The following is a 57671-nucleotide window of genomic DNA, read 5'->3' as shown; positions in this document are numbered from 1 at the left end:
ACGCTATTTTATTTTCGATTTATTTTATTCAGGCGTAAACGATAAACACAGACGGTACTTTTTTCTGATATTTCAAAAACCCTACTAATAATATTAATAGATGGCGACGACGTCTTGATAAGACGACGTACGGCATCATAAACGGAAATAAACAGATGAAAACGAAAACAAACACGCTGCTGGCAGTTATTGTTCTGATGATAATAAATAGTAAAGGCGCCTATGCTGAGGGGGCGGGTATGCCGCCACTGAGTCAGGGTGAGGCGATTATCTATAATCTGGCGCAGGCCGGGTTAATGTACGAATTTAACAGCTATGAAGATTATGGCACCGTACAGGCGCGAATTGGCCAGGCGCGGGCGGAAATAGAGGACTCGCGGGCAACGGGGCGAACCTCTGGTTATAAAGATTCCGCCAATGTCGGCGTGTTACCGGTCGATCTGTTTTATTCTCTCCCGGGAGACAGCAGCCATGGATTCCTGAAGCTGGGCGGGTTTGCCAACGTTAACTATCGCGATAAGAACCAGACTCAGGTTTATTCGCGCGCAGGCCGTATTGAGCTTGAGTATCTGAACGCGCCCTCTCAGGACACGTTGCTTGGGATTGGGGTCTTTACGGAGAAGCAGATCATCAACTTTATTCACAACGATGGTCAGACCCGCGACCTCGGGTACGGCGTACGCGGCGATATCGTGCAGAAGTTTAACGCCTGGTGGGGGCTTGCTGCCCGCGCAGAGTACTTTTGGGCCGACGGTGAGACGCATATCCCTCTGGGTGGTGGTATGAAATATGGCTACGATCAGGACTGGAACCGGGTTTACGCCCAGCTTAGCCTCGTGGGGACGTTTACCCGGCAGTCGTTAGGCTTTCTGCCACAAGGGTGGGCATTCCATCCGACGTTAAAAGTGGCCTATCAGGATAACCATTACAATGATGTTGAAGATACGTTCGGCAACACGGTGAACGGTACGGAAGGGCCAAATGACGCTTACGCCATGATAACGGCCAACGCGCGATTTGAGGATACCGACCTTCGCCCGGGAAACATTGCACCCATGCTGGAACTGGGCGTTAACCAGGAGGTTAAAAACGATCTCAATACGGTGGTAAAAGACCCGACCAGTCTGCATACGTCAATCGGGGCATCGGTTAACTTCGGCCATGGCGCCATGATGAACGTGGCCTATTCACGCAATGACGGTCTGAAGGGGGAACGGCGCGATCAGGCGTTAACCCTGCATTTCGGACTGCTGTACTGACGCCAACGGGCATAAAAAAAGCCGCCCGGTATGCGCGGGCGGCTTGTGGGGAAGGGGGCGTAGAATTACGCCAGCACCAGATCGCCCTGCGGATGACAGGAGCAGGCCAGTACATACCCTTCGGCGATTTCCGCGTCGGTCAGCGTCATGGTGCTGCTGACCGTGTAATTACCGGAAACCACTTTGGTTTTACAGCAGCCGCAAACACCCGCACGGCAGGCGGCGACAACCGGGACTTTATTGCTTTCCAGCGCGTCCAGCAGCGTGGTGCCCACCGGCGCATAGAACTGTTGCGCTGGCTGCAGTTTGGTGAACTTCAGGCCGCTGGTGGCGGCTTCGGCAACAGGTGTGAAGAACTGCTCTTTAAAGAAGCGCGTCACGCCCAGCGCTTTCACTTCTTTCTCGACCAGATCCATATACGGCGCCGGGCCGCAGGTCATCACGGTACGCGAAGTCAGATCCGGCACGCTTTGCAGCAGTGCGGTAGTGAGTCGGCCAGAAACAAAGCCGTGGGTGGCGTTGTTTTCAGCGACTAATGTCACCGGATATTCACGCCATTCGTCAGCAAAAATGACATCCTGCGGCGAACGCACGTTAAAGATCACCTGCACATCGGCCTGCGGGCGGTATTTTGCCAACCAGCGACGCATTGACATGATGGGCGTCACGCCGCAGCCGGCGGCCAGCATCAGGAACTTGTCTTCTGTTTTATCTTCACAGGTGAATTCACCCATGGCATCGGACAGCCAGATATAGTCGCCGCGCTTCACGTCGCGGGTCAGCCACTGTGAACCTGCACCTTCGTCAATCCGACGGACGGTCAGCGTAATGTATTCGCTAACGCCCGGCGTTGAAGAAATCGTGTAGGCACGCAGCGTGTCCGCTGAATTACGTACGCTGACCAGTGCATACTGCCCGGCGCGGTACGGATAATAGTCGTGGCACAGCAACGAAATTGTCCATACATCCGGCGTTTCCTGATGGATGTGGTGAACCTGCATCCGCCACGGGCACTGATGAGTTGGCATTGTCATTCTTTACTCCTTACGCGCTCAGCAGCTGCTTCATATCTTCTTCAACGGTGGTCACGGAACGCAGACCGAATTTCTCGTTGAGCACAGCCAGCAGGTCCGGCGTGAAGAAGCCAGGCGCAGTCGGGCCAGTGACGATGTTTTTCACGCCCAGCGACAGCAGAGTCAGCAGAATCACAATTGCTTTCTGTTCGAACCAGGAGAGCACCAGAGACAGCGGCAGGTCGTTCACGCCACAGCCCAGTTTTTCCGCCAGGGTGACCGCCAGGATGATGGCAGAGTAAGCATCGTTACACTGACCGGCATCCACCAGACGCGGCAGACCTTCGATATCGCCGAATTCCAGTTTGTTGAAACGGTATTTACCGCAGGCCAGGGTCAGGATCAGGCAGTCGTCCGGTACGCTGGTGGCGAAATCGGTGAAGTAGTTACGTTCACCGCGCGCGCCGTCGCAGCCGCCGACCAGGAAGATGTGACGCAGTTTTTCGCGGCTGACCAGGTCAATCAGGGTATCCGCAGCGCCCAGCAGGGTCTGGCGACCGAAACCAACGGTGATCAGATGCGGAATTTCGCTGTACGGGAAGCCCGCCATTTGCTGAGCCTGAGCGATGACCGGACCGAAGTTGTCGCCTTCAAGGTGGCTCACACCTGGCCAACCGACGATGCTACGGGTCCAGATACGGTCGTCGTAGGCACCCACGGTCGGGTCGATGATGCAGTTAGAGGTCATCACGATTGGGCCCGGGAAGCGGGCGAATTCAACCTGCTGATTCTGCCAGCCGCTGCCGTAGTTACCGACCAGGTGTTTGAATTTACGCAGCTCCGGATAGCCGTGCGCTGGCAGCATTTCACCGTGGGTATAGACGTTCACGCCAGTCCCTTCGGTTTGCTCCAGCAGGTTGTACAGATCTTTCAGGTCGTGACCGGAGATCAGAATACATTTACCTTCGGTTGCTTTAACGTTGACCTGAGTCGGGGTCGGGTGACCGTATTTGGTGGTTTCACCGGCGTCCAGGATGCTCATCACTTTGAAGTTCATCTGGCCGATTTCCATTGAGCACTCCAGCAGAGCGTTCATATCGGCAGGCCAGGTACCCAGCCACGCCATGATTTTGTGGTACTGCGCATAGATATCGTTGTCGTACTGACCGAGAACGTGGGCGTGCTCCATGTAAGCTGCCGCACCTTTCAGGCCGTACAGGCACAGCAGACGCAGGCCGAGGATGTTCTCGCCGATGGTCGCTTTGTCTTTATTCGGGGTAAATTCCGCAGCCTGCTTTTGCAGAGCGCCCAGGTCGTCGCTGGCGAGCTGCAGCTCTGCCATCGGGTTATCAACGGTGGCGTTAGCATCAACGGCCAGGCACTGCGCTTTCAGCGCTTCACGCATGGCGATGGCTTGACGGGCATAGCCAACAATACGCGGGGAATCAAAGTTAACGTTAGTCAGGGTAGAGAAGAACGCGCGCGGGGCGAAGTTATCGACGTCATGGCTGATAATGCCGTATTCGCGAGCTTTCACCGCCCATGCGGACAGACCTTGCAGGGAGGCAATCAGCAGATCCTGCAGATCGGATGTTTCAGCGGTCTTACCGCACATACCCTGTGCATAAGAGCAGCCGTTCCCTGCCGGAGTACGGATGGTTTGTTCACATTGCACACAAAACATGGTCACACCTTTTAAAGTTATATTTAATATACATGTTTAAGGGTAAGCCTGGTGCTAAGCCTTGAAAAGGCCTTTTTCGTGCAACTTAAAGGGAGGTTGATTTAGCGCAATTTTGGCGGCAGCCGTCGCTACCGCCAAGGAGGTATCAGGCGGTGAAGAAGGCCATCATCAGCGGCACCAGCAGGCTCAGAATAAAGCCGTGGACGATCGCTGGCGGCACCATTTCGACGCCGCCGGAGCGCTGCAGAACGGGCAGCGTAAAGTCCATCGACGTTGCACCGCACAGGCCGAGGGCGGTAGAGCGGCTGCGGCGAACCAGACCGGGAATCAGCATAATCGCCAGCAGCTCGCGTGCCAGGTCGTTAAAGAAGGTCGCACTGCCGATAACCGGCCCGTAGGCGTCGGTCAGCAGAATGCCGGACAGCGAATACCAGCCGAAGCCGGAAGCCATGGCCAGGCCGGTCTTAAGCGGTAGCCCAAGCAGAAACGCGTTAATCACCCCGGCGACCATCGAACTGGCGACGACGACCAGCGCAATCACCATACCGCGGCGGTTGAGAATAATTTGTCGGAGCGTCATGCCGCTATTTCGTAGCTGGATGCCGACAAGGAACAGCAGGAAGATAAGCGTATATTCGCTGGCGTCGGTGGCGTGCTGCAAAAAGGATAATCCGCTCAGCCCAAGGACGAACCCGGCAATAACCACAAAGCACAGCTTTAATGATTCCAGCGCCATCGCGAGACGCGAGGGTAATTTTTCCTGATGGTGTGGGTGACCCCAGGGCAACACTTTTTCCAGCCACATTAGCGCCGCGATATTGCAGCATAAAATAACCACAATGCTAATAGAGGAATAGTGGAAGATGGCTAAGAGATTGGTCGCCAGATTATCCAGAAAGGCCAGGCTGATCCCCATAAAAAACAGAATCAGATACACAATCCAGCTCAGCAGACGGTTGATTAGCTGCAGCGCGCTGCGGTGGGTGAGGGGAATAAGGTAGCCAATAATGAGTGGCACCAGAATGATTAGCAATCCCGATAACATGGCGTGCTCAGTTCCTTGCAGTGTTGAAATAGCGCACAGACACTACCGAAAACCCCATTCTGAGTAAAGCCACGAAAAAAGAAAGACCCGACAGAGTCGGGTCTTTGGAGGCCGGGTAAGGCTATGCCGTTATCCGGCAATGTGCCTGATACTGCGTGATGGCGCTATGCCTATCAGACCGGCAGGCGGCTTATTTCTTTTCCAGCAGGGTGCGATAAATCACACCACCCAGGATACCGCCGATGATTGGCATAACCCAGAACAGCCACAGCTGGTCAAGCGCCCAGCCGCCCTGGAAGATAGCTACCGCGGTGCTACGCGCCGGGTTAACGGAGGTGTTGGTGACCGGGATGCTGATCAGGTGAATCAGGGTCAGTGCCAGGCCGATGGCGATCGGCGCAAAGCCTGCCGGCGCGTTTTTATCGGTTGCGCCGTGAATAACCAGCAGGAAGCCGCAGGTCAGAACAATTTCAATCACGATAGCGGACAGCATAGAGTAGCCGCCAGGGGAGTGTTCGCCGTAGCCGTTGGAAGCAAAACCGCTGGCTGCCGCATCGAAGCTCGCTTTACCGCTGGCAATTAAGTACAGTACGGCTGCCGCAATAATCCCGCCGACAACCTGTGCGACAATATAGCCAATCACCTCTTTCGCCGGGAAACGGCCGCCGGCCCATAGGCCCAGCGTGACCGCCGGGTTAAAATGGCCGCCGGAAATATGGCCCACGGCAAACGCCATGGTCAGAACGGTTAAACCGAACGCCAGCGCAACGCCCACAAAGCCAATCCCTAATTCTGGAAACGCTGCCGCCAGAACGGCGCTACCGCAGCCACCAAATACCAGCCAGAAGGTGCCGAAGCACTCTGCAGCCAATTTTCTAAACATAACCACCTCGAATTAAAAAATATTATCGTCATAAAGGGTGACGACTGAATATATCCCTACCAAAATGGGTGGCAGGCATAGTCCTCATTATTTTAAAAACGAACGTCATCCCTTCACCAGTTAAATAAGTACCTGAACTTTGATACAAAACAATGTGGTGTTATTCCTTAAGCAATTCATTCTTTGATTTTGAGTGTAGTGCATTATTTTCAGAATAATCGGGGAAGGTGATAGGGAGCGCACTTTATTACTTTCAGTGGTTAATAAAACATCAGTCCGTCAGAAAGTGGGGGCCGCGCCGGGTGTCAAGCGCCGCGCATGCCGCTATACTGCCGATAACGAAAGGATGACCGCTATCGTGTTACGGAGGAGTTATGCTTCTTGAGCGCACCGAGATTGCAGGGTTTCGCGGCATTAACCGTTTGTCGTTAATGCTGGAGGAGAATAACGTCTTAATCGGCGAAAACGCGTGGGGTAAATCGAGTTTACTCGACGCGCTGACGCTGCTGCTTTCGCCGCACGATGCGCTGTACCACTTTGTGCATAATGATTTCTGGTTCCCGCCCGGCGACGTCCAGGGCCGTGAACACCATCTGCATATTATTCTCACCTTCCGCGAAAATGAACCTGGCCGCTACCGGGGGCGACGCTATCGCGGGTTATCCGACTGCTGGTCGCTGTGCGATGACGGCTATCGGCGCATTTTTTACCGCCTGGAAGGCGAGCTGGCCGCCGACGGCAGCGTGCTGACGCTACGCAGCTTTATTGATAGCGACGGCCAGGCGCTGGACATTGCGGATATTGACGCCCAGGCCCGCGAGCTGATCCGGCTGATGCCGGTACTGCGCCTGCGCGATGCGCGCTTTATGCGACGCATTCGCAGCGGCACCGTGCCGGATGTTCCCGACGTGGAAATCACCGCTCGTCAGCTCGATTTCCTTTCCCGTGAGCTGGTCACCAGCCCGCAGAATCTCAGCGATGGCCAAATCCGTCAGGGGCTGGCGGCCATGGGGCAACTGCTGGAACACTACTTTTCTGAGCAAGGCTCTGGCCCGGCGATTCAGCGTTTGATGCGCCGCCGCTCGCACGATGAGCAGCGCAGCTGGCGTTATCTGGATCTGATCAATCGGATGATCGACAAACCCGGCGCGCGCAACCACCGGGTGATCCTTTTGGGCATGTTTGCCACGTTGCTGCAGGCCAAGGGAGCGGTCAAGCTCGATAGAGATGCGCGTCCGCTGCTGCTGGTGGAAGACCCGGAAACGCGGCTGCATCCGATTATGCTGTCGGTGGCCTGGAGCCTGCTGAACCTGCTGCCTTTACAGCGGGTGGCGACCACCAATTCCGGCGAGCTGCTGTCGCTGACGCCGATGCAAAACGTCTGCCGGTTGGTGCGCGAGTCGTCCCGCGTGTCTGCATGGCGTCTGGGGCCCGAGGGAATGAATGCCGAAGACAGCCGGCGAATTTCGTTTCATATCCGCTTTAACCGCGCCTCATCGCTCTTTGCACGCTGCTGGCTGCTGGTCGAAGGGGAAACGGAGACTTGGGTTATCAACGAACTGGCGCGCCAGTGTGGTCATCACTTTGATGCGGAGGGGGTGAAGGTCATTGAGTTTGCCCAGTCCGGGCTGAAGCCGTTGGTGAAATTTGCTCGCCGCATGGGCATTGAATGGCACGTGCTGGTCGACGGCGATGAGGCGGGGAAAAAGTATGCTGCAACGGTGCGCGGTCTGCTGAACAACGATCGCGAGGCGGAACATCATCATCTGACTACGCTGCCCGCGCCGGATATGGAACACTTTATGTATCGGCAGGGATTCGCCACCGTCTACCATCGCGTGGCGCAGCTGCCTGACAATGTGCCGATGAATATGCGTCGGGTCATCACCAAGGCGATTCACCGTTCATCAAAGCCGGATCTCGCCATTGAGGTGGCGATGGAAGCCGGGCGGCGCGGTGTGGAGGCGGTGCCGCCGTTGCTGAAGAAAATGTTTTCCCGCGTGGTCTGGCTGGCGCGCGGGAAAGCGGATTAAGGCTGAACGGTTTGTGCAACCTGCTGCTGGAGCGCGTCCAGCAGCTCGTAGCGGCGTCGATACTCGGCGCGTTTCTTACTGGCTATCTCTTCCATGGTTTTACGCGGCAGCGCCAGCGGTAAAACGTAATCCCCTTCGCCATCGGTCGCCGCGCCCAGCGACTCCCAGAAGCTGTTGTAATCCGCATGCAGTTTACCGCGTTTCTTACGGCGGTAGCGCAGGCTGCGATAGATATGCGTTTCGTTACTGACCGCACGTACGTGCTCGACCGACAGCAGCGTGCCCAGCGTTAACATGGCATCCACCACCAGCCGTTTCGGGAACAGGCCGTGACAGGCTTTGGTCGCACTCTGGATAAGCTGATGCGGAACATCGGCCTTCGCACCCTGCAGGCCGCCGACGAAGAACGTATTCACGCCGTTGTACTGGCACAGGGTAAACGTCAGCTCCGCCAGTATGGTCTGGTTCTGGTCGTGGAAGGTCAGCGTAGCTTCGCCTTCTTTGTCGAGCATTGCGTCGGCGCACAGGCGAATGCTGTACTGCTGTTCATCTTTGCCGGTGAGCGTTGCCAGCAGCGCACCGTGCGTTGACAGATAGTCGCTGGCGACGTTTTCCGGCAGCGTATCCAGCATCTGCCGATAGTGCCAGCAAAGGGCATTGATGGTTTGCTGATGACTCATGTGCGTGCACAGCCAGGGGCGGTGCAGACGGCACGGGAGGCCGGGCTGTACGCGAAGGATCTCCATCAGATGCGGCTGTTTTGCCAGGCTCCCCAGCAGTTTGCCGGTCATGCGCGGCGTGCTCAGCGATCGCAGCAGGAATTTACGTCGGTACGCCGGGTTTTTCCACGCGCGGCCCGGCGTTAATGCGCCGGTCGATAGCAGCCGAAAAAGCTGCCAGCTGGATTCTGGTTGCGGAAGAGTGGAGTGTGGAATTGCGGCAATGCTCGACATAAGAAAAATCTCATTTGGAGGTTTTGCCCATTTAATCAGCGGGATCTTCAATGAAATTTCAACAAATGCAAAGATTGTGAAGCTTATGCTTTGTTTATGAATTGTTTAGGTTTGGTCGTGTTCATTTTTGTTCATTTCCCGCGCGCTATGTTATCAGCGCGCGGGAAGGGACATTAAGGCTGGCTAAAAAGCCCCGACATCTGGCTCTGAATGGCATCCAGAAGCTCATAGCGACGGCGGTACTCTGCGCGTTTTTTACTTGCGATTTCAGCAATATCTTTACGCGCGATGGCAACAGGAATATGGAAGTACCCTTCTTTATCGCATTCGCCGCCCACGGCCTCCCAGAAGGTGTCATAATCTGAAAGGATCTTTTTGTTCTTATCCTGGTAACGTTCGCCGCGGAAAATGTGCACCTCGTTACTGACGGCCAGAATTTGCTCCACGTGCAGGCGCTCGGCAAAGCGGCAAACGGCTTCCATGACCAGGCGTTTTGGGAACAAGCCGTGGCAGGACTTGGTGGCATTCTGAATCGCTTCGTGCGGCAGATTGCGCTTACCGCCCTGCAGGCCGCCAATAAACAGCGTGCGCTGGTTGTGGTAATTCAGCAGGGTGAAGGTCATTTCGGCCAACACGTCGCCGTCAGCGTTGCGGATAAGAATGGTGCTATCACCCTCTTTATCCAGATTAATCTGCATAGTCAGCTCAAGGGTAAAGATGTCACCATTTTTACCTTCAATTTGCGCCAGCGGCAGGGCCTGTGTATTCAGGTAGGTGGCAAACTCTTCTGAGGACATGGCCTCGGACAGCAGGGTATAGTGATAGCGCAGCGCGTCCAGCACCTGATGGCGGCTAAAATTAACCGCCAGATACGGGCGATGCAGGCGCACCGGCAGACGCGGCTGGCGCGTAAGCAGGGTGCTCAGATGAGACCAATGGGACAGCTCATTCATCCATTCACGACTCAGGCGCGGCATCAGTAAAGAACGCAGCATAAACTTCCGCCGGAAGCTGCGCTGGTGCCAGAATTCACCTGGGCGCCATTGGCCGCTGAACAGGCTGAAAAAGAGGCCGAGGGCGGTAGGTTGGCGGGACGTCTCGAATGAATTATCGCTGAGCTGTGACATGGTTAACTATCCAGAATTACATATGAATGATGATTTTAACATCACTCAATTGAATCAATTAGCAATACGCCAGTTTTAGCCAGGACTTTTCATCAGCCGTTTAACCATTGTTGAAGTTGGTCTGCACATTTTGTCGAAATATTTCTGGAATTCAGGATTTTTATGAACATTAAGGGAAAATTCAAAAAGCGGTATGGGATAGCGATCGTCGTTGCGGCAGTGGCGCTGATTGCCGTCTGGAAAATGCTGAACGCGCCGTTGCCCAATTACCAAACGCTGATTGTGCGTAAAGGCGCGCTGGAGCAGAGCGTGCTCGCCACCGGTAAGCTTGATGCGCTGCGCAAAGTTGACGTTGGCGCGCAGGTGAGCGGGCAGTTAAAAACGCTGTCAGTCAATATCGGCGATAAAGTGGTGAAAGATCAGCTTCTGGGGGTTATCGATCCTGAACAGGCGGAAAACCAGATTCGAGAAGTCGACGCTACGCTGATGGAACTGCGCGCGCAGCGCAGGCAGGCGGAAGCCGAGTGGAAGCTGGCGAGCGTGACCTACGCTCGCCAGCAGCAACTGGCAAAAACGCAGGCCGTTTCACGCCAGGATCTGGATACAGCCGCAACCAATATGGCCGTTAAACAGGCGCAAATTGGCACCATTGATGCCCAGATTAAACGTAACCAGGCCTCGCTTGATACGGCGAAAACTAACCTCGACTACACCCGCATCGTGGCACCGATGCGCGGTGAAGTGACGCAAATTACCACCTTACAGGGGCAAACGGTGATTGCCGCGCAGCAGGCACCGAACATTCTGACGCTGGCGGATCTCAGCACCATGCTGGTGAAAGCGCAGGTTTCTGAGGCTGATGTGATCCACCTTAAGCCGGGGCAGAAGGCCTGGTTTACGGTGCTTGGCGATCCGCTGACGCGCTATGAAGGGACGTTGAAAGACATCCTGCCAACGCCGGAAAAAGTGAACGATGCCATCTTCTACTATGCGCGTTTTGAAGTGCCGAACCCGAACGGCGTACTGCGCCTGGAAATGACCGCGCAGGTGCATATTCAACTGGGCGGCGTGAACGACGTGCTGACCATTCCGCTGTCGGCGCTGGGCGATAACGTGGGCGACAATCGCTACAACGTCCGCCTGCTGCGCAACGGTGAAGTCAAAACCCGTGAAGTGGTGATCGGCGCGCGTAATGATACCGATGTGGAGATTGCCAAAGGGCTGGAAGCGGGCGATGAAGTGATTATCGGTGAGGGTAAAGCCGGGGCGGCAAAATGACCGCACTGCTTGAACTGACCGATATTCGGCGCAGCTACCCCTCCGGTGACGGCAGCGTGGAAGTGCTGAAAGGCATTTCGCTACAGATTAACGCCGGGGAAATGGTGGCGATCGTCGGGGCCTCCGGCTCGGGCAAATCAACGCTGATGAACATTCTGGGCTGCCTGGATAAACCCACCGGCGGCACCTACCGCGTGGCGGGGACCGACGTGGCGACGCTTGACGGCGACGCGCTGGCGGCGCTGCGGCGTGAGCACTTTGGTTTTATCTTCCAGCGCTACCATCTGCTGTCGCACCTGACGGCGGCGCAGAACGTGGAGGTTCCGGCGGTGTATGCCGGGCAGGATCGTAAGGCGCGGCTTGAGCGGGCAAAGCAGTTGTTGCAGCGTTTGGGGTTGGCGGATCGCGTGGACTACGTGCCGTCGCAGCTTTCCGGCGGCCAGCAGCAGCGGGTGAGTATTGCCCGTGCGTTGATGAACGGCGGTCAGGTGATCCTGGCCGATGAACCCACCGGCGCGCTGGACAGCCGTTCGGGTGAAGAGGTCATGGCGATTCTGCATCAGCTTAAAGAGCAGGGGCACACCATTATTATCGTGACCCACGATCCGCAGGTCGCCGCGCAGGCGGAACGGGTGATTGAGATTCGCGACGGTGAAATAATTCACAATCCACCGGCGCGGCCGACGTCGGTTACGGCACCTGCGCCACCGCGGCAGGACGCTTCCGGCTGGCGGCAGTTCAACAACAGCTTTCGCGAAGCGCTGTCGATGGCCTGGCTGGCGATGGTCGCCAACAAAATGCGGACGCTGCTGACCATGCTGGGGATCATTATCGGCATTGCATCGGTGGTCTCGATTGTGGTGGTGGGCGACGCGGCGAAACAGATGGTGCTGGCAGATATTCGCTCCATCGGGACCAATACGATTGACGTCTATCCAGGCAAAGATTTCGGCGATGATGACCCGCAGTATCAGCAGTCGCTCAAATATGACGACCTGCTGGCGATTGAAAAGCAGTCCTGGGTCAGTTCGGTAACGCCGTCGGTATCAAAAAACCTGCGCATTCGCGCGGGCAATATCGACGTAGCCGCCAGCGTGCAGGGCATCGGGCAGCACTACTTTAACGTTTACGGCATGACCTTCAGCGAAGGGAATACCTTTAATGATGTGCAGGCGGCCGAGCGCTCGCAGGTGGTGGTGCTGGACAGCAATACGCGCCGCCAGCTGTTCCCTGACAAAGCCCGCGTGGTCGGAGAAGTGATTCTGGTAGGTAACACGCCCGCGACGGTGATTGGCGTGGCGGATGAGAAGCAGTCGATGTTTGGCAGCAGCAAAATTTTGCGCGTCTGGATGCCCTATTCAACGATGGCCGGGCGGGTGATGGGCCAGGCGTGGCTCAATTCGATTACCGTCAGAGTCAAAGAGGGCTACGACAGCGGAATAGCTGAAGAGCAGCTGACCCGACTCCTGACGCTGCGCCACGGAAAAAAAGATTTCTTCGTCTGGAACATGGACAGCGTCTTGAAAACGGCGGAACGCACCACACATACATTACAGCTGTTCTTAACGCTGGTCGCGGTGATCTCGTTGGTGGTCGGCGGTATCGGCGTGATGAATATTATGCTGGTGTCGGTGACGGAACGGACGCGTGAAATTGGTATTCGGATGGCGGTAGGTGCGCGGGCGAGTAACGTGCTGCAGCAGTTTTTAATCGAAGCCGTTCTGGTTTGTCTGGTCGGCGGTGCGCTGGGGGTGACCCTCTCACTGATGATTGCACTGCTGCTTCAGCTGGTGCTGCCGGGCTGGGAGATAGGCTTCTCGCCGCTGGCGCTGCTGACGGCATTTATCTGCTCTACCTTAACCGGCGTACTCTTTGGCTGGCTGCCGGCACGTAACGCCGCGCGGCTCGATCCGGTGGATGCGCTGGCGCGGGAATAAGGGCGAAAATAAATGAAAAAATGCCAGTCAGAAGGACTGGCATTTTGACAGCGGGATGTACACAATGGGGCAGTAAACTAGGCGGCTGTTTCTGCTTCCACGGGGATAATCACGCTGGCATGATTACCTTTCGGCCCCTCGTGGACATCAAACTGGACGGCTTGCCCGGCTTTTAACGTTCTGTACCCATCCATCTGGATGGTGGAGTAATGGGCGAAGATGTCCTCGCCACCGCCTTCCGGGCAAATGAAACCGAACCCTTTGGCATTGTTGAACCACTTAACAGTACCCATTTCCATACTTCGACATCCTTCGTAACACTATTATACGTTTATAAGTAGATGGAATGAACCGGTGGTGGAGTCAGGAGTTGTTCAAAACCTCACCAACTCTCGCCAGTACAATTTAGATATTTCGTACAGTGCGTCAAGCGTTTGAGGAGGAGTGAAGGGGGAAAATGCGCCAAAATTTGAAGCAGTTAACGCTATTGACGGGAATGTGACAGAGTTCGCGAATGACAGCTATAGGTGATAGTTATCTATGATCTACAGTAAATTGAGAAGCTGTATACACATGAACGATGGGTAACGTGATAAACGAGGGATGTGTCATTAATTCCGGTGATAAAACGGGCCCTGAAGTGTACGCAGCCTCGTCAGCAGCAAGTGATGACACCGACGATGATGACTGACAATGAGTAAGACCAGAGACTGGCTGGACTTCGACCAGCTTTCGGCAGACAAACTTCAGGATGGGCTTAAACCCCCGTCAATGTATAAAGTGATATTGGTCAATGATGATTACACTCCGATGGAGTTTGTTATTGACGTGTTACAAAAATTCTTTTCTTATGATGTTGAACGCGCAACACAGCTGATGCTAACGGTTCACTATCAGGGTAAAGCCATTTGTGGTGTTTTCACGGCAGAAGTCGCCGAAACCAAAGTGGCCATGGTGAACCAGTACGCGAGGGAGAACGAGCATCCGCTGCTGTGTACGCTGGAACAAGCCTGATACAGGCATGAAAATTGGGGGAGGTGCCTATGCTCAATCAAGAACTGGAACTCAGTTTAAATATGGCTTTCGCCAGAGCGCGCGAGCACCGTCACGAGTTTATGACCGTCGAGCATCTGTTGCTGGCTCTGCTGAGCAACCCATCGGCCCGCGAAGCGCTGGAAGCGTGTTCGGTCGACCTGGTGGCGCTGCGTCAAGAACTCGAAGCCTTCATTGAACAAACCACGCCGGTGCTGCCGGTCAGTGAGGAAGAGCGCGAAACGCAACCCACGCTCAGCTTCCAGCGTGTTCTGCAGCGCGCGGTTTTCCACGTCCAGTCTTCCGGGCGCAGCGAAGTGACCGGCGCCAACGTACTTGTGGCGATTTTCAGCGAGCAGGAATCGCAGGCCGCCTATCTGCTGCGTAAGCATGAAGTCAGCCGCCTCGACGTGGTGAACTTCATTTCTCACGGTACGCGCAAAGACGAGCCGAGCCAGTCTTCCGACGCCGGAAATCAGCAGCCTAACGAAGAGCAAGCAGGCGGGGAGGAACGTATGGAAAACTTCACCACCAACCTTAATCAGCTTGCTCGCGTCGGGGGGATTGACCCGCTGATTGGTCGCGACAAAGAGCTGGAGCGCACCATTCAGGTACTGTGCCGCCGTCGTAAAAACAACCCGCTGCTGGTGGGGGAATCTGGCGTCGGTAAAACGGCCATTGCTGAAGGGCTGGCATGGCGTATCGTGCGCGGTGACGTGCCGGAAATTATGGCCGACTGCACAATTTATGCGCTGGATATTGGCTCGCTGCTGGCGGGGACTAAGTATCGCGGTGATTTCGAAAAACGCTTTAAAGCGCTGCTCAAGCAGCTCGAGCAGGATACCAACAGTATTCTGTTCATTGACGAGATCCACACCATTATCGGTGCGGGTGCGGCGTCCGGCGGCCAGGTCGATGCCGCCAACTTGATCAAACCGCTGCTGTCGAGCGGTAAGATTCGCGTGATGGGCTCAACCACCTATCAGGAATTCAGCAATATCTTTGAGAAGGACAGGGCGCTGGCGCGTCGTTTCCAGAAAATTGATATTACCGAGCCGTCGGTGGAAGAGACCGTGCAGATCCTCAACGGTCTGAAGCCGAAGTACGAAGCGCACCACGACGTTCGCTACACCGCGAAAGCGGTACGGGCAGCGGTGGAGCTGGCGGTAAAATACATCAACGATCGTCATCTGCCGGATAAGGCCATTGACGTCATTGATGAGGCTGGCGCGCGCGCCCGTCTGATGCCGGTGAGCAAGCGTAAGAAAACGATCAACGTGGCGGATATCGAATCCGTGGTGGCACGCATTGCGCGTATCCCGGAGAAAAGCGTCTCCCAGAGCGATCGCGATACGCTGAAAACGCTTGGCAACCGTCTGAAAATGCTGGTATTCGGCCAGGATAAAGCCATCGACGCGCTGACCGAAGCTATTAAGATGAGCCGCGCGGGTCTTGGCCACGAGCATCGCCCGGTGGGCTCCTTCCTGTTTGCGGGCCCGACCGGGGTGGGTAAAACGGAAGTGACTGTCCAACTGGCGAAAGCGATGGGCATTGAGCTGCTGCGTTTCGATATGTCCGAATATATGGAACGCCATACGGTGAGTCGCCTGATTGGCGCGCCTCCGGGATACGTAGGCTTCGATCAGGGCGGTCTGCTGACCGATGCGGTCATCAAGCATCCGCACGCGGTGCTGCTGCTGGACGAAATCGAGAAAGCGCATCCGGACGTCTTTAACCTGCTGCTGCAGGTGATGGACAACGGTACGCTGACCGATAACAACGGGCGTAAGGCTGATTTCCGCAACGTCGTGCTGGTAATGACCACCAACGCTGGCGTGCGTGAAACCGAGCGTAAATCGATCGGGCTTATCCAACAGGACAACAGCACCGACGCGATGGAAGAGATCAAAAAGATCTTTACGCCGGAGTTCCGTAACCGTCTGGACAACATTATCTGGTTCGATCACTTGTCTACCGATGTGATCCATCAGGTGGTGGATAAGTTCATCGTCGAGCTGCAGGTACAGCTGGATCAGAAAGGCGTGTCGCTGGAAGTGAGCCAGGAGGCCCGCAACTGGCTGGCCGATAAAGGCTACGACCGCGCGATGGGTGCGCGCCCGATGGCGCGTGTGATTCAGGATAACCTGAAGAAACCGCTGGCTAACGAGCTGCTGTTCGGTTCGCTGGTGGACGGCGGGCAGGTCACCGTGGCGCTCGATAAAGAGAAAAACGAGCTGACCTACGGTTTCCACAGCGCGCAGAAACATAAGCCGGAAGCGGCGCACTGACGATCTAATTAGTCATGAAATAAAAACCGAGCGCTTAGCCGCTCGGTTTTTTTATGCGGTTTCTCTCGGCATTATCTCTGTATTTATCACTGACAATCCGTTTGCGCTAATTTTAACTGCCGAATAATAACCCGACGTAGCGACTGGCATGATGGCGGAAGAATATAACCAAACGGTGGCATGATGTTGATGAAAGCGTTGTCGGTGATTTTACTCACCTGTGCGTTATTTTCAGGACAACTGATGGCGGGTCATAAAGGTCATCAGTATCTGTGGGTAAAAAATGCCGATCACCAGCTACGCCATGAAGCTGATAGCGATGAACTACGTGCAGTGGCGGAAGAGTCGGCGGAAGGCTTGCGTGAACACCATCACTGGCAAAAATCGCGCAAACCCGAAGCGGCGTTACGCTAGTCACGCTATACCGTTTTAATACATAAAAAAATGCCCCGCATAAGCAGGGCATCAGTTTTCGGCAAATAGCGCTCGGCGAATAGGGCGCCAACGCTCATTATCTGCGGCGATTAGCGACTACGGAAGACAATGCGGCCTTTGCTCAGGTCGTACGGGGTCAGCTCGACAGTCACTTTGTCGCCCGTCAGGATGCGGATATAGTTTTTGCGCATTTTACCGGAGATATGTGCAGTAACCACGTGCCCGTTTTCCAGTTCTACGCGGAACATGGTATTAGGTAACGTTTCAAGAACGGTACCCTGCATTTCAATATTGTCTTCTTTGGCCATCTAATCCTCTGGGGTATCACTACCGTAATTTGAACCGGCAAGATAATGCCGAAGTTCATCATGTAAGTAAAGAATTGTGCGTATTAATCGGCGAAAGTCGTTTTTGCGCATTACCCTTTCACCACACCAAAACAGCATGTGATGGGCGCGAACCAGGCCGGAAACAGCAGGATAAACGTGGGCGTTATCTGACTCGAATGATTCCCAAACGGCGGCGGGGCAAAAGGCAGAAGCGACTCTCGTCGGCAATTATATCATCCTGATGGAAATTGTGCTGAAAACATTTACGCCTGGGGCGAAAAGAGACGCCTTGGTACCCAGAATTTATCATTCAGCCGCTGCGTGCGCAGAACATTCAGCTGTTCAAGGTAGTCGCGGCGAGGTATCTCAATTGCGCCCAGAGAAGCCGTATGGCCGTTTAACACCTGGCAGTCAATGAGTTTGCCGCCCGCACGGCTGAACGCCTCGCAGAAGACGTACAGGGCCGTTTTAGAGGCATTTTCCGCACGGCTGAACATTGACTCGCCGCAGAACAGCTCGCCCATCGCCACGCCGTACATACCGCCGACCAGCGTTTCGCCCTGCCAGACTTCAATGGAATGCGCATGGCCAAGCTCATGCAGGCGCTGATAGGCCAGGCTGATACCGGTGGTGATCCAGGTGCCTTCATGGCGATCCTGGGCACAGCCTTCGATCACATCACTGAATGCGTAGTTGAGGGTGACATGATAGGGCGACTGGCGATGAAAACGCTTCATACTGCGGCTGAGGTGAAACTGTTCGGGCCACAAAACGGCACGGGGATCCGGCGACCACCAGAGGATCGGGTCGCCGGGTGAAAACCACGGGAAGATCCCGCGTTGATAGGCCATCAACAGGCGCGCCGGGCCGAGATCGCCGCCTAACGCCAGCAGTCCGTTTGGTTCACGTAATGCGCCCTCAGGTGAGGGAAAAGCAATCGAATGACGAGAAAGCTGCACAAGGCGCATATCGCGATAACCCCACGAGACAAAGTTTACTCAATCATAGTCTACAGACGCTGTTTAAACTGGTAGTAACGACCTTGTTTTGCCAGCAGTTCTGTATGATTACCTTGCTCAATAATTTGCCCGTTGTCCATGACAATTATCTGATTAAATCGCGCCAGACCACGCAGGCGATGGGTGACCATCAGTAGCGTTTTGTTCTGCATCACGTCCGCCAACAGTTCGAGAATCTGATTCTCCGTCGTGGCGTCCAGCCCTTCAGTGGGTTCATCCAGCAGCATCAGCGGCGCATCGTGCAGCAGCGCGCGGGCAATGCCCAGACGGCGCAGCTCGCCGCCGGAAAGCTGACGGCCACCTTCGCCCAGCCAGCTGTTGAGCCCGGCGTCTTCCAGCAGCTTTTCCAGACCGGTGCGGCGCAGCACGTTTGCCAGCTTTTCATCGCTGGCATCGGGTCTGGCCAACAGCAGGTTGTCGCGCAGCGTTGCGCTGAACAGATGTACGCGCTGCGGCACCAGGCTAATGGTCTGGCGCAGCGTGTGTTCGTCCAACTGGTTGAGAGGCGTATCGTTCAACTGAATACGGCCGCGCTGCGGATCCCAGGCTCGGGTCAGTAGCTGCAGCAGGGTCGATTTACCGCAGCCGGTCCGGCCAAGGATTGCAATATGTTCACCGGCCGCGACGTGCAACGTCAGATTATCCAGCGCCGGCTGCGACTGCTCCGGATAGGTAAAGGTAATCTGTTCAAGGGTGAGCGCCACCTGTTGATGAGGCGCGGCGGCGGCCTGCTGCGGGAAGGTGACTTCCGGCTGCTGTTCGATAATCTGGCTGACGCGCAGCGCCGAGGCGATAACCTGCCCCAGATGCTGGAAGGCGCCGGTCACCGGGGCGAGCGCTTCGAAGGCCGCCAGCGCACAGAAGACGAAGAGCGCGATCAGCGCGCCCGGCTGGGCATTATCGCCAACGCCGCCTGCTGCCAGCCACAGCATCGAGACGACCGCCACGGCACCGATCAGCAGCATCAACGCCTGAGAAAGCGCGGTCAGTTCTGACTGGCGACGCTGGGCATCGTGCCAGTTCAGCTCGGTTTGTTCCATTTGCTTACGGTAGCGGTCGCTGGCGTTGAAAATGGTCAGCTCGGCCTGGCCCTGGAGCCAGCCGGTTAACTGCTGACGGTACTGACCGCGCAGCGCCGTGAGCTGCTCGCCGGTTGGTTTACCTGCGCGATAAAACAGCGGCGGCAGAATCAGCAGCGTGGCAAGCATAATCCCGCCGAGCATTAGCGCCAGGCTGACGTCCAGCAGGCTCAGACCGGCGGTGACCACCAGAATGACCACCAGCGCGCCCACCAGCGGCGAAATGACCCGCAGGTACAAATGGTCCAGAGTATCGACGTCTGCCACCATACGGTTGAGCAGCTCGCCCTGACGAAAGCGCGCCAGCCCCGCAGGAGAAAGCGGAAGCAGCTTGCTAAAGGTGAATACCCGCAGATGCGCTAACACCCGGAAGGTTGCATCGTGGCTGACCAGACGCTCAAAATAGCGCCCGGCGGTACGGATGATAGCCGCGCCGCGCACACCGGCAGCAGGCAGCATGTAGTTAAAACTGTAGGCGCCGGCAAAGCCGACCACCGCCGAGGCAGAAAGGAACCAGCCTGACAGCGTCAGCAGGCCAATGCTCGCGAGTAAGGTAACGATCGCCAGAACCACGCCGAGGCTTAAGAGCCATTTATGGCGTTTATAGAGCGCCAGATAAGGCAACAGTGCGCGCATTTAGATCTCCTCCTGACGATGGGCCAGCAGGCTGGCAAACACGCCCTGCATGTCCAGCAGCTGCTGATACGTCCCTTGTTCGATAATCTGGCCGTTTTCCATGACCCAGATGGCATCCCATTCAGCAAGGCCTTCCAGCTGGTGAGTGACCATCAGCGTGGTTTGCTGAGTAGAGGCGTCGGTCAGCGCCTGCATCACGCGCCTTTCGCTGTGCGCGTCCAGGCTGGCGGCCGGTTCATCCAACAGCAGCAGGCGGCAAGGCGCGAGTAGCGCACGGGCGACGGCAACGCGCTGCGCCTGGCCGACAGACAGACGCGCCGCCTGTTCGCCAACGGCGGTGTCGATACCCTCGGGCAACTGCGGCAGAAACTCGTTAACCCACGCTTTTTCCAGCGCCTGATGCAGCTGCTGTTCGCTCGCGTCGGGGTTGCCCAGCAGCACGTTCTCGCGCAGCGTGGCGGCCGGAAGCTGCGGGTTTTGGCCCACCCAGCTCATCAGCTGACGCCAGCCTTCCGGCTGAAGATGGCGCAGTTCGACGCCGTTAACCTTGAGCGAGCCGCGGTAGGGCAGGAATCCGGCCAGGACGTTAAGCAACGAGCTTTTCCCTGAACCACTTTGCCCGACCAGCACCGCACGTTGCCCGGCATGGAGCGTGAAATTGAGCGGGCCGACGAGCATTTTGCCTTCCGGCGAGGTGATAAACAGATCCTGCGCGCTTAACGAAACCGGCTCGCTGGTATCCAGTATCTGGTCTCCCTGCTCCGGGTGCGCCAGCGGTGCTTCAAGGAAGGTCTTCAGGCTATCGGCGGCACCCACCGCCTGCGCTTTAGCATGGTAAAATGTGCCTAAATCGCGCAGCGGTTGAAAGAATTCTGGTGCCAGAATCAGCGCCAGGAAGCCGGAGGAAAGCGTTACCGCTGCACCGTAGCTGCCGAAGTTCAGCTCGCCCAGGTAGGAGAAACCGAAGTACACCGCCACCAGCGCAATCGATAGCGACGTAAAGAACTCCAGCACGCCAGAGGAGAGAAACGCCAGGCGCAGGACTTCCATGGTGCGCTGGCGGAAATCCTGCGAGGCTTCGCGAATGCTGTCGGTCTCGGCTTCGCCGCGGCCGAAAATACGTAAGGTGTCCATCCCCCGCAGGCGGTCCAGGAAGTGGCCACTCAGGCGCGCCAGGGCAAGGAAGTTTCGGCGGTTAGCATCGGCGGCGCCCATCCCTACCAGCGCCATAAACAGCGGGATTAACGGGGCCGTGACCAGCAGAATGAGTGCGGCAGCCCAGTTCGAAGGGAAAATCGCCACGACGATCAGCAGCGGCACGCAGACGGCCAGCGCCATTTGCGGCAGATAGCGGGCGTAGTAGTCATGCATGTCGTCAATCTGCTCAAGGATAAGCGTTGCCCAGCTGCCGGCAGGTTTGCCCTGAATCCATGCCGGGCCAGCCTGCTGCAATCGGTCCAGCACCTGACGACGGATCTCAAAGCGAATTTGCTGCCCGGCATGGAAGCCCACACGCTCGCGCAGCCACACGACCCAGGCTCGCAGCACAAACACCAGCACAAGCTGAATAAACGGCATCAGCAGCGCCTCGCGCGGAATACTCTCCATGATCATGTGATGGAGTATGCGGGCCAGCAGCCAGGCCTGCGCAATAATCAGTACCCCACTGGCGAAACCGAGCAGGCGGGAGAGCATCAACCAGCGGCGCGACAGGACGCTTTGCTGTTTGAGCCAGCGGGTGAGTTCGTGTTGGCGACTTTTATTCATTGGGCGCTTAGCAGGTGGCTTATGGATAATGGTTTCTGTTATAGGCGCGGCAATGTTACATCGCAGAAAAAATAAAGGCGACTTATCGTCGCCTTTTTTACTTTTGTTACTGACTTGTAAAGATTATTTGCAGGCGTCAGCCAGACCGTCGAGGTAGCGTTCTGCGTCCAGCGCTGCCATACAGCCGGTGCCCGCAGAGGTAATTGCCTGACGGTAAATGTGGTCCATGACGTCGCCCGCGGCGAACACGCCAGGTACGCTGGTCTGGGTGGCGTTGCCGTGGATCCCGGACTGCACTTTGATGTAGCCGTTCTCCAGTTCTAACTGACCTTCGAAAATCGCGGTATTCGGGCTATGGCCGATAGCGACAAACAGGCCCGCGACGTCCAGCGACTCAATGTCATCGCTTTCCGTGTGACGCAAACGCAGGCCGCTCACGCCCATTTGATCGCCGGTGACTTCTTCCAGCGTGCGGTGGGTGTGCAGCACGATATTACCGCTTTCCACTTTATCCATCAGACGCTTGATCAGGATTTTTTCCGCACGGAAAGCATCACGACGGTGAATCAGGTGTACTTCCGACGCAATGTTGGACAGATACAGCGCTTCTTCAACGGCGGTATTGCCGCCGCCGATGACCGCCACTTTCTGATTGCGGTAGAAGAAACCATCGCAGGTGGCACAGGCGGAAACGCCGCGCCCTTTGAACGCTTCTTCTGACGGCAGGCCCAGATAGCGGGCAGACGCGCCGGTCGCGACGATCAGCGCGTCGCAGGTGTACTCGCCGCTGTCGCCGGTCAGGCGGAACGGACGGTTTTGCAGATCGACGCTGTGGATATGATCGAAAATAATTTCGGTGTCAAATTTGGTCGCATGCTCATGCATACGTTCCATCAGCAGCGGACCCGTCAGATCGTTTGGATCGCCGGGCCAGTTTTCCACTTCTGTGGTGGTGGTCAGCTGACCGCCTTTTTCCAGCCCGGTAATCAGAACCGGTTGCAGGTTTGCGCGTGCAGCATAGACCGCAGCGGTGTATCCCGCAGGTCCAGAACCAAGGATAAGCAGTTTACTGTGTTTGGCCGTGCCCATGAGATCCCCATAATTGTTTGGCAGACATGGTTTGGGATTGTAGGGAATTTGTAGACGTAAAAAAAGAGCACAGCGGTTTTGTTAACGATATGTGCAATAGAGTGAACCGATTGATTGCTTATTTTAACATCAAAAAATATAACTCTTTCTACTGTCCGCTGCCTAATTATAAGACGATTACATGTGAATCAGGCCCCGGTGATAATGAATATCTGGCATGTTGTACTAAAAAAAGATGTTTTGCTTTGACAATCCCCTGTGCTTTTGCGACAACATTCAAGGAAGAAGAAAAGCAGTGTTTCGCGTGCGGTGAATTTTCATGCACGCAAATGCCATTTTTACCCGGATCACTGAAATCTACGTATGGTGTGGACAGACACCATACGTGATGTCGGAGAGTTGCCGCGAGGCGCCGGGGCTTCTCATACGCAAACCCTGGGATATACGTCGTTGCAGCAACAATGGCGTATTGAAATCGGGAGAAGGCTCTGAACAGTGAAGTGCACAGAGTCAAGACAGGAGTAGGGAAGGAATACAGAGAGACAATAATAATGGTAGATAGTAAAAAACGCCCTGGCAAAGATCTCGACCGCATCGACCGCAACATTCTCAATGAGCTGCAAAAAGATGGGCGTATTTCGAACGTCGAGCTTTCCAAAAGAGTAGGACTTTCTCCGACCCCGTGCCTTGAGCGCGTACGTCGTCTGGAACGACAAGGGTTTATTCAGGGCTATACCGCGCTGTTGAACCCGCATTATCTGGATGCATCGCTGCTGGTTTTTGTTGAGATTACTCTGAATCGCGGTGCGCCGGACGTGTTTGAACAATTTAACGCCGCCGTGCAAAAACTTGAAGAAATTCAAGAGTGTCACCTGGTATCCGGTGATTTCGACTACCTGTTGAAAACCCGCGTACCGGATATGTCGGCTTACCGTAAGCTTCTTGGCGAGACCCTGCTGCGCCTGCCGGGCGTCAACGACACCCGTACCTACGTCGTGATGGAAGAGGTCAAGCAGAGTAATCGTCTGGTAATTAAGACCCGCTAAAACGGAACAGGTGCAAAATCAGCGTAGTTTGATTACACTCCTGTTAATCCATACAGCAACAGTGTCGGCGCAATCTGACACTGTTGTCCGTTTTAGCATTTGGCACCTGGAGAGCCTTTCTTGAGCCAGGAATATACAGAAGACAAAGAAGTCAAACTCACTAAACTCAGCAGCGGACGCCGGCTCCTTGAGGCGTTACTTCTCCTATGCGCCATTTTTGCCGTTTGGTTAATGGCAGCACTACTGAGCTTCAATCCTTCCGATCCCAGCTGGTCGCAAACGGCCTGGCACGAACCTATCCATAATCTGTGCGGCGCATCCGGCGCATGGCTTGCCGATACGCTGTTCTTTATCTTCGGCGTGATGGCCTACACCATCCCGGTGATTATCGTGGGCGGCTGTTGGTTTGCCTGGCGACACCGTGCCAGCGAAGATTACATCGACTATTTCGCCGTCTCCCTGCGCCTGATTGGCGTGCTGGCGATTATTCTGACCTCCTGCGGCCTGGCCGCTATCAACGCCGATGATATCTGGTACTTTGCTTCCGGAGGCGTGATTGGCAGCCTGCTCAGCACGGCGCTACAGCCGATGCTGCACAGCAGCGGCGGCACCATTGCGCTGTTGTGTATCTGGGCTGCGGGTCTGACGCTGTTTACCGGCTGGTCATGGGTGAGCATTGCCGAGAAAATGGGCAGCTGGATACTGAATATCCTCACCTTTGCCAGTAACCGTACGCGTCGCGATGATACCTGGGTTGATGAAGACGAATACGACGACGAAGACGAGTACGAGGATGAAGGTGAGCCTGCGCGCAAAGCCGTGCATGAATCCCGCCGCGCTCGTATCCTGCGCGGTGCGCTGGCCCGCCGTAAACGCATAGCCGAAAAATTCTCTAATCCGATGGGGCGCAAGACCGACGAAGCGCTCTTTTCCGGCCGCAGAATGGATGAGCCGGAAGCGGCGTCGCACTATGTCGCCGCAGCGGATCCTGATGACGTTCTTTTCTCCGGCGCCAGCGCAGCACGCGCGACGGAGTATGATGAATACGACCCGCTGCTGAACGGACATTCGGTGGCCGATCCGCTGTCTGCCGCAGCCGCTGCGGCATCGACACCAGCATGGGCCGCTGACCCGATGCAGACTGCAGCGCCTGCTGCCGAGCAACCTGGCGTTGAGTGGCACTCTGTTCCCCATCCCGTTGCCGCGGAACCGGTGATTGCGCCCGCGCCAGAAGGTTGGCCGCCAGCACAGCAGCCTGTTTATGCCGACCCGCTGTTGGCACAACCGCAGCAGCCTGTTTATGCTGACCCGCAGTACGCACAACCGCAGCAGCCTGTTTATGCCGACCCGCAGTACGCGCAGCCGCAGCAGCCTGTTTATGCAGAATCGCAGTACGCGCAGCCGCAGCAGCATGATTATGTGGACCCGCTTTTCGCGCAGCCGCAGCAGCCTGCTTATGCAGAACCGCAGTACGCGCAGCCGCAGCAGCCTGCTTATGCAGAACCGCAGTACGCGCAGCCGCAGCAGCCTGCTTATGCAGAACCGCAGTACGCGCAGCCGCAGCAGCCTGCTTATGCAGAACCGCAGTACGCGCAGCCGCAGCAGCCTGCTTATGCAGAACCGCAGTATGCGCAGCCGCAGCAGCATGATTATGTGGACCCGCTTTTCGCGCAGCCGCAGCAGTCTGCTTATGTAGATCCGCAGTACGCGCAGCCGCAGCAGCCTGTTTATGCAGAGCCACAGTACGCGCAGCCGCCGCAGCCCGCTTATGTCGAGCCGCAGTACGCACAGCCCCAGCAGCCGGTTTACGAGGAGCCGCAGTATATCGCTCAGCCTGAGCCGACACCGGTTGCTGAGCCAGAGCCGGTTGTGGAAGAAGAGGTTAAACCCGCACATCGCCCACCGCTTTACTACTTCGAAGAAGTGGAAGAAAAACGTGCGCGCGAGCGTGAGCAACTGGCGGCATGGTATCAGCCTATCCCTGAGCCTTTAGCGCCGGTAGAAGCGCGCGCGGCGTCAATGCCTGCTGCCTCAACGCCAGTGTCGATCCCTGAGCCAACAGCGCCGGTTGCCCCGGTGGCGGCGAGCGTTCGCCATGCGGCCGTTGCTGCGGGTGCCGCTGCGACAGCCGCGGCCTCAGCGCCGCTGTTTAGCCCGGCAGAAGGCCCGCGCCCGCAGGTGAAAGAGGGCATTGGCCCGAAACTGCCGCGTCCGAATCGCGTTCGCGTGCCGACTCGCCGTGAACTGGCATCCTACGGAATTAAGCTGCCTTCGCAGCGGATGGCCGAAGAGCGCGCCGCGCGTGAAGCCGAGCGCTATCAGCATGACGATCATACCCCGCTCAGCGATGAAGAAGCCGATGCGCTCGAGCAGGATGCGCTGGCACGCCAGTTTGCTGCCTCCCAGCAACAACGCTACGGCGAAGCGCACGTCGAAGAGGATTTCGTCGCGGAAGAGGATGCTGACGCGGTCGCTGAAGCCGAGCTGGCGCGCCAGTTTGCGGCTTCGCAACAGACTCGCTATGCCAGCGAACAGCCGGAAGGCGCTCATCCGTTCTCCCTCGATGATTTCGAATTTTCGCCAATGAAAACGCTGGTGGACGATACGCCAAAAGCGCCGCTCTTTACCCCTGGCGTGATGCCGGAGCCTGCGACACCGCAGCCTCAGCAATACGCGCAGCCGCAGACGCCGCAGTATGCTCAGCCGCAGCAGGCACCTCAATATGCAGCGCAGCAGCCGCAGGTTCAGCAGCCGCAGTACGTGCCGCCGCAGCCGGCAACACCGCCGCAGGAAAGCCTGATTCACCCGCTACTGATGCGTAACGGCGACGACCGTCCTCTGCAAAAGCCGACGACACCGCTGCCGTCGCTGGATCTCTTGACCCCACCGCCGACGGAAGTCGAGCCGGTAGACACCTTTGCGCTGGAGCAGATGGCGCGCCTGGTCGAAACTCGCCTGGCGGATTACCGTATTAAGGCTGATGTGGTGAACTACTCGCCGGGCCCGGTTATCACCCGCTTCGAGCTGAACCTGGCGCCTGGCGTGAAGGCGGCACGAATTTCTAACCTGTCTCGTGACCTGGCGCGATCGCTGTCGACCGTGGCGGTGCGCGTGGTGGAAGTGATCCCTGGCAAGCCTTATGTTGGCCTGGAACTGCCGAACAAAAAGCGTCAGACCGTGTACCTGCGTGAAGTGCTGGACTGCGATAAATTCCGCGATAACCCGTCGCCGCTGACCGTGGTGCTGGGTAAAGACATCGCCGGGGAGCCGGTGGTGGCCGATCTGGCGAAAATGCCGCACCTGCTGGTGGCCGGTACTACCGGTTCCGGTAAGTCGGTCGGCGTCAACGCCATGATCCTCAGTATGCTCTACAAAGCGCAGCCGGAAGACGTGCGTTTCATCATGATCGACCCGAAAATGCTGGAACTGTCGGTCTATGAGGGGATTCCGCACCTGCTGACGGAAGTGGTCACGGATATGAAAGACGCCGCAAACGCCCTGCGCTGGAGCGTCAACGAAATGGAACGTCGCTACAAGCTGATGTCGGCGCTGGGTGTGCGAAACCTTGCTGGTTATAACGAAAAAATTGCCGAAGCCGCTCGTATGGGGCGTCCGATTCCGGATCCTTACTGGAAGCCGGGTGACAGTATGGACGCCACCCATCCGGTGCTGGAAAAACTGCCGTACATCGTCGTGCTGGTTGATGAATTTGCCGACCTGATGATGACCGTCGGTAAAAAAGTGGAAGAGCTGATTGCACGTCTGGCACAGAAAGCACGTGCGGCGGGTATCCATCTCGTTCTGGCGACCCAGCGTCCGTCGGTGGATGTGATCACCGGCCTTATCAAAGCTAACATTCCGACTCGTATTGCGTTTACCGTGTCCAGTAAAATCGACTCCCGTACCATCCTCGATCAGGGCGGTGCGGAATCCCTGTTGGGGATGGGCGATATGCTATATGCCGCGCCTAACTCAAATACGCCGATTCGCGTTCACGGCGCGTTTGTTCGCGACCAGGAAGTGCATGCGGTGGTTCAGGACTGGAAAGCACGCGGTCGTCCGCAGTATATCGACGGCATCACCTCCGACAGCGAAAGCGAAGGCGGCGGTGGTGGCTTTGACGGCGGCGAGGAGTTAGATCCGCTGTTCGATCAGGCGGTCAACTTTGTTACCCAGAAACGTAAAGCGTCTATCTCTGGCGTTCAGCGCCAGTTCCGTATCGGCTACAACCGTGCGGCGCGCATTATCGAACAGATGGAAGCGCAGGGGATTGTCAGCGAACAGGGGCACAACGGCAACCGTGAGGTGCTTGCGCCGCCGCCGTTCGATTGATTGCAAAGATGGGTAAATAAGTCAAAATTCAGTATTTTCTTCTGTCGCCGCTCATAATGACGTTTTAGAGTGAGTGACAGAAGCTCTCCTGGCGGGAGCATGAGGCTATTTAAGGAAATAACAATGAAAAAGATCGCGATCACGTGTGCATTACTTTCCAGCTTTGTTGTCAGCAGCGTATGGGCTGATGCCGCCGGTGACCTGAAAAGCCGTCTGGATAAAGTCAGCAGCTTCCACGCCAGCTTCACGCAAAAAGTCACCGATGGCAGCGGTAATGCGGTGCAGGATGGTCAGGGCGATCTGTGGGTGAAACGCCCGAATCTGTTCAACTGGCATATGACGCAGCCGGATGAAAGCATTCTGGTTTCTGACGGTAAAACCCTGTGGTTCTACAACCCGTTCGTCGAGCAGGCGACCGCGACCTGGCTGAAAGATGCTACCGGCAATACGCCGTTTATGCTGATTGCCCGTAACCAGGCCAGCGACTGGCAGCAATATAACATTCAGCAAAATGGCGATGATTTTGTGTTAACGCCGCGCGGCAACAACGGTAACCTGAAGAAATTCACCATCAACGTTGGCCGCGATGGCACCATCCATCAGTTCAGCGCCATCGAGCAGGACGATCAGCGCAGCAGCTATCAGCTGAAATCGCAGCAGAACGGCTCGGTGGATGCCTCCAAATTCACCTTTACGCCGCCGCAGGGCGTGACGGTGGACGATCAGCGTAAGTAAGAGGTCGGCGTGAGCAACCTGTCGCTCGATTTTTCAGAGAATACGTTTCAACCTCTGGCCGCGCGTATGCGGCCAGAGAACTTAGCGCAGTACATCGGCCAGCAGCACCTGCTGGCTGCCGGTAAGCCGCTGCCGCGAGCCATTGAGGCGGGGCATCTGCACTCGATGATCCTCTGGGGGCCGTCTGGCACCGGCAAAACCACGCTGGCGGAAGTGATTGCTCGCTACGCGAATGCCGACGTCGAGCGAATTTCTGCCGTTACCTCCGGGGTGAAAGAGATCCGTGAAGCGATTGAACGCGCGCGGCAGAACCGCAATGCCGGGCGTCGCACTATTCTGTTCGTTGACGAAGTTCACCGCTTCAATAAAAGCCAGCAGGATGCGTTTCTGCCGCATATTGAGGACGGCACCATCACCTTCATTGGTGCAACCACGGAAAACCCCTCGTTTGAACTGAACTCGGCGCTGCTTTCCCGGGCGCGCGTTTATCTGCTGAAATCGCTCACCACCGAGGATATTGAGCAAGTGCTCACTCAGGCGATGGACGACAAGGCGCGCGGCTACGGCGGGCAGGATATTGTCCTGCCGGACGAAACCCGGCGGGCGATTGCGGAGCTGGTTAACGGTGATGCGCGTAGAGCGCTGAATACGCTGGAAATGATGGCCGATATGGCCGAGCTTGACGAGGCGGGTAAGCGCGTACTCCAGCCGCAGCTACTGACCGAAATTGCCGGCGAACGCAGCGCCCGTTTTGATAACAAAGGCGACCGTTTCTACGATCTGATTTCCGCGCTGCACAAGTCGGTGCGCGGCAGCGCGCCGGATGCGGCGCTGTATTGGTATGCGCGCATTATCAGCGCCGGAGGCGATCCGCTGTACGTTGCGCGCCGCTGCCTGGCGATTGCTTCCGAAGATGTCGGCAATGCCGATCCGCGCGCGATGCAGGTTGCGATTTCAGCCTGGGACTGCTTCACCCGCGTTGGTCCGGCCGAAGGCGAAAGAGCCATTGCGCAGGCCATTGTTTACCTTGCCTGTGCGCCGAAAAGCAACGCCGTGTACACCGCGTTTAAAGCGGCGATGGCCGATGCGCGTGAACGCCCGGATTACGACGTACCGGTGCATCTGCGCAATGCGCCGACCAAACTGATGAAAGAGATGGGCTACGGGCAAGAGTATCGCTACGCCCACGATGAACCGAACGCTTACGCCGCCGGTGAAGAGTATTTCCCCAGCGAAATGGCGCAAACTCGCTACTATCACCCGACCAATCGGGGTCTTGAAGGCAAGATTGGCGAAAAGCTCGCCTGGCTCGCTGAACAGGATCAAAATAGCCGCACAAAACGCTACCGCTAGCGCAGGCGTTGCGGTAATGTTGTCAACGTACCTCTGCGACCGCGGGCTGTGGTCGCATACTCCACTTTCAATTCGATAAGCATAGGATAAGCATGCTCGATCCCAATCTGCTGCGTACAGAGCCAGACGCAGTCGCAGAAAAACTGGCACGCCGGGGCTTTAAGCTGGATGTAGATAAACTTCGCGCTCTCGAAGAGCGTCGTAAAGTGCTGCAGGTAGAAACTGAAAATCTGCAGGCAGAGCGTAACTCGCGATCGAAATCCATCGGCCAGGCGAAAGCACGCGGGGAAGATATTGAGCCTTTACGCCTGGAAGTGAACAAGCTCGGCGAACAGCTGGATGCCGCGAAATCCGAACTGGACGTTCTGCTGGCAGAGATTCGCGATATCGCGCTGACCATCCCGAACATCCCGCACGACGACGCACCGATCGGTCGAGACGAAAACGACAACGTTGAAGTCTCCCGTTGGGGCACGCCGCGTGAATTCGATTTCGAGATCCGCGATCATGTGACGCTGGGTGAAATGCACAGCGGCCTCGACTTTGCTGCCGCCGTTAAGCTGACCGGTTCACGTTTCGTCGTGATGAAAGGCCAGATCGCCCGTATGCACCGCGCGCTGTCGCAGTTTATGCTGGATCTGCACACCGAACAGCATGGCTATAGCGAAAACTATGTGCCTTACCTGGTCAACCAGGACACCCTGTACGGTACCGGGCAACTGCCGAAATTTGCCGGTGACCTGTTCCATACTCGTCCGCTGGAAGAAGAAGCTGACAGCAGCAACTATGCGCTGATCCCAACGGCGGAAGTGCCGCTGACTAACCTCGTTCGCGATGAAATCATCGACGAAGACGATCTGCCGATCAAAATGACCGCACACACGCCGTGCTTCCGCTCTGAAGCGGGTTCCTACGGTCGTGACACGCGTGGTCTGATCCGTATGCACCAGTTCGACAAAGTTGAAATGGTACAGATCGTTCGTCCGGAAGATTCTATGGCGGCGCTGGAAGAAATGACCGGTCACGCAGAAAAAGTCCTGCAGCTGCTGGGTCTGCCATACCGTAAAATCATCCTGTGTACCGGTGACATGGGCTTCGGTGCCTGCAAAACCTATGACCTCGAAGTCTGGGTTCCGGCGCAGAATACCTACCGCGAGATCTCCTCTTGCTCTAACGTCTGGGATTTCCAGGCGCGCCGCATGCAGGCTCGCTGCCGCAGCAAGTCCGATAAGAAAACCCGTCTGGTCCATACCCTCAACGGTTCCGGGCTGGCGGTAGGGCGTACGCTGGTTGCCGTGCTGGAAAACTACCAGCAGGCTGATGGCCGCATTGAAGTACCAGAGGTGCTGCGTCCATATATGAACGGTCTGGAATTTATCGGTTAATCCTCGACTGTTTCACAAAAAAAGCGCCGCAAGGCGCTTTTTTTATATCCCTATTGATACCGAACAATACCTCTCCTGGTAGAACGTTTAATACTCCCTTCGAACTAGCAATAGCATAAAACACTATAATAATAGCAATTCGTTATATAAGAATCTATATAGCGAAACTTTCAATGTCAGCAACGAAGTGAGTATCCATGAAAACTGAAACCCCCGATGCTTTACTGGCAGCCGAGGTCAGCCGTCGTGGTTTAATGAAAACCACGGCCATTAGCGGCCTGGCGATGGCCAGCGGTGCTTTTACGCTCCCGTTTAGCCGTATCGTTAATGCTGCCGAAGCGCTGGACCCGGCAACGGCAGCGGAACGTGTCACCTGGAGTGCGTGCACGGTAAACTGTGGAAGCCGCTGCCCGCTGCGCATGCATGTTGTCGATGGCGAGATTAAGTACGTAGAAACCGATAATACCGGCGATGATAACTACGACGGGCTGCACCAGGTTCGTGCCTGCCTGCGCGGGCGTTCAATGCGTCGCCGCGTCTACAACCCGGATCGCTTGAAATACCCAATGAAGCGGGTAGGCAAACGTGGTGAAGGTAAATTCGAGCGTATTAGCTGGGAAGAAGCCTTTGATACTATTGCCGATAATATGAAACGCTTGATCAAAGATTACGGCAATGAATCGATTTATCTCAACTATGGCACCGGTACCCTGGGAGGAACGTTAACCCGCTCCTGGCCGCCGGGCAAAACGCTGATTGCGCGCCTGATGAACTGCTGCGGCGGATATCTGAACCATTACGGCGACTACTCCTCTGCGCAGATTGCTGCGGGCCTGAACTATACCTACGGCGGCTGGGCTGACGGCAACAGCCCGTCCGATATCGAAAACAGCCAACTGGTGGTGCTGTTTGGTAACAACCCTGGCGAAACGCGCATGAGCGGCGGCGGGGTGACTTACTATCTGGAGCAGGCGCGGCAGAAATCGAATGCGCGCATGATCATTGTCGATCCGCGCTATACCGATACCGGGGCAGGCCGCGAAGATGAATGGATCCCGATTCGTCCGGGTACCGATGCGGCGCTGGTTTCCGCGCTGGCGTGGGTGATGATCACCGAAAATCTGGTCGATCAGCCGTTCCTCGATAAATACTGCGTGGGTTACGACGAAAAAACGCTACCGGAAGGCGCGCCGGCCAATGGCCACTACAAGGCTTATATTCTGGGTCAGGGTAGTGATGGCACGGCAAAAACACCGGAATGGGCATCGACGATTACCGGTATTCCGGCCGAGCGCATTGTCAAACTGGCGCGTGAAATCGCCACCACGAAGCCCGCTTATATCTCTCAGGGATGGGGGCCGCAGCGTCACGCGAATGGCGAAATCGTGACCCGTGCCATTTCTATGCTGTCCATTCTGACCGGCAACGTGGGTATTCACGGCGGTAACAGCGGGGCGCGTGAAGGCTCCTATGAAGTGCCGTTTGAGCGTATGCCAACGCTGGAAAACCCCGTTCAAACCAGCATCTCCATGTTCATGTGGACTGATGCGATCGTTCGCGGCCCGGAAATGACGGCCATGCGTGACGGCGTGCGTGGCAAAGATAAGCTGGACGTACCGATCAAAATGATCTGGAACTATGCCGGTAACTGCCTGATTAACCAGCACTCTGAGATAAACCGCACCCATGAAATCCTGCAGGATGACAAGAAGTGCGAAATGATAGTGGTCATCGACTGCCACATGACCTCGTCGGCGAAGTATGCCGATATCCTGCTGCCGGACTGCACGGCATCCGAACAGATGGACTTCGCGCTGGATGCATCCTGCGGCAACATGTCTTACGTCATCTTCACCGATCAGGTGATTAAGCCGCGCTTCGAGTGTAAGACGATTTACGACATGACGACCGAGCTGGCTAAACGCATGGGCGTTGAGCAGCAGTTTACCGAAGGGCGCACGCAGGAAGGATGGATGCGTCATCTGCACGAACTTTCCCGCCAGGCAGTGCCTGAGCTGCCGGACTTCGATACGTTCCGCAAGCAGGGCATCTTCAAGCAGCGCGATCCGGAAGGGCATCACGTGGCGTATAAAGCGTTCCGTGAAGACCCACAGGCCAATCCGCTAACTACGCCGTCGGGCAAAATTGAGATCTACTCGCAGGAGCTGGCGAAAATCGCTGCCACCTGGGAACTGGCGGAAGGTGATGTTATCGATCCGTTACCGATCTACACACCGGGCTTTGAAAACTACAACGATCCGCTAGCTGAGAAGTATCCGCTGCAGATGACCGGCTTCCACTATAAAGCACGCGTTCACTCCACCTATGGCAACGTTGACGTGCTGAAGGCGGCCTGCCGTCAGGAAATGTGGATTAATCCGCTGGATGCGAAAAAACGCGGCATCGCCAACGGCGATCGCGTGCGCATCTTTAACGATCGTGGGGAAGTGCATATTGAAGCTAAGGTCACACCGCGCATGATGCCGGGTATCGTGGCGCTGGGCGAGGGGGCATGGTATGACCCGGATGCCAAGCGTGTTGACCAGGCGGGCAGCATTAACGTGCTGACCACGCAGCGCCCGTCGCCGCTGGCGAAAGGCAATCCATCGCACACGAACCTTGTTCAGGTCGAGAAGGTGTAAGGAGTAACCGATGACCACCCAATATGGCTTTTTTATTGATTCGGCACGCTGCACCGGCTGTAAAACCTGTGAACTGGCGTGTAAAGATTACAAAGACTTAACCCCGGACGTCAGCTTCCGCCGTATTTATGAATACGCCGGCGGCGACTGGCAGGAAGATAACGGCGTCTGGCATCAGAACGTCTTTGCCTATTACCTGTCCATCGCCTGCAACCACTGTGAAGATCCGGCCTGTACTAAAGTGTGTCCGAGCGGCGCGATGCATAAACGATAAGACGGCTTTGTGGTCGTTGACGAAGACGTCTGCATCGGCTGTCGCTACTGCCATATGGCCTGCCCGTACGGTGCCCCACAGTACAATGCGGCAAAAGGCCACATGACCAAGTGCGACGGCTGCCACGAGCGCGTGGCGGAAGGCAAAAAACCGATCTGCGTCGAGTCCTGCCCGCTGCGCGCGCTGGACTTCGGGCCGATTGAAGAGCTTCGCCAGAAGCACGGGCAGCTGGCGGCCGTTGCACCGCTGCCGTCGGCGCACTTTACCAAGCCGAGCATTGTGATTAAACCTAACGCCAATGCACGTCCGTGCGGCGATACCACTGGCTACCTGGCCAACCCGAAGGAGGTGTGAGATGGGAAGTGGATGGCATGAATGGCCGCTGATGATCTTCACGGTCTTTGGGCAGTGCGTTGCCGGCGGATTTATCGTCCTGGCGCTGGCGCTGATGAAAGGGCAGCTGGCGCGCGAGCAGCAGCAGCGCGTGGTGCTGAGTATGTTCGCTTTGTGGGTGCTGATGGGCATTGGTTTTATCGCCTCGACGCTGCACCTCGGCTCGCCGATGCGCGCATTTAACTCGCTTAACCGCGTGGGGGCCTCGTCGTTGAGCAACGAGATTGCCAGCGGCGCGATTTTCTTCGCCGTGGGGGGCATTGGCTGGCTGCTGGCCGTCACCAATAAGCTCTCCTGCGCGCTGCGTAGCGTCTGGCTGGTGGTGACGATGGTGCTGGGTGTGGTCTTCGTGTGGATGATGGTGCGCGTGTATAACACCATCGATACCGTACCGACCTGGTATAGCATCTGGACGCCGCTGAGCTTCTTCCTGACGCTGTTTATCGGCGGTCCGCTGCTCGGCTATCTGCTGCTGCGCTGGGCGGGTGTCGAAGGCTGGGCGCTGCGTCTGCTGCCGGTGGTGAGCCTGGCTGCGCTGGGCGTTAGCGCGGTTGTTTCGCTGATGCAGGGCGTTGAGCTGGCTTCAATCCATAGCTCAATCCAGCAGGCTTCCGCACTGGTCCCGAACTACGGCTCCCTGATGGCGTGGCGCGTTGCGGCCATTGCGCTGGCGCTGGTGTGCTGGGTGGTGCCGCAGCTTAAGGGCTACCAGCCGGCGCTGCCGCTGTTGAGTCTGGCATTTGTGCTGGTGCTGGTCGGTGAACTGATCGGCCGTGGCGTCTTCTACGGTCTGCATATGACCGTCGGGATGGCGGTCGCCAGCTAAATAAAACGTGCCGGGGCTGCCTCGCCCTGGCACTTTTTGTTCATGAATTTTTTCAACTGAACCCTTTCCATTTATTCCTTTCATTTTCAGTAAAAACAATCAGATAGATTTGATGAATGTCGTTATACCGCTGCGCTGAATAAGAAACATCAATCGTGGTGCCAGAAAGCCGCTTCCGACACAAATCAGGTGGATTGACAATGTTTTTAGCAGTGGCATGATGCGCTCGAAATCTGTCTATCCTCACGGTTTTTAGCCCATGTCCACCTATACCCGCCCAGTGCTGTTATTGCTCTGTGGCCTTTTGTTATTGACGCTGGCGATCGCGGTACTCAACACGCTCGTCCCGCTCTGGCTCGCCCATGAAAATCTGCCAACCTGGCAGGTTGGGATGGTTGGTTCATCCTATTTCACCGGTAACCTGGTGGGTACGATGCTGACCGGGCGTCTGATTAAGCGTCTTGGCTTTAACTTCAGCTACTATATTGCGTCGCTTATCTTCGCCGCGGGCTGCGTGGGGCTGGGCTTTATGGTGGGCTTCTGGAGCTGGATGTTCTGGCGTTTTATCGCCGGCGTCGGCTGCGCCATGATTTGGGTGGTGGTGGAAAGCGCGCTGATGTGCAGTGGTACTTCGCGCAATCGCGGGCGTCTGCTGGCGGCCTACATGATGATGTATTACATCGGTACCGTGCTCGGCCAGCTTATCGTGAGTAAACTACCGACCGATTTGGCGACCATTCTGCCGCTGATGACCGGCGTTATCCTGGCCGGTATTCTGCCGCTGCTGTTTACCCGTATCCTGAACCAGAAAGATGAACAGCAGGACGCCAACGCGCGCGTCTGGCCAATGTTCAAGCTGCGTCAGGCGCGACTTGGGGTGAATGGCTGTATTATTTCCGGCATCGTGCTGGGCTCGCTGTACGGGCTGATGCCGCTGTATTTAAACCATCGTGGCGTCAGCGATTCCGGTATCGGTTTTTGGATGGCGGTGATGGTCAGCGCCGGTATTTTGGGTCAATGGCCAATAGGCCGTCTGGCGGATCGCTTTGGTCGTTTGCTGGTACTGCGCGTGCAGGTATTTGTGGTGATTGTCGGCTGTCTGGGGATGCTAAGCCAGGCAATGATGGCACCGGCGCTGTTTATCCTTGGTGCCGCCGGTTTTACGCTCTATCCGGTGGCGATGGCCTGGGCCTGTGAGAAGGTCGAGCACCACCAGTTGGTGTCAATGAATCAGGCGCTGCTGCTAAGCTACACCATCGGCAGCCTGGTAGGGCCTACGCTGACCGCCATGCTGATGCAAAGCTACTCAGATAACCTGCTGTTTATCATGATTGCCGGGGTGTCGTTCGTCTACCTGATGATGCTGCTGCGCAAAGCCGGGCATCATCCAACCCCGGTTGCCCACGCCTGATGCGCTGGCGCGAGCGCGCCTCTTGATTTTTTCGTCGCCTGTCGTGCCGAAACAGACAACAAAAAACCCGACTTAGCGTCGGGTTTTTCGTCATCAGCATTGTCAGGCCAGGTATAGCTACTGGCCAGAAGGGATCAGTACATCACCTTGTGACCGTACTGCTCGAGAATGCCTTTTACGCGTTCCATGGTCTCTTTCTTCGGCGGCTTCACCCCGTCGAGCTTGTACTCTTCGCCCATGGCTACCCATTTGTGTTTGCCCAGCTCGTGGTATGGCAGCAGTTCGATTTTCTCGACGTTGCCCATATCGCGGGTGAACTCGCCCAGGCGGTGCGCGGAGTCATCGTCATCTGACCAGCCCGGGACCACCACATAGCGGATCCAGACCTTCACGTCTTTCTTCGACAGGTACTGCGCAAACTCGAGCGTGCGGTGGTTAGATACGCCAACCAGATTCTGATGGATATCGTCGTTCATCTGCTTGAGGTCGAGCATCACCAGGTCGGTGACTTCCAGCAGCTCATCAATGACCGGGTCGTAACGACGCACAAAGCCGTTGGTGTCCAGACAGGTATGAATACCTTCTTTCTTGCACGCTCGGAACCAGTCGCGCACGAACTCAGCCTGTAAAATGGCTTCGCCGCCGGATGCGGTGACGCCGCCGCCGGACGCGTTCATAAAGTGGCGATAGGTCACCACTTCTTTCATTAGTTCTTCAACGGTGACTTCTTTGCCACCGTGGGTATCCCATGTATCGCGGTTATGGCAGTACAGGCAGCGCATCAGGCAGCCCTGGAAGAAGGTAATAAAACGGATGCCTGGGCCATCGACGGTGCCACAGGATTCAAAGGAGTGAATGCGACCAGTTACAGACATTGCAGTATTATCTCCAGTTCTTCCCCGCGTCCGGCAGGGTGACGATCATTATTTCAGGCCGTCTTGAGTTTATTTTGCTTGTTAACCTGATTATAGAAGTTAGCAGGCAAAATAGGCTCGGAGAGAGTAGGGCAGTTATAAGAAAGGCCCCACTGACGTGGAGCCTTTATTGTACGCTTTTTAAATCGCGATTTCAGTCAAATCCATTACATGGACTGAGTGAAGGTACGGGTAATAACGTCCTGCTGCTGTTCTTTAGTCAGGGAGTTAAAACGTACTGCGTAGCCAGATACGCGGATGGTCAGCTGCGGATATTTTTCCGGGTTTTCCATCGCGTCGAGCAGCATTTCGCGGTTCATTACGTTAACGTTCAGGTGTTGACCGCCTTCGATAGACGCTTCGTGGTGGAAGTAACCGTCCATCAGACCAGCCAGGTTGGTTTTACGAACGTCGTCGTCTTTACCCAGTGCGTTCGGAACGATAGAGAAGGTGTAAGAGATACCATCTTTAGCGTAAGCAAACGGCAGTTTAGCAACGGAAGTCAGAGAGGCAACAGCACCTTTCTGGTCACGACCGTGCATTGGGTTAGCACCTGGGCCGAATGGCGCGCCAGCGCGACGACCGTCTGGGGTGTTACCGGTTTTCTTACCATAAACCACGTTAGAGGTGATGGTCAGAACAGACTGAGTCGGGATTGCGTTACGGTAAGTCGTCAGTTTCTGAATTTTCTTCATGAAACGTTCAACCAGGTCAACCGCCATGTCATCGACGCGAGCGTCGTTGTTACCAAACTGCGGGTATTCGCCTTCGATTTCGAAGTCAACAGCCAGACCGTTTTCATCACGAATCGGTTTAACTTTCGCATATTTGATTGCAGACAGGGAGTCAGCAGCAACGGACAGACCAGCGATACCGCAAGCCATAGTACGGATAACGTCGCGGTCATGCAGCGCCATCAGAGAAGCTTCGTAGCTGTATTTGTCGTGCATGTAGTGGATGACGTTCAGCGCGGTGACGTACTGTTTAGCCAGCCAATCCATAAAGTGGTCCATACGATCCATAACTTCGTCGTAGTTCAGAACGTCGCCTTTCATTGGCTCAGTTTTAGGACCAACCTGCATTTTCAGTTTTTCATCAACGCCGCCGTTGATTGCGTACAGCATGGTTTTCGCCAGGTTTGCACGCGCACCGAAGAACTGCATTTGTTTACCAACGATCATCGGGCTTACGCAGCAAGCGATAGCGTAGTCATCGTTGTTGAAGTCCGGACGCATCAGGTCATCGTTCTCATACTGCAGAGAAGAGGTATCGATGGACACTTTTGCGGCGAATTTTTTGAACGCCAGCGGCAGTTTTTCAGACCACAGGATAGTGATGTTCGGTTCCGGAGACGGGCCCATGGTGTACAGGGTGTTCAGGAAACGGAAGCTGTTTTTGGTGACCAGAGTACGGCCATCAACGCCCATACCACCGACGGATTCAGTTGCCCAAATCGGGTCACCGGAGAACAGTTCATCATACTCAGGGGTACGCAGGAAGCGAACCATACGCAGTTTCATGACCAGGTGGTCAATCATTTCCTGAGCTTCTTGTTCAGTGATTTTGCCTGCTTTCAGGTCACGTTCGATGTAGATATCCAGGAAGCTGGAGGTACGACCGAAGGACATTGCAGCGCCGTTCTGGGATTTAACAGCGGCCAGGTAGCCGAAGTAAGTCCACTGAATAGCTTCCTGAGCGTTGGTAGCCGGACCAGAGATGTCGTAGCCGTATTTAGCAGCCATCTCTTTGATCTGACCCAGCGCACGGTGCTGTTCGGAGATTTCTTCACGCAGACGGATAGTCGCTTCCAGGTTTACACCGTTTTCCAGGTCAGACTGGAGAGAGGTGAACTGAGCGAATTTGTCTTTCATCAGGTAGTCGATACCGTATACGGCGATACGACGGTAGTCACCGATGATACGACCACGGCCGTAGGCGTCTGGCAGACCGGTCAGAACACCGGATTTACGGCAGCGCAGGATGTCCGGAGTATAAACGTCGAACACGCCCTGGTTGTGCGTTTTACGGTATTCGGTGAAGATTTTTTTGATCATCGGGTCCAGTTCGCGGTTATACGCTTTGCAGGAACCTTCGATCATTTTGATGCCACCGAACGGGATAAGAGCACGTTTCAGCGGAGCTTCAGTTTGCAGACCAACAATTTTTTCCAGCGCTTTGTTGATGTAACCAGCGTCGTGGGAAGTAATGGTGGAAGCAACGGCGGTGTCAAAGTCAACTGGCGCGTGAGTGCGGTTTTCCAGTTTAACGCCTTCCATAACGTTGTCCCACAGAGCTGTGGTCGCGTCAGTAGCGCCAGCCAGGAAGGACTCGTCACCCTCATACGGAGTGTAGTTTTTCTGGATGAAGTCACGTACGTTTACTTCATTCTGCCAGTCACCTTTCGCAAAACCTTCCCAGGCTGTGGCTAACTTTTCATTAAGTTCGGACATGTAACACCTACCTTCTTAAGTGGACTTTTTATTTACTGCCTGGAGCAACCATCAGTTAATGACGGTCACCGCCACGCAGGTAAATGACCCAGTATGTCAACCCAACCAATAAACCGCCGCCGATGATGTTCCCGATGGTTACCGGAATCAGGTTATCGGTGATGAAATTCATCACGGTCAGGTGAGAAAAACTTTCCGGAGTTGAACCGATTGCGGTCCAGAATTCCGGGCTAGCAAAGTGACGTATTACGATACCCATCGGAATCATAAACATGTTTGCAATGCTGTGCTCAAAGCCGCTGGCGACGAACATGGCAACCGGTAAAACCATAATCATGGCTTTGTCCATCAGGCTGCGGCCAGAGTAGCTCATCCAGACTGCCAGGCAGACCATCAGGTTCGCCAGGATGCCGAGAGCGACGGCTTCAATGAATGTGTGGTGCATTTTGTGGTCAGCAGTTTGCAGGACGTTTAGCCCCCATCCGCCGTTGGCCGTCATGTATTCGCCGGACAGCCACATCAACAGCACGAAGAGCAGCGCGCCGATCAGGTTACCAACATAGACGTTGAGCCAGTTTTTTGCCAGTTGACCCCAGGTAATTCGCCCGCTGGCTTTCGCTACAACGATAAGCACGGTCGAGGTAAAGAGGTCAGCGCCACAAATAACGCAAAGGATTAAGCCTAGTGAGAAGCAGATACCGCCAATCAGCTTCGCGATGCCAAATGGCATACCCGCGGTGCCCGTCGTTGCGGTAATGTAAAAAACAAAAGCAATCGAGATAAAGACGCCCGCAGTAATCGCCAGATAAAAGGTTTTCAGCGGATGCTTGGTTGCTTTATAGACGCCTGCTTCTTCGGCAACTTTGGCCATCGCAGCAGGAAGGAGTAGATCAAAAGGGTTGTCAGCTTTCACACTAACTCTCTCTTTTTATTTAATCGGCGACGAGATACTAACAAAGCATTATAGATGAGAATTTGATATAGATCATATCTCACCTGGCTTATAGGCCTGAATAACGAATGGTTTTTCAACAATCCTTTGCTAACAATATGAATATTAAAATAAAAAATAAATTTTAAGATTTACAAAATCAGTTGAATTTTTTTCTTTATCCTTCATTTTATTGGTTAATTAAAATGGAGTAATGATCGGTAAAATTAACAATAAAAGTAAACTACCAATTATAGTATTTACTTATATTTAACTTTATTTTCACATGCCCGTGAAGCGAAGCGTTGAAATATAAAAAAGGGGCCAACAAGTGGCCCCGTAATATAGCGTAGGTCTGGCATTAAGCCTACTTTTTCTGTGGTGAAGAAATTACTTCGCCCAGAAAGCCGCTTTCGCGCGCTGCAGTTTTTCGTAGGCCTCTAACAGCGACTGATGCGCCGGGAAGGCTTCCAGCGTGCCGTCCGCTGGCTGCAGGCCGTAGAAGGCCTCTTCGCCGCTCAGCGCCGCGCTGGCCGCTTCGACGGCGTCTGCGCCGTACATGCGGACAAACGCGTTCAGATACTGCAGCGGTTCACGCTCTTCTTCCTGAGAAAGCAGCAGCAGCGTTTGCAGACAGCGGTAGTAGTTGGCGCGCTCGGCGCTGAACACGGACGCGTTAAACTCCATGGTCCATTCGGTCCAGATTAACGCCTGCTCAAGGTCGCCGCCGGCTAATGCCAGCATTGCTTTCAGTTCGCCAACGCGCAGGGTGTACCAGCCGTTGTTCGGGCCGGTCGCCAGACCCAGCAGCTCGCGCACGCGAGTAAAGTCGTCGAGGCCTTCGTCGTCAATCTGCTCGATAAGATTCAGGTACTCTTCTTTTTCCCACTCGCTGCCCGGCAGGGAAAGAATGGTTTCGCGCAGGTGGCTGCCCATATTGTTATTCGCCAGCCACAGATCTTCCGCTGGATAGATATCAGACATGCCGGGCACGATGATACGACAGGCGTAAACGCCCAGATGTTCGTAATCGGCGATGTACACTTCTTTATCTTCTTCTTTGAAGATAGCCATCAGCGTTGCGAACTCTTCTTCGGTGGTGCCGGAGAAGTTCCAGTCTGCAAACGGATAGTCTGCATCCTGTTTGAACATACCCCAGGAGATAAGACCGCTGGAATCGATAAAGTGGGTTTCGAGGTTGGTGTGCTCGGCCACTTCTTCATCGTCAAAGGTCGGCGGCGTGAACACATCAAGATCTTTAAGACCGCGGCCCTGCAGCAGTTCGGTTACCGTACGCTCCAGCGCAACGCCGAAGTCCGGATGTGCACCGAAGGAAGCAAAGCAGGTGCCGTTCGCCGGGTTGAACAGCACCACGCAGATAACCGGGTATTTGCCGCCCAGTGAACCGTCGTAGGCGAAGATAGGGAAACCTTCCGCTTCCAGCGTTTTGATGGATTCCACTACGCCAGGATAGCGTGCCAGCACCTCGGCCGGGATTTCCGGCAGGCTGATGCTTTCGGCAATAATGCGGTTCTTCACGTGACGTTCGAACACTTCCGACAGCCCCTGTACGCGGGCTTCGTTACGGGTGTTGCCCGCAGACATGCCGTTGGAAACGTACAGGTTCGCGACGATGTTCATCGGAATGTAGATGGTTTCGCCGTCGGACTGACGGGTAAACGGCAGCCCGCACACGCCGCGATCGTCGTTGCCGGACTGCAGATCGACCAGCATGCTGGCGGTCAGCTGATCGTCAGGATCGTAGAATGCGCGCAGGCGCGCGTCGAGCAGACCTTCCGGCACTTCGTCGTCGTCGGTCAGCGGGAACCATTTCTCATTCGGGTAGTGAACGAACGGGCCGTTGGCGATTTTGTCACCCAGCCAGAAGTCAGCGAAGAAATAGTTGGTCGACAGACGCTCGAAGTATTCACCCAGCGCGGATGCCAGCGCCGCTTTTTTGGTCGCGCCTTTACCGTTGGTAAAGCACAGCGAGCAGGCTTTATCACGGATATGTACCGACCAGACGTTAGGAACCGGGTTCAACCAGGAAGCTTCTTCAATATCGAAGCCCAGGTCGAGCAGCTTTTGCTGGAAGCGAGCGATGGAATCTTCCAGTGCGGCATCTTTGCCGGGAATATAGGTTTGCGTCATAGCAATCTCTTTTGTCGTACGGAAAGCGCGCAATGATACGGGTTTTGCGTGACGGGTGCTATCTTCGGCGAAAATAAAAGAGACGGCTATGCTTACAGGCAATAACCGACTGTTACGGCGCAGAAAAAATGAAAGCGTTTGATCTTCATAGAATGGCATTTGACAACGTTCCGCCAGAATTTTTAGGCGAGGTGGCGCTGAGATGCGTGTTTACCTTCGCGCTGGTGTTTCTGTTTCTCAAAATGACCGGACGTCGCGGCGTGCGGCAGATGTCGCTGTTTGAAGTGCTGATTATCCTCACGCTGGGATCGGCGGCGGGCGATGTTGCCTTCTATGATGATGTCCCGCTGGTGCCGGTTTTTGTGGTTTTCATTTCGCTGGCGCTGCTGTATCGGCTGGTGATGTGGTTGATGGCGAAAAGTGAAAAGTTACAGGGCTTACTGGAAGGTAAAGCGATCGTCATCGTTAAAGAAGGGCAACTGGCCTGGGAAAACGTGCGCGCGGCAAATCTGACGGAGCTGGATTTTTTTATGGAACTGCGGTTGAACAGCGTGGAGCAGCTTGGGCAGGTCCGGCTGGCGATTATGGAAACCGACGGTCAGATTAGCGTGTTTTATTATGCTGACGAGCAGGTGAAGCCGGGATTATGCATTTTGCCCGACAGCCTCACTCAGCGTTTTAAGGCAGTTCCTGCGCCAGGTGAGTACGCGTGTGTGCGCTGTAGCTACGTCGTTAGCATGCGGGCGGGGGAGCGACAATTATGTCCGCGCTGCGCAAATCCGGCCTGGACGAAGGTGAGCCGCGCGAAACGGATTGCCTGATAGCCATTTTGTCGGTTTTCACACGGCAAGACGGTAGAATCTATTGTGTGACGGAGGGCACATTTCGCTGACGAAAGGTTTTAGACATTGCGGCGCGTGTCACTGAATGATAAAACCAATAGCCACAGGAATAACTTATGCCCACGCGTTGATGACGCGCGAGGCATGCGGTCAGACAACATTGCAATGTGGTGAGGGTTATGGCTCAGGTCTTTAATTTCAGTTCAGGTCCGGCGATGCTTCCGGCAGATGTCCTTAAACTGGCGCAGAAGGAACTCTGCGACTGGAACGGATTAGGCACGTCGGTAATGGAAGTTAGCCACCGTGGTAAAGAGTTTATCCACGTGGCGGAGGAAGCAGAAAAAGATTTTCGTGACCTGCTTAACATCCCATCCAACTACAAAGTGCTGTTTTGCCACGGCGGCGGGCGCGGTCAGTTTGCCGGCGTACCGCTGAACATCCTCGGTGATAAAACCACAGCTGACTACGTTGACGCCGGCTACTGGGCAGCGAGCGCGGTGAAAGAAGCTAAAAAATACTGCACGCCAAACGTGATTGACGCGAAGATTACCGTCGACGGTCAGCGCGCGGTAAAACCCATGCGCGACTGGCAGCTTTCCGATAACGCGGCGTATTTGCACTATTGCCCGAACGAAACTATCGACGGTATTGCTATTGATGAGACGCCTGACTTTGGCAACGAGGTTGTTGTTGCCGCTGACTTCTCCTCAACCATTCTGTCCCGCCCGATCGACGTGAGCCGCTTTGGCGTTATCTACGCCGGTGCGCAGAAAAACATTGGTCCTGCCGGCTTAACGCTGGTTATCGTGCGCGAAGACCTGCTGGGTAAAGCACATGTTGCCTGCCCGTCTATCCTTGATTACAGCGTGCTCAACGACAACGACTCCATGTTCAACACCCCGCCGACCTTTGCCTGGTATCTGTCCGGTCTGGTCTTCAAATGGCTGAAAGAGCAGGGTGGCCTGGCCGTAATGGATCGTATTAATCAGCAGAAGGCCGATCTTCTGTATAGCACCATCGATAGCAGCGATTTCTACCGTAACGATGTGGCGAGCGCCAACCGTTCCCGTATGAACGTTCCGTTCCAGCTGGCAGACAGCGCGCTGGACAAAGTCTTCCTGGATGAATCGTTTGCCGCCGGTCTGCACGCGCTGAAAGGCCACCGCGTAGTCGGCGGGATGCGCGCCTCCATCTATAACGCCATGCCGCTGGCGGGCGTACAGGCGCTGACGGAATTTATGCAGGACTTCGAGCGTCGTCACGGCTAATCGATTTTTGACCTATCCTCCCCATGGCCGCGTCATGGGGTTTTTCTTTTGTTTTTTGAGAGTTGAGTTTCATGGAATCCCTGACGTTACAACCTATCGCGCGCGTAGACGGCACGATTAATCTGCCTGGTTCTAAAAGCGTGTCGAACCGTGCGCTGCTGCTGGCGGCGCTGGCAAGCGGCACCACCATCCTGACTAATCTGCTGGACAGCGATGATGTTCGCCACATGCTGAACGCGTTGAAAGCGCTGGGAATTCACTACACCCTGTCTGACGATCGCACGCGCTGTGAAGTCACCGGCAACGCGGGCCCGCTGCAGGGCTCTGGCGAACTGGAACTGTTCCTCGGCAACGCGGGCACCGCTATGCGCCCACTGGCCGCCGCGCTGTGCCTGGGGGCAAATGATATTGTCTTGACCGGTGAGCCGCGCATGAAAGAACGCCCAATCGGCCACCTGGTGGATGCCCTGCGTCAGGGCGGCGCGCAGATTACCTATTTAGAGCAGGAAAATTATCCACCGCTGCGCCTGAATGGTGGGTTTATCGGCGGTAGCGTTGAAGTAGACGGTAGCGTCTCCAGCCAGTTCCTGACCGCGCTGCTGATGACGGCGCCGCTGGCACCGCAGGACACAGTCATTACCATCAAGGGCGATCTGGTGTCCAAGCCGTATATCGACATCACGCTGCATTTGATGAAAACTTTCGGTGTTGAAGTTGAAAACCAGAACTATCAGCGTTTTGTTGTGCGTGGTCACCAGCAGTATGTCTCGCCGGGCCAGTATCTGGTTGAAGGCGATGCGTCATCGGCTTCCTACTTCCTGGCCGCTGGCGCGATTAAAGGCGGCACCGTGAAGGTGACCGGCATTGGTCGTCACAGCGTACAGGGCGATATTCGCTTCGCTGACGTGCTGGAAAAAATGGGCGCGACCATCACCTGGGGCGATGATTTTATTGCCTGCACTCATGGTGAACTGAATGCCATCGATATGGACATGAACCATATCCCTGATGCCGCTATGACCATTGCCACCGCCGCGCTGTTTGCCAAAGGCACCACCACGCTGCGTAATATATACAACTGGCGCGTTAAAGAGACAGACCGTCTGTTCGCCATGGCAACCGAGCTGCGCAAAGTGGGCGCGATCGTGGAAGAGGGCGAAGATTATATTCGCGTGACGCCGCCGACGACGCTGAATTTTGCTGAGATTGCGACCTACAACGATCATCGTATGGCGATGTGCTTCTCTCTGGTTGCGCTATCGGATACGCCGGTCACAATCCTTGACCCGAAATGTACGGCGAAAACCTTCCCGGATTATTTCGAGCAGCTGGCGCGTATTAGTACTCTGGCCTAATCCTTTCCTACCGCCAAAACGCCGACTTGATGTCGGCGTTTTTTTTCGGACTTTTTTGCCCTTGCGATGCAGTGCTACTCTTTGTTGTGAAATAACTTATTGATATTTAATACTAATCAATCAATGGATGATTCATGTGAAGACCGCTGACGTTAACGCATGGGCAATGGCTAACGGCTGCGTGCGTGTCTACAGCGGTCTGATGGACTTGATGAACGACAATGAAGTCGAGGGCGTGCTGGGCCACTCGCGTAAAGCGATGCAAACCGCCTATGCGACCGTTGCGGCGGATAAAAAGTAAATCATCATCATTTTCGGGTCGGCGCTTTGCCGGCCCACTATACTTATTTATTCTCCTGCAGTGAGCGCGTCTCATTCTGTCATTCGCAGACAAAAGTAACCGTCTGGCGCAGAGATGCGTATAATGCGCGGCGTTTACGTTGTGTATGCCTTTTATTAAGGAGAGAAAAATGACGGCAATTGCCCCGGTAATTACCATTGATGGTCCAAGCGGCGCGGGTAAAGGCACGCTGTGCAAAGCGATGGCCGAAGCGCTGCAATGGCATTTGCTGGACTCTGGCGCGATCTATCGCGTGCTGGCGCTTGCGGCTTTGCATCACCATGTTGATGTGAACTCAGAAGATGCCCTGGTCCCGCTGGCGGCCCATCTGGACGTACGTTTTGTCTCTACCGACGGCGCGCTGGAGGTGATCCTTGAAGGGGAAGACGTCAGCGGTGAAATCCGCACCCAGGAAGTGGCCAATGCCGCTTCGCAGGTCGCTGCGTTCCCGCGCGTGCGTGAAGCGCTGCTGCGCCGTCAGCGGGCTTTCCGCGAAGCGCCGGGCCTGATTGCCGACGGCCGCGATATGGGCACGGTGGTGTTCCCGGATGCGCCGGTCAAAATCTTCCTCGACGCGTCATCGGAAGAACGTGCGCAGCGTCGCATGCTACAGTTGCAGGAAAAGGGCTTTAGTGTTAACTTTGAGCGCCTTTTGGCAGAGATAAAGGAGCGTGACGATCGCGATCGTAATCGTGCTGTTGCGCCGCTGGTTCCTGCCGCCGATGCTTTAGTGTTGGATTCCACCACCTTAAGCATTGAGCAAGTAATTGAAAAAGCGTTAAACTATGCGCGCCAGAAATTGGCAATCGCGTAAAACGCGACCGAATTTGCAGTACCCCCGTTGCAATGGACTGACAGCGGGTATGTGAAACAACCCCATCCGACAAGGTGTCAGGTGGACGTTAATACTTAACCTGAAGATTAAACATGACTGAATCTTTTGCTCAACTGTTTGAAGAATCCTTAAAAGAAATCGAAACCCGCCCGGGTTCCATCGTTCGTGGTGTTGTTGTTGCTATCGACAAAGACGTAGTACTGGTTGACGCCGGTCTGAAATCTGAGTCCGCCATTCCGGCAGAGCAGTTCAAAAACGCCCAGGGCGAGCTGGAAATCCAGGTTGGTGACGAAGTTGACGTTGCTCTGGATGCAGTAGAAGACGGCTTCGGTGAAACCCTGCTGTCCCGTGAGAAAGCTAAACGTCACGAAGCTTGGATCACGCTGGAAAAAGCTTACGAAGACGCTGAAACTGTAGTTGGTGTTATCAACGGCAAAGTTAAAGGTGGCTTCACTGTTGAGCTGAACGGTATTCGTGCGTTCCTGCCGGGTTCCCTGGTAGACGTTCGTCCGGTGCGTGATACTCTGCACCTGGAAGGCAAAGAGCTTGAGTTCAAAGTAATCAAGCTGGACCAGAAGCGTAACAACGTTGTTGTTTCTCGTCGTGCCGTTATCGAATCCGAAAACAGCGCAGAGCGCGATCAGCTGCTGGAAAACCTGCAGGAAGGCATGGAAGTTAAAGGTATCGTTAAGAACCTCACTGACTACGGTGCATTCGTTGATCTGGGCGGCGTTGACGGCCTGCTGCACATCACTGATATGGCATGGAAACGCGTTAAGCATCCGAGCGAAATCGTGAACGTTGGTGACGAAATCAACGTTAAAGTGCTGAAATTCGACCGCGAGCGTACTCGTGTATCTCTGGGCCTGAAACAGCTGGGCGAAGATCCATGGGTAGCTATCGCTAAGCGTTATCCGGAAGGTACCAAACTGACCGGTCGTGTGACCAACCTGACCGACTACGGCTGCTTCGTTGAAATCGAAGAAGGCGTTGAAGGCCTGGTTCACGTTTCCGAAATGGATTGGACCAACAAAAACATCCACCCGTCCAAAGTTGTTAACGTTGGCGACGTAGTGGAAGTTATGGTTCTGGATATCGACGAAGAACGTCGTCGTATCTCCCTGGGTCTGAAGCAGTGCAAATCTAACCCATGGCAGCAGTTCGCAGAAACCCACAACAAGGGCGACCGCGTTGAAGGTAAAATCAAGTCTATCACTGACTTCGGTATCTTCATCGGCCTGGACGGCGGCATCGACGGCCTGGTTCACCTGTCTGACATCTCCTGGAACGTTGCAGGCGAAGAAGCAGTTCGTGAATACAAAAAAGGCGACGAAATCGCTGCAGTTGTTCTGCAGGTTGACGCAGAACGTGAACGTATCTCCCTGGGCGTTAAACAGCTCGCAGAAGATCCGTTCAACAACTGGGTTGCTCTGAACAAGAAAGGCGCTATCGTTAACGGTAAAGTGACTGCAGTTGACGCGAAAGGCGCAACCGTAGAACTGGCTGACGGCGTTGAAGGTTACCTGCGCGCTTCTGAAGCTTCCCGTGACCGCGTTGAAGATGCAACTCTGGTTCTGAGCGTTGGCGACGACGTTGAAGCTAAATTCACCGGCGTTGATCGCAAAAACCGCGCAATTAGCCTGTCTGTTCGTGCGAAAGACGAAGCTGACGAGAAAGATGCAATCGCTACTGTTAACAACAAACAGGAAGACGGCAACTTCTCCAACGCTATGGCTGAAGCATTCAAAGCAGCTAAAGGCGAGTAATCTTACGCATTTGGGTTTAACAACCTGAATTGTGATGAGTTTACTTGACAGATTGCAGGTTTCGGCCTGTAATCTAGCACAAAGGGCGGCTACGGCCGCCCTTGTTTAATAAGCTGTTAGCTAATTTTCCTTAAAAGGAAACCGGAGGAATCATGACCAAGTCAGAATTGATTGAAAGACTTGCCAGCCAGCAATCCCATATCCCTGCAAAAGCAGTGGAAGATGCGGTAAAAGAAATGCTGGAGCATATGGCCTCGACCCTGGCACAGGGTGAGCGCATTGAAATCCGCGGTTTCGGCAGCTTCTCTCTGCACTATCGAGCACCACGTACCGGGCGTAACCCGAAGACTGGCGACAAAGTGGAACTGGAAGGCAAATACGTGCCGCACTTCAAGCCGGGCAAAGAACTGCGCGATCGCGCCAACATTTACGATTGAGTTTCTGGCGCTAGCTTGCGCTAAACTTGATTGAGAGAAAAGCACCTACGGGTGCTTTTTTCATTTCTGCACGCCGATTGTGGAATCGTCCTTCCAACGTTTTCTCAATGCCTGTACGCAGCGAATTCATGCTGCGAGCCGCCACGCAAACTGACTTTTCTAATCATGGCGTAGACGTTGTCGCGCGCGATACTCCTTGCAACAAGGAGGTATCGATGCGCTTGCCACTGCTGGCCTGCTACGTGCTGGCCGGAATATTACCGCTGGCCGTACTGCCTGTCTTACCCTCGCTCGAATATATTAAGATCGCTGCTGTTGGGCTCACCGCGCTCGGCGTTTGCGGCCGGGCAGGGCGCCGCATTGCTCTGGTGGGGCTACTGTTCTGCTGGGGGGCGCTGGCGGCCTGGCAGCTTCAGCTATCTGCGCAGATGCTGCCGGGTAAAAACCGGCAGGTTGAGCTGACGCTCACGCAAACGGACGGGCAGACGGTGCATCAGGGCACGCTCACCCGTCTGGAAGGGCAGCGCTTGATGCCGGGCATTCGGATTGCGCTCTACGGCAGCTACCTGCCACAGCCGCCATGCGTGGGCCAGCGCTGGAAGATGACGATTCGCGCCCGTGCAGTGCATGGTCAACTCAATGACGGCGGGTTTGATGCCCAGCGCTATGCGCTCTCCCAGCACCGTGCGCTGACCGGGCGAATCATTAGCGCTGAACCGTTAGCGCTCAGTTGCGGCCTGCGAGCGCGCTATCTGGCATCGCTAAAAACCACGCTAGCAGCATACCCCTGGCGTGACGTGCTGCTGGCGCTGGGGATGGGTGAACGGCTCTCGGTCTCGCCAGAGATTAAAACGCTGATGCAGCAAACCGGTACTTCGCATCTGATGGCGATATCCGGCCTGCATATTGCGCTCGGCGCTTCGCTGGGCTGGCTGCTGGTACGCGGCATACAGTTTTTTCTACCGGCATGGCTGATTAACTGGCGGCTACCGCTGCTGGCCTCGCTGGCAAGCGGGCTGGCTTACGCCATGTTGACGGGCATGCAGCCGCCCGCCCAGAGAACGATCGTTGCTGCGGCCGTCTGGTGTTTACTGCGGCTAAGCGGCAGGCAGTGGGCTGGTTGGGAGGTGTGGCTCTGTTGCCTGGCGGCTATCCTGTTTGTAGACCCGCTGGCGGTGCTTTCCGACAGTCTGTGGCTATCAGCATTTGCCGTTGGTACACTCTTGTTCTGGTACCGGTGGGTACCGCTGCCGGAATGGCATTATCCGCGCCTGCTGCGTCCACTGGCGCAGCTGATGCATTTACAGCTAGGGCTGATGCTCCTGCTGACGCCGCTACAAATTCTGCTGTTCCACGGCATCAGTACCACTTCGCTGCTGGCAAATCTGCTGGCGGTGCCGGTGGTTACCTTCATTGCCGTGCCCTTGATTCTGCTGGCGATGTTTCTGCATCTGTGTGGTCCGGTGGTGCTGGAGACGCTGATTTGGTATTGCGCCGACAGGGTGATGGCGCTGGTGTTTGGCTACCTGCGGCTGTTGCCCGAGGGATGGTGGTACATTGGGCGAGCATGGCTGGGGGCGTCGTTATTACCGTGGGGGGCGCTGTTGCTCTGGCGGCTCCACGGCTGGCGGCGTTTTCCGGCATTGTGGATGTCGCTAAGCGTGCTGCTGACGTTTCCACTCTGGCGAAAAACGCCGCCGGACCAGTGGCAGGTGACGATGCTGGATGTCGGGCAGGGGCTGGCAATGGTCGTTTCACGCGGCGACAAAGCGCTGCTCTATGACACCGGGCTGGCGTGGCCTGGCGGCGACAGCGGGGCTCAGCTGATTGCGCCATGGCTTCGTTGGCACGGGCTGACGCCACAGGGCATTATTCTGAGTCACGATCACTTAGATCACCGCGGTGGCCTGCGAACGCTCCAGCAAAACTGGCCGAAGGCATGGGTCAGAAGCCCGCTCGCGTGGTCCGGCCATCAACCCTGTGCACGCGGCCAGGCCTGGCGCTGGCAGGGGTTAACCTTTCGTGCGCTTTGGCCGCTGCCTGGTAAAGTACAGAAAGGCAATAATGGTTCCTGTGTGGTTAGGGTTGATGACGGTAAAAACAGTTTTCTGCTGACCGGAGATATTGAATTACCGGCAGAAATGGCCATGATGAGCCATTTCTGGCAGCCATTTGCGTCTACAATTATCCAGGTTCCTCATCACGGCAGCTCGACGTCTTCCGGTATCTCGCTGATTCAGCGGGTCGGTGGTGCTGCTGCGCTGGCTTCGGCATCCCGCTATAACGCGTGGCGCCTGCCTTCTGCGAAGGTAAAGGCCCGCTATCTGCAGCGGCATTACGGTTGGTTTGACACGCCGCACCAGGGCCAGATAACGGTCACTTTTGACGCGAAAGGCTGGCAGATTGAAGGCTTACGAGATCAACTTTTACCTCGTTGGTATCATCAGTGGTTTGGCGAGTCTCTCGATAACGGGTAGAATATGCGGCTATTTCAACATAAGCTGGTTTTTTGAATGCAGAACGACAAAGATCTCTCCACGTGGCAGACCTTCCGCCGACTCTGGCCAACTATTGCGCCGTTTAAAGCAGGGCTGATCGTGGCGGGCGTCGCGTTAATCCTTAACGCAGCCAGCGATACCTTTATGCTATCGCTTCTTAAACCGTTACTGGATGATGGTTTTGGCAAAACAGACCGCTCAGTGCTGCTTTGGATGCCGCTGGTCGTTATTGGCTTGATGATCCTACGTGGTATTACAAGCTATATCTCTAGCTATTGTATTTCCTGGGTTTCTGGCAAGGTCGTGATGACCATGCGCCGTCGGCTGTTCAGCCATATGATGGGCATGCCGGTTTCCTTCTTTGACAAGCAGTCCACCGGGACCCTGCTGTCGCGTATCACCTATGACTCTGAGCAGGTGGCATCCTCTTCCTCTAGTGCCTTGATTACCGTGGTGCGTGAAGGGGCTTCGATCATTGGCCTGTTCATCATGATGTTCTACTACAGCTGGCAGCTGTCGGTCATCCTCATCGTGCTGGCACCTATCGTGTCGATGGCGATCCGCGTGGTGTCCAAGCGCTTCCGTAGCATCAGTAAAAATATGCAGAACACCATGGGGCAGGTGACCACCAGCGCTGAGCAGATGCTGAAAGGGCATAAAGAAGTGCTGATGTTCGGCGGCCAGGAAGTGGAAACCAAGCGTTTTGATAAGGTCAGCAACAAGATGCGTTTGCAGGGGATGAAGCTGGTCTCGGCATCGTCTATCTCTGACCCGATTATCCAGCTGATTGCCTCTCTGGCGCTGGCGTTTGTGCTGTATGCCGCGAGCTTCCCAAGCGTGATGGAAACCCTGACTGCCGGTACGATCACGGTCGTCTTTTCCTCCATGATTGCGCTGATGCGCCCGCTGAAATCGTTAACCAACGTCAACGCGCAGTTCCAGCGCGGGATGGCGGCCTGTCAGACGCTGTTCGCTATTCTGGATAGCGAGCAGGAAAAAGATGAAGGTAAGCTCGAAGTAGACCGTGCCAAAGGCAGCGTTGAGTTCCGTAACGTGACCTTCACCTATCCTGGCCGTGAAACGCCGGCGCTTCAAAATATCAACCTGTCGATCCCGCAGGGAAAAACGGTGGCGCTGGTAGGGCGTTCTGGTTCAGGTAAATCAACCATCGCCAGCCTGCTGACCCGTTTTTATGATATCGATGAAGGTGAAGTTCTGCTCGATGGTCATGACCTGCGTGAGTACAAGCTTTCTTCGCTGCGTAATCAGGTAGCGCTGGTTTCGCAGAGCGTGCATCTGTTTAACGACACGGTGGCGAATAACATCGCCTATGCGCGTACCGACGAGTTCAGCCGTGAGCAGGTTGAAGAAGCGGCGCGGATGGCCTACGCGATGGACTTTATCAACAAAATGGATAACGGCCTTGATACGGTCATCGGTGAAAACGGCGTGCTGCTTTCCGGCGGCCAGCGTCAGCGTATCGCGATTGCGCGCGCGCTGCTGCGTAATAGCCCAATCCTGATTCTTGATGAGGCCACCTCGGCGCTGGATACCGAATCGGAACGTGCGATTCAGGCGGCGCTGGATGAACTGCAGAAAAACCGGACTTCGCTGGTGATTGCGCACCGTCTGTCGACAATTGAACAGGCTGATGAAATCATTGTGGTGGAAGACGGCCGGATTGTTGAACGCGGCAGCCATAGCGATCTGCTTGAACAGCGCGGCGTCTATGCTCAGCTGCATAAAATGCAGTTTGGCGAATGATAGCCAGAATCTGGTCCGGTGAATCGCCGCTCTGGCGGCTGCTGCTGCCGCTCTCCTGGCTATATGGTCTGGTGAGCGGCATCATCCGCCTGTGTTATCAACTGGGGCTGAAAAAGTCCTGGCGTGCGCCGTGTCCGGTCGTCGTGGTGGGTAACCTGACGGCAGGTGGCAACGGTAAAACACCGGTGGTCATCTGGCTGGTGGAGCAGCTTCAGCGTCAGGGCGTTCGCGTTGGCGTGGTTTCCCGTGGCTACGGTGGTAAAGCGGAGCGTTACCCGCTGCTGCTAAACGCGGATACCACGACCGCGCAGGCCGGGGATGAACCGGTGCTGATTTATCAACGTACCGGTGCGCCCGTAGCGGTTTCGCCGGTAAGAGTGGATGCCGTCAAAGCGCTGCTGGCGGCTCACGATCTCCAGATGATCGTCACCGATGACGGGCTGCAGCATTACCGTCTGGCCCGTGATAAAGAGATCGTGGTGATCGACGGCATACGCCGATTCGGCAACGGCTGGTGGTTGCCGGCCGGGCCCATGCGTGAACGAGCCTCGCGTCTTGAGAGTGTAGATGCGCGGATCGTTAACGGCGGCGAAGCGCTGGCGGGCGAGATCCCGATGACGCTACGTCCTGGTGAGGCAGTCAATCTGCTGACCGGCGAGCGCCGGCCGGTTGCCGCGTTGAACAACGTCGTCGCAATGGCCGGTATTGGGCATCCGCCGCGCTTTTTTGCCACCCTTAACGACGGCGGCCTGAAGCCGGTGCGCACGGTGGCGCTGGCCGACCATCAGGCGCTGAGTGCAGCCGACGTTCAAGCGCTGGTGGCACCTGGGCAGACGCTGATCATGACCGAAAAAGACGCGGTAAAATGCCGCCGTTTTGCGCAGGAGAACTGGTGGTATCTGCCGGTCGATGCCGTGCTTTCCGGCGATCGTGCGCAGACGCTGCTACAGGATTTGATTACCCTCGCACGGCGTTAATAGGCGTCGGCGATAGCAGGGGAAAAGCATGACACAGCTGCAGTTAACCCTTCGCGCCGCGCGTCATCTTCACCTGGCGGCGCAGGGGCTTCTGAACCGTCCGCGCCGCCAGCCTCAAGCGGCGGATATCCTTCGTACCATCCAGCAAATGTCGCTGCTGCAAATCGATACCATTAACGTGGTCGCCCGCAGCCCCTATCTGGTGCTCTTCAGCCGTCTTGGCGCTTACCCTTCCGCATGGCTTGATGATGCGCTTGCCCGCGGCGAGCTTATGGAATACTGGGCCCACGAGGCCTGTTTCCTGCCGCGCAGCGATTTTCCGCTGGTTCGCCATCGTATGCTTGCGCCGCATAAGATGGGCTGGAAGTACCATCAAAGCTGGATGGATGAGCACGCCGACGAGATTATTGCTCTGAAGGCGCATATTGCTGAAAACGGGCCGGTACGCTCCGCCGACTTTGCGCATCCGCGTAAAGGGCAGAGCGGCTGATGGGAGTGGAAGCCGCATAAGCGCCACCTGGAAGGGCTGTTTACCGCTGGCGAAGTGATGGTGGTTGAACGCCGCAACTTTCATCGGGTTTACGATCTGACGCAACGGGTGATGCCGCAGTGGGACGATCGCCGTGATGCGCTCACGCAATCGCAGGCCGAGGCGGCGATGCTGGAAAACAGCGCCCGCAGCCTGGGTATTTTCCGCCCTCAGTGGCTGGCGGATTATTACCGGCTACGGCAGCCAGATCTCCACGCGCTGCTGGCGCAGTGGCAGGCGCTGGCGCAGGTGGTACCGGTAGAGGTTGAACAGCTCGGTGAGATGTGGGTACATCGCAGCCTTCAGCCCGCGCTGGAGCGTGCGGCGGAGGGTAAGCTGACGGCGACGCACAGTGCGGTACTGTCGCCCTTCGACCCGGTGGTCTGGGATCGAAAACGCGCCGAACAGTTTTTCAACTTCACCTACCGCCTGGAGTGCTACACGCCTGCGCCGAAGCGTCAGTACGGTTATTTTGTCCTGCCGCTGCTGCATCGCGGTGAGATTGTCGGCCGCATGGACAGCAAAATGCACCGCAGCGACGGCGTGCTGGAGATTTTCGCCCTCTATCTGGAGGCGGGCGTGCGGGTCAGCCAACATCTGGAAAAAGGCCTGACGCAGGCCATCAACGATTTTGCCCGCTGGCAGGGCGCGACGCGGGTTAAACTTGGCGCGGTAGCGGAGAAACTCTTTCTCAATCAACGCGACGGTTGGGAGATTGACGCCGACCGGTAGCGCTCTATGATATGCTGCACTGGTTTTCGATACGGCCCATCAGGAGGAATCATGGATCACCGTCTACTTGAAATTATTGCCTGCCCGGTTTGCAACGGCAAACTCTACTATAGCCAGGACAAGCAAGAACTGATTTGCAAAATTGATAATCTGGCGTTTCCCCTGCGTGACGGTATCCCCGTATTGCTGGAAAACGAAGCCCGCGTTTTAGCTGCAGAAGAGAACCGACCATGAGTTTCGTTGTGATTATTCCGGCGCGCTTTGCTTCTACGCGCCTGCCGGGCAAACCGCTGCAGGACATCAACGGCAAACCGATGATTGTGCACGTGCTGGAGCGCGCGCGCGAATCCGGTGCCGAGCGTATCATTGTCGCCACCGACCATCCCGACGTTGCAAAAGCCGTTGAAGCGGCGGGCGGGGAAGTCTGCATGACCCGCGCCGATCACCAGTCTGGTACCGAACGCCTGGCGGAAGTGGTAGAGAAGTGTGGTTTCAGCGACGACACGGTGATCGTCAACGTGCAGGGCGATGAGCCGATGATCCCGGCGGTCATTATTCGTCAGGTGGCTGAAAACCTCGCTGCCAGCCATTCCGGCATG

At 55.7% G+C, this 57671-nt stretch carries 42 protein-coding genes and 3 pseudogenes (1 of these 45 only partly in view); 29 read left to right on the top strand and 16 right to left on the bottom strand.

Annotated elements, in window-relative coordinates; translation table 11 throughout:
- Positions 1 to 155 precede the first annotated feature (155 nt).
- The gene (locus H7R56_RS15925) at positions 156 to 1259 is read left to right on the top strand and encodes a hypothetical protein (RefSeq protein ID WP_106924469.1); all 1104 of its coding nucleotides are present in this window, start codon (positions 156 to 158) and stop codon (positions 1257 to 1259) included.
- Between the two features lie 65 nt (positions 1260 to 1324).
- Here the strand turns inward: H7R56_RS15925 and hcr are convergent, their stop codons facing one another.
- From hcr to aqpZ, 4 genes are all read right to left on the bottom strand, one after another.
- Complete coding sequence (gene hcr / locus H7R56_RS15920) at positions 1325 to 2293, bottom strand: NADH oxidoreductase (protein ID WP_106924468.1); 969 nt, start codon at positions 2291 to 2293, stop codon at positions 1325 to 1327.
- A gap of 10 nt (positions 2294 to 2303) precedes the next feature.
- Entirely contained in the window at positions 2304 to 3956 is a 1653-nt protein-coding gene (gene hcp / locus H7R56_RS15915; RefSeq protein ID WP_106924467.1) for a hydroxylamine reductase, read from the bottom strand.
- Positions 3957 to 4101: 145 nt separating this feature from the next.
- Complete coding sequence (locus tag H7R56_RS15910) at positions 4102 to 5001, bottom strand: LysO family transporter (RefSeq protein ID WP_106924466.1); 900 nt, start codon at positions 4999 to 5001, stop codon at positions 4102 to 4104.
- Between the two features lie 190 nt (positions 5002 to 5191).
- Positions 5192 to 5884, bottom strand: coding sequence for an aquaporin Z (gene aqpZ / locus H7R56_RS15905; RefSeq protein WP_106924465.1), 693 nt, complete (start codon positions 5882 to 5884; stop codon positions 5192 to 5194).
- Between the two features lie 374 nt (positions 5885 to 6258).
- On the opposite strand from aqpZ, the gene H7R56_RS15900 reads away from it, so the two are divergent.
- Entirely contained in the window at positions 6259 to 7917 is a 1659-nt protein-coding gene (locus H7R56_RS15900) for an ATP-dependent endonuclease (RefSeq protein WP_106924464.1), read from the top strand.
- Here H7R56_RS15900 and H7R56_RS15895 read toward each other — a convergent pair.
- The gene (locus H7R56_RS15895) at positions 7914 to 8870 is read right to left on the bottom strand and encodes a VirK/YbjX family protein (protein WP_106924463.1); all 957 of its coding nucleotides are present in this window, start codon (positions 8868 to 8870) and stop codon (positions 7914 to 7916) included. The two genes, H7R56_RS15900 and H7R56_RS15895, sit on opposite strands and share 4 nt — an antisense overlap.
- A 173-nt stretch (positions 8871 to 9043) precedes the next feature.
- Positions 9044 to 9997, bottom strand: coding sequence for a VirK/YbjX family protein (locus tag H7R56_RS15890; RefSeq protein WP_106924462.1), 954 nt, complete (start codon positions 9995 to 9997; stop codon positions 9044 to 9046).
- A 162-nt stretch (positions 9998 to 10159) separates the two neighbouring features.
- Between H7R56_RS15890 and macA the strand changes: the two genes are divergently transcribed.
- Positions 10160 to 11275, top strand: a complete 1116-nt coding sequence (gene macA, locus H7R56_RS15885) for a macrolide transporter subunit MacA (RefSeq protein ID WP_106924461.1) — start codon at positions 10160 to 10162, stop codon at positions 11273 to 11275.
- Entirely contained in the window at positions 11272 to 13212 is a 1941-nt protein-coding gene (gene macB, locus H7R56_RS15880) for a macrolide ABC transporter ATP-binding protein/permease MacB (protein WP_106924460.1), read from the top strand. Before macA ends, macB begins: the two co-directional genes overlap by 4 nt.
- A gap of 77 nt (positions 13213 to 13289) precedes the next feature.
- Here the strand turns inward: macB and cspD are convergent, their stop codons facing one another.
- Positions 13290 to 13511 carry a cold shock-like protein CspD gene (gene cspD, locus H7R56_RS15875; RefSeq protein ID WP_064548719.1) on the bottom strand — a complete coding sequence of 74 codons (222 nt, stop codon included), beginning with the start codon at positions 13509 to 13511 and terminating at the stop codon, positions 13290 to 13292.
- 394 nt (positions 13512 to 13905) lie between these two features.
- Here cspD and clpS point away from each other — a divergent pair, with 394 nt between their 5' ends.
- From clpS to H7R56_RS15860, 3 genes are all read left to right on the top strand, one after another.
- A complete protein-coding gene (gene clpS, locus H7R56_RS15870; protein ID WP_035896358.1) occupies positions 13906 to 14226 on the top strand; it encodes an ATP-dependent Clp protease adapter ClpS in 321 nt (106 codons plus the stop codon).
- Positions 14227 to 14255: 29 nt separating this feature from the next.
- Entirely contained in the window at positions 14256 to 16532 is a 2277-nt protein-coding gene (clpA, locus tag H7R56_RS15865) for an ATP-dependent Clp protease ATP-binding subunit ClpA (protein ID WP_106924459.1), read from the top strand.
- 183 nt (positions 16533 to 16715) lie between these two features.
- Positions 16716 to 16946, top strand: a complete 231-nt coding sequence (locus tag H7R56_RS15860; protein WP_182928699.1) for a DUF2554 family protein — start codon at positions 16716 to 16718, stop codon at positions 16944 to 16946.
- Between the two features lie 110 nt (positions 16947 to 17056).
- On the opposite strand, the gene infA is transcribed toward H7R56_RS15860, so the two are convergent.
- The 5 genes from infA to trxB form a co-directional block, all read right to left on the bottom strand.
- On the bottom strand, positions 17057 to 17275 hold the full coding sequence (infA, locus tag H7R56_RS15855) for a translation initiation factor IF-1 (RefSeq protein WP_001040187.1): 219 nt from the start codon (positions 17273 to 17275) through the stop codon (positions 17057 to 17059).
- Between the two features lie 284 nt (positions 17276 to 17559).
- Complete coding sequence (gene aat / locus H7R56_RS15850) at positions 17560 to 18264, bottom strand: leucyl/phenylalanyl-tRNA--protein transferase (protein WP_106924456.1); 705 nt, start codon at positions 18262 to 18264, stop codon at positions 17560 to 17562.
- A 41-nt stretch (positions 18265 to 18305) separates the two neighbouring features.
- Positions 18306 to 20030, bottom strand: a complete 1725-nt coding sequence (gene cydC / locus H7R56_RS15845) for a heme ABC transporter ATP-binding protein/permease CydC (RefSeq protein ID WP_106924455.1) — start codon at positions 20028 to 20030, stop codon at positions 18306 to 18308.
- Positions 20031 to 21797 (bottom strand): heme ABC transporter permease/ATP-binding protein CydD, encoded by a 1767-nt coding sequence (gene cydD / locus H7R56_RS15840; RefSeq protein ID WP_106924454.1) that lies wholly within the window; start codon positions 21795 to 21797, stop codon positions 20031 to 20033. It lies immediately after the preceding gene.
- A 123-nt stretch (positions 21798 to 21920) separates the two neighbouring features.
- The gene (trxB, locus tag H7R56_RS15835) at positions 21921 to 22886 is read right to left on the bottom strand and encodes a thioredoxin-disulfide reductase (RefSeq protein WP_106924453.1); all 966 of its coding nucleotides are present in this window, start codon (positions 22884 to 22886) and stop codon (positions 21921 to 21923) included.
- A 551-nt stretch (positions 22887 to 23437) separates the two neighbouring features.
- Between trxB and lrp the strand changes: the two genes are divergently transcribed.
- The 9 genes and pseudogenes from lrp (at position 23438) to H7R56_RS15790 (ending at position 37283) form a co-directional block, all read left to right on the top strand.
- Positions 23438 to 23932 (top strand): leucine-responsive transcriptional regulator Lrp, encoded by a 495-nt coding sequence (gene lrp, locus H7R56_RS15830; RefSeq protein ID WP_000228469.1) that lies wholly within the window; start codon positions 23438 to 23440, stop codon positions 23930 to 23932.
- Between the two features lie 120 nt (positions 23933 to 24052).
- Positions 24053 to 28264 (top strand): DNA translocase FtsK 4TM domain-containing protein, encoded by a 4212-nt coding sequence (locus H7R56_RS15825; protein WP_182928303.1) that lies wholly within the window; start codon positions 24053 to 24055, stop codon positions 28262 to 28264.
- Between the two features lie 123 nt (positions 28265 to 28387).
- Positions 28388 to 28999: an outer membrane lipoprotein periplasmic chaperone LolA gene (gene lolA / locus H7R56_RS15820; RefSeq protein ID WP_106924451.1), complete on the top strand. Its 612-nt coding sequence runs from the start codon at positions 28388 to 28390 to the stop codon at positions 28997 to 28999.
- 9 nt (positions 29000 to 29008) lie between these two features.
- Complete coding sequence (gene rarA, locus H7R56_RS15815; protein WP_182928302.1) at positions 29009 to 30352, top strand: replication-associated recombination protein RarA; 1344 nt, start codon at positions 29009 to 29011, stop codon at positions 30350 to 30352.
- A 92-nt stretch (positions 30353 to 30444) separates the two neighbouring features.
- On the top strand, positions 30445 to 31737 hold the full coding sequence (gene serS / locus H7R56_RS15810) for a serine--tRNA ligase (protein ID WP_106924449.1): 1293 nt from the start codon (positions 30445 to 30447) through the stop codon (positions 31735 to 31737).
- Positions 31738 to 31934: 197 nt separating this feature from the next.
- The gene (dmsA, locus tag H7R56_RS15805) at positions 31935 to 34379 is read left to right on the top strand and encodes a dimethylsulfoxide reductase subunit A (RefSeq protein ID WP_106924448.1); all 2445 of its coding nucleotides are present in this window, start codon (positions 31935 to 31937) and stop codon (positions 34377 to 34379) included.
- A 10-nt stretch (positions 34380 to 34389) separates the two neighbouring features.
- Positions 34390 to 35007, top strand: a pseudogene (locus H7R56_RS15800) (DMSO/selenate family reductase complex B subunit).
- 1 nt (position 35008) lies between these two features.
- Positions 35009 to 35872 (top strand): dimethyl sulfoxide reductase anchor subunit family protein, encoded by an 864-nt coding sequence (locus H7R56_RS15795; RefSeq protein WP_106928851.1) that lies wholly within the window; start codon positions 35009 to 35011, stop codon positions 35870 to 35872.
- 259 nt (positions 35873 to 36131) lie between these two features.
- A complete protein-coding gene (locus H7R56_RS15790; RefSeq protein ID WP_106928849.1) occupies positions 36132 to 37283 on the top strand; it encodes an MFS transporter in 1152 nt (383 codons plus the stop codon).
- 134 nt (positions 37284 to 37417) lie between these two features.
- Here H7R56_RS15790 and pflA read toward each other — a convergent pair whose 3' ends face one another.
- The 4 genes from pflA to ycaO form a co-directional block, all read right to left on the bottom strand.
- A complete protein-coding gene (gene pflA / locus H7R56_RS15785; RefSeq protein WP_106928848.1) occupies positions 37418 to 38158 on the bottom strand; it encodes a pyruvate formate lyase 1-activating protein in 741 nt (246 codons plus the stop codon).
- A 206-nt stretch (positions 38159 to 38364) separates the two neighbouring features.
- The gene (gene pflB / locus H7R56_RS15780; RefSeq protein WP_106928846.1) at positions 38365 to 40647 is read right to left on the bottom strand and encodes a formate C-acetyltransferase; all 2283 of its coding nucleotides are present in this window, start codon (positions 40645 to 40647) and stop codon (positions 38365 to 38367) included.
- Between the two features lie 55 nt (positions 40648 to 40702).
- Positions 40703 to 41560, bottom strand: a complete 858-nt coding sequence (gene focA, locus H7R56_RS15775) for a formate transporter FocA (protein ID WP_106928845.1) — start codon at positions 41558 to 41560, stop codon at positions 40703 to 40705.
- Positions 41561 to 41968: 408 nt separating this feature from the next.
- Positions 41969 to 43729 carry a 30S ribosomal protein S12 methylthiotransferase accessory factor YcaO gene (ycaO, locus tag H7R56_RS15770; RefSeq protein WP_182928301.1) on the bottom strand — a complete coding sequence of 587 codons (1761 nt, stop codon included), beginning with the start codon at positions 43727 to 43729 and terminating at the stop codon, positions 41969 to 41971.
- A 128-nt stretch (positions 43730 to 43857) separates the two neighbouring features.
- On the opposite strand from ycaO, the gene H7R56_RS15765 reads away from it, so the two are divergent.
- The 13 genes and pseudogenes from H7R56_RS15765 to kdsB form a co-directional block, all read left to right on the top strand.
- Complete coding sequence (locus H7R56_RS15765; protein ID WP_106928841.1) at positions 43858 to 44550, top strand: DUF421 domain-containing protein; 693 nt, start codon at positions 43858 to 43860, stop codon at positions 44548 to 44550.
- Positions 44551 to 44750: 200 nt separating this feature from the next.
- Positions 44751 to 45839, top strand: coding sequence for a 3-phosphoserine/phosphohydroxythreonine transaminase (gene serC / locus H7R56_RS15760; RefSeq protein WP_106928840.1), 1089 nt, complete (start codon positions 44751 to 44753; stop codon positions 45837 to 45839).
- Positions 45840 to 45910: 71 nt separating this feature from the next.
- Complete coding sequence (aroA, locus tag H7R56_RS15755; protein ID WP_106928838.1) at positions 45911 to 47194, top strand: 3-phosphoshikimate 1-carboxyvinyltransferase; 1284 nt, start codon at positions 45911 to 45913, stop codon at positions 47192 to 47194.
- 142 nt (positions 47195 to 47336) lie between these two features.
- Positions 47337 to 47483 (top strand): annotated as a pseudogene (locus H7R56_RS15750) (M48 family metalloprotease); the annotation flags it as partial.
- A gap of 181 nt (positions 47484 to 47664) precedes the next feature.
- Positions 47665 to 48348 carry a (d)CMP kinase gene (gene cmk, locus H7R56_RS15745; protein ID WP_106928836.1) on the top strand — a complete coding sequence of 228 codons (684 nt, stop codon included), beginning with the start codon at positions 47665 to 47667 and terminating at the stop codon, positions 48346 to 48348.
- 113 nt (positions 48349 to 48461) lie between these two features.
- A complete protein-coding gene (gene rpsA, locus H7R56_RS15740) occupies positions 48462 to 50135 on the top strand; it encodes a 30S ribosomal protein S1 (protein ID WP_106928835.1) in 1674 nt (557 codons plus the stop codon).
- Positions 50136 to 50287: 152 nt separating this feature from the next.
- Positions 50288 to 50572: an integration host factor subunit beta gene (gene ihfB / locus H7R56_RS15735; RefSeq protein ID WP_015965094.1), complete on the top strand. Its 285-nt coding sequence runs from the start codon at positions 50288 to 50290 to the stop codon at positions 50570 to 50572.
- A 215-nt stretch (positions 50573 to 50787) separates the two neighbouring features.
- Positions 50788 to 53049, top strand: a complete 2262-nt coding sequence (locus tag H7R56_RS15730) for a ComEC family protein (RefSeq protein WP_106928833.1) — start codon at positions 50788 to 50790, stop codon at positions 53047 to 53049.
- Positions 53050 to 53085: 36 nt separating this feature from the next.
- Positions 53086 to 54834: a lipid A ABC transporter ATP-binding protein/permease MsbA gene (gene msbA, locus H7R56_RS15725; protein ID WP_106928832.1), complete on the top strand. Its 1749-nt coding sequence runs from the start codon at positions 53086 to 53088 to the stop codon at positions 54832 to 54834.
- Entirely contained in the window at positions 54831 to 55811 is a 981-nt protein-coding gene (gene lpxK, locus H7R56_RS15720; protein ID WP_106928830.1) for a tetraacyldisaccharide 4'-kinase, read from the top strand. Before msbA ends, lpxK begins: the two co-directional genes overlap by 4 nt.
- A 28-nt stretch (positions 55812 to 55839) precedes the next feature.
- Positions 55840 to 57072, top strand: a pseudogene (locus H7R56_RS15715) (winged helix-turn-helix domain-containing protein).
- A 51-nt stretch (positions 57073 to 57123) separates the two neighbouring features.
- Positions 57124 to 57306 (top strand): protein YcaR, encoded by a 183-nt coding sequence (ycaR, locus tag H7R56_RS15710; RefSeq protein ID WP_106928826.1) that lies wholly within the window; start codon positions 57124 to 57126, stop codon positions 57304 to 57306.
- On the top strand, positions 57303 to 57671 hold the 5' portion of the coding sequence (gene kdsB, locus H7R56_RS15705; RefSeq protein ID WP_182928300.1) for a 3-deoxy-manno-octulosonate cytidylyltransferase. Its footprint extends 378 nt past the window's final position; 369 of the gene's 747 nt are visible here — the first part of the coding sequence; its start codon is at positions 57303 to 57305; its stop codon lies beyond the right edge, outside the window. Before ycaR ends, kdsB begins: the two co-directional genes overlap by 4 nt.

Source organism: Klebsiella sp. WP3-W18-ESBL-02 (assembly GCF_014168815.1).
Classification (GTDB): Bacteria; Pseudomonadota; Gammaproteobacteria; order Enterobacterales; family Enterobacteriaceae; genus Kluyvera; species Kluyvera ascorbata_B.
Note: the sequence above shows the minus strand (reverse complement) of the source record. Positions and strands in the feature narration are given on the sequence as shown.

Excerpts from the sequence above, each read along its gene's own strand:
- serS (WP_106924449.1), top strand. The coding sequence starts at position 30,445 with ATGCTCGATCCCAATCTGCTGCGTACAGAGCCAGACGCAGTCGCAGAA.
- H7R56_RS15860 (WP_182928699.1), top strand. The coding sequence starts at position 16,716 with ATGTTGATGAAAGCGTTGTCGGTGATTTTACTCACCTGTGCGTTATTT.
- H7R56_RS15890 (WP_106924462.1), bottom strand. The coding sequence starts at position 9,997 with ATGTCACAGCTCAGCGATAATTCATTCGAGACGTCCCGCCAACCTACC.
- ycaO (WP_182928301.1), bottom strand. The coding sequence starts at position 43,729 with ATGACGCAAACCTATATTCCCGGCAAAGATGCCGCACTGGAAGATTCC.
- H7R56_RS15900 (WP_106924464.1), top strand. The coding sequence starts at position 6,259 with ATGCTTCTTGAGCGCACCGAGATTGCAGGGTTTCGCGGCATTAACCGT.
- H7R56_RS15765 (WP_106928841.1), top strand. The coding sequence starts at position 43,858 with ATGAAAGCGTTTGATCTTCATAGAATGGCATTTGACAACGTTCCGCCA.
- cspD (WP_064548719.1), bottom strand. The coding sequence starts at position 13,511 with ATGGAAATGGGTACTGTTAAGTGGTTCAACAATGCCAAAGGGTTCGGT.
- H7R56_RS15895 (WP_106924463.1), bottom strand. The coding sequence starts at position 8,870 with ATGTCGAGCATTGCCGCAATTCCACACTCCACTCTTCCGCAACCAGAA.
- hcp (WP_106924467.1), bottom strand. The coding sequence starts at position 3,956 with ATGTTTTGTGTGCAATGTGAACAAACCATCCGTACTCCGGCAGGGAAC.
- msbA (WP_106928832.1), top strand. The coding sequence starts at position 53,086 with ATGCAGAACGACAAAGATCTCTCCACGTGGCAGACCTTCCGCCGACTC.
- infA (WP_001040187.1), bottom strand. The coding sequence starts at position 17,275 with ATGGCCAAAGAAGACAATATTGAAATGCAGGGTACCGTTCTTGAAACG.
- pflA (WP_106928848.1), bottom strand. The coding sequence starts at position 38,158 with ATGTCTGTAACTGGTCGCATTCACTCCTTTGAATCCTGTGGCACCGTC.
- H7R56_RS15730 (WP_106928833.1), top strand. The coding sequence starts at position 50,788 with ATGCGCTTGCCACTGCTGGCCTGCTACGTGCTGGCCGGAATATTACCG.
- dmsA (WP_106924448.1), top strand. The coding sequence starts at position 31,935 with ATGAAAACTGAAACCCCCGATGCTTTACTGGCAGCCGAGGTCAGCCGT.
- aat (WP_106924456.1), bottom strand. The coding sequence starts at position 18,264 with ATGCGCCTTGTGCAGCTTTCTCGTCATTCGATTGCTTTTCCCTCACCT.
- macB (WP_106924460.1), top strand. The coding sequence starts at position 11,272 with ATGACCGCACTGCTTGAACTGACCGATATTCGGCGCAGCTACCCCTCC.
- macA (WP_106924461.1), top strand. The coding sequence starts at position 10,160 with ATGAACATTAAGGGAAAATTCAAAAAGCGGTATGGGATAGCGATCGTC.
- aroA (WP_106928838.1), top strand. The coding sequence starts at position 45,911 with ATGGAATCCCTGACGTTACAACCTATCGCGCGCGTAGACGGCACGATT.
- H7R56_RS15790 (WP_106928849.1), top strand. The coding sequence starts at position 36,132 with ATGTCCACCTATACCCGCCCAGTGCTGTTATTGCTCTGTGGCCTTTTG.
- clpS (WP_035896358.1), top strand. The coding sequence starts at position 13,906 with ATGAGTAAGACCAGAGACTGGCTGGACTTCGACCAGCTTTCGGCAGAC.
- aqpZ (WP_106924465.1), bottom strand. The coding sequence starts at position 5,884 with ATGTTTAGAAAATTGGCTGCAGAGTGCTTCGGCACCTTCTGGCTGGTA.
- pflB (WP_106928846.1), bottom strand. The coding sequence starts at position 40,647 with ATGTCCGAACTTAATGAAAAGTTAGCCACAGCCTGGGAAGGTTTTGCG.
- ihfB (WP_015965094.1), top strand. The coding sequence starts at position 50,288 with ATGACCAAGTCAGAATTGATTGAAAGACTTGCCAGCCAGCAATCCCAT.
- cydC (WP_106924455.1), bottom strand. The coding sequence starts at position 20,030 with ATGCGCGCACTGTTGCCTTATCTGGCGCTCTATAAACGCCATAAATGG.
- H7R56_RS15925 (WP_106924469.1), top strand. The coding sequence starts at position 156 with ATGAAAACGAAAACAAACACGCTGCTGGCAGTTATTGTTCTGATGATA.
- H7R56_RS15910 (WP_106924466.1), bottom strand. The coding sequence starts at position 5,001 with ATGTTATCGGGATTGCTAATCATTCTGGTGCCACTCATTATTGGCTAC.
- lolA (WP_106924451.1), top strand. The coding sequence starts at position 28,388 with ATGAAAAAGATCGCGATCACGTGTGCATTACTTTCCAGCTTTGTTGTC.
- lrp (WP_000228469.1), top strand. The coding sequence starts at position 23,438 with ATGGTAGATAGTAAAAAACGCCCTGGCAAAGATCTCGACCGCATCGAC.
- H7R56_RS15795 (WP_106928851.1), top strand. The coding sequence starts at position 35,009 with ATGGGAAGTGGATGGCATGAATGGCCGCTGATGATCTTCACGGTCTTT.
- serC (WP_106928840.1), top strand. The coding sequence starts at position 44,751 with ATGGCTCAGGTCTTTAATTTCAGTTCAGGTCCGGCGATGCTTCCGGCA.
- cmk (WP_106928836.1), top strand. The coding sequence starts at position 47,665 with ATGACGGCAATTGCCCCGGTAATTACCATTGATGGTCCAAGCGGCGCG.
- hcr (WP_106924468.1), bottom strand. The coding sequence starts at position 2,293 with ATGACAATGCCAACTCATCAGTGCCCGTGGCGGATGCAGGTTCACCAC.
- cydD (WP_106924454.1), bottom strand. The coding sequence starts at position 21,797 with ATGAATAAAAGTCGCCAACACGAACTCACCCGCTGGCTCAAACAGCAA.
- ycaR (WP_106928826.1), top strand. The coding sequence starts at position 57,124 with ATGGATCACCGTCTACTTGAAATTATTGCCTGCCCGGTTTGCAACGGC.
- lpxK (WP_106928830.1), top strand. The coding sequence starts at position 54,831 with ATGATAGCCAGAATCTGGTCCGGTGAATCGCCGCTCTGGCGGCTGCTG.
- clpA (WP_106924459.1), top strand. The coding sequence starts at position 14,256 with ATGCTCAATCAAGAACTGGAACTCAGTTTAAATATGGCTTTCGCCAGA.
- trxB (WP_106924453.1), bottom strand. The coding sequence starts at position 22,886 with ATGGGCACGGCCAAACACAGTAAACTGCTTATCCTTGGTTCTGGACCT.
- rpsA (WP_106928835.1), top strand. The coding sequence starts at position 48,462 with ATGACTGAATCTTTTGCTCAACTGTTTGAAGAATCCTTAAAAGAAATC.